This is a genomic window from Caulobacter sp. SRI_014, assembly GCF_057586315.1.
Window position 1 is genome coordinate 1 of the sequence record NZ_JBYCZQ010000002.1, and the last position, 55,908, is coordinate 55,908.

General features: G+C 69.5%; 53 protein-coding genes and 1 pseudogene (1 of these 54 only partly in view). 24 read left to right on the forward strand and 30 right to left on the reverse strand.

The genetic code is table 11. The features are described 5' to 3' along the window. Positions 1-18: 18 nt before the first annotated feature. Entirely contained in the window at positions 19-2,340 is a 2,322-nt protein-coding gene (locus tag AC2YG9_RS05425) for a putative bifunctional diguanylate cyclase/phosphodiesterase (protein ID WP_487296925.1), read from the reverse strand. After that, entirely contained in the window at positions 2,340-2,867 is a 528-nt protein-coding gene (locus tag AC2YG9_RS05430; protein WP_487296926.1) for a cupredoxin domain-containing protein, read from the reverse strand. The genes AC2YG9_RS05425 and AC2YG9_RS05430 overlap by 1 nt, the downstream gene beginning before the upstream one ends. Before the next feature lie 269 nt (positions 2,868-3,136). Here AC2YG9_RS05430 and AC2YG9_RS05435 point away from each other — a divergent pair, with 269 nt between their 5' ends. Together AC2YG9_RS05435 and AC2YG9_RS05440 are read left to right on the forward strand one after the other, a co-directional pair. Continuing rightward, a complete protein-coding gene (locus AC2YG9_RS05435; protein ID WP_487296927.1) occupies positions 3,137-4,030 on the forward strand; it encodes a DUF3034 family protein in 894 nt (297 codons plus the stop codon). A 4-nt stretch (positions 4,031-4,034) separates the two neighbouring features. Further along, entirely contained in the window at positions 4,035-4,547 is a 513-nt protein-coding gene (locus AC2YG9_RS05440) for a group I truncated hemoglobin (protein WP_487296928.1), read from the forward strand. 5 nt (positions 4,548-4,552) lie between these two features. Here AC2YG9_RS05440 and AC2YG9_RS05445 read toward each other — a convergent pair whose 3' ends face one another. Further along, complete coding sequence (locus tag AC2YG9_RS05445; RefSeq protein WP_487296929.1) at positions 4,553-4,975, reverse strand: hotdog family protein; 423 nt, start codon at positions 4,973-4,975, stop codon at positions 4,553-4,555. A gap of 66 nt (positions 4,976-5,041) precedes the next feature. Between AC2YG9_RS05445 and AC2YG9_RS05450 the strand changes: the two genes are divergently transcribed. The 5 genes from AC2YG9_RS05450 to darH all read left to right on the forward strand — a co-directional run bounded on the left by AC2YG9_RS05450 (position 5,042) and on the right by darH (position 8,956). Then, positions 5,042-5,335 (forward strand): ApeI family dehydratase, encoded by a 294-nt coding sequence (locus AC2YG9_RS05450; protein ID WP_487296930.1) that lies wholly within the window; start codon positions 5,042-5,044, stop codon positions 5,333-5,335. Positions 5,336-5,465: 130 nt separating this feature from the next. Continuing rightward, positions 5,466-6,416, forward strand: a complete 951-nt coding sequence (locus tag AC2YG9_RS05455; RefSeq protein ID WP_487296931.1) for a flavodoxin family protein — start codon at positions 5,466-5,468, stop codon at positions 6,414-6,416. Next, positions 6,413-7,561: a beta-ketoacyl-ACP synthase III gene (locus AC2YG9_RS05460; RefSeq protein WP_487296932.1), complete on the forward strand. Its 1,149-nt coding sequence runs from the start codon at positions 6,413-6,415 to the stop codon at positions 7,559-7,561. Before AC2YG9_RS05455 ends, AC2YG9_RS05460 begins: the two co-directional genes overlap by 4 nt. Then, a complete protein-coding gene (locus tag AC2YG9_RS05465; RefSeq protein ID WP_487296933.1) occupies positions 7,561-7,965 on the forward strand; it encodes a DarG family dialkylresorcinol biosynthesis protein in 405 nt (134 codons plus the stop codon). Before AC2YG9_RS05460 ends, AC2YG9_RS05465 begins: the two co-directional genes overlap by 1 nt. Before the next feature lies 1 nt (position 7,966). Further along, positions 7,967-8,956, forward strand: coding sequence for a BtrH-related acyltransferase DarH (gene darH / locus AC2YG9_RS05470; RefSeq protein ID WP_487296934.1), 990 nt, complete (start codon positions 7,967-7,969; stop codon positions 8,954-8,956). Here darH and AC2YG9_RS05475 read toward each other — a convergent pair. The 8 genes from AC2YG9_RS05475 to AC2YG9_RS05510 form a co-directional block, all read right to left on the reverse strand. Beyond that, positions 8,953-9,801 carry an RNA-binding protein gene (locus AC2YG9_RS05475; RefSeq protein ID WP_487296935.1) on the reverse strand — a complete coding sequence of 283 codons (849 nt, stop codon included), beginning with the start codon at positions 9,799-9,801 and terminating at the stop codon, positions 8,953-8,955. The two genes, darH and AC2YG9_RS05475, sit on opposite strands and share 4 nt — an antisense overlap. Further along, positions 9,794-10,939, reverse strand: a complete 1,146-nt coding sequence (locus tag AC2YG9_RS05480; protein ID WP_487296936.1) for a beta-ketoacyl synthase N-terminal-like domain-containing protein — start codon at positions 10,937-10,939, stop codon at positions 9,794-9,796. Before AC2YG9_RS05480 ends, AC2YG9_RS05475 begins: the two co-directional genes overlap by 8 nt. Further along, positions 10,936-11,208, reverse strand: coding sequence for a phosphopantetheine-binding protein (locus tag AC2YG9_RS05485; protein ID WP_487296937.1), 273 nt, complete (start codon positions 11,206-11,208; stop codon positions 10,936-10,938). The genes AC2YG9_RS05480 and AC2YG9_RS05485 overlap by 4 nt, the downstream gene beginning before the upstream one ends. A 10-nt stretch (positions 11,209-11,218) precedes the next feature. Further along, complete coding sequence (locus AC2YG9_RS05490; RefSeq protein WP_487296938.1) at positions 11,219-12,415, reverse strand: ABC transporter permease; 1,197 nt, start codon at positions 12,413-12,415, stop codon at positions 11,219-11,221. Beyond that, complete coding sequence (locus tag AC2YG9_RS05495) at positions 12,412-13,383, reverse strand: ABC transporter ATP-binding protein (protein WP_487296939.1); 972 nt, start codon at positions 13,381-13,383, stop codon at positions 12,412-12,414. The genes AC2YG9_RS05490 and AC2YG9_RS05495 overlap by 4 nt, the downstream gene beginning before the upstream one ends. A 54-nt stretch (positions 13,384-13,437) precedes the next feature. Then, on the reverse strand, positions 13,438-13,632 hold the full coding sequence (locus AC2YG9_RS05500; RefSeq protein WP_487296940.1) for a hypothetical protein: 195 nt from the start codon (positions 13,630-13,632) through the stop codon (positions 13,438-13,440). Between the two features lie 77 nt (positions 13,633-13,709). Then, positions 13,710-14,378, reverse strand: a complete 669-nt coding sequence (locus AC2YG9_RS05505) for a hypothetical protein (RefSeq protein ID WP_487296941.1) — start codon at positions 14,376-14,378, stop codon at positions 13,710-13,712. Between the two features lie 118 nt (positions 14,379-14,496). Continuing rightward, complete coding sequence (locus AC2YG9_RS05510) at positions 14,497-15,858, reverse strand: S8 family serine peptidase (protein WP_487296942.1); 1,362 nt, start codon at positions 15,856-15,858, stop codon at positions 14,497-14,499. 131 nt (positions 15,859-15,989) lie between these two features. Here AC2YG9_RS05510 and AC2YG9_RS05515 point away from each other — a divergent pair, with 131 nt between their 5' ends. Both AC2YG9_RS05515 and AC2YG9_RS05520 read left to right on the forward strand, forming a co-directional pair. Then, on the forward strand, positions 15,990-16,490 hold the full coding sequence (locus AC2YG9_RS05515; RefSeq protein WP_487296943.1) for a sigma-70 family RNA polymerase sigma factor: 501 nt from the start codon (positions 15,990-15,992) through the stop codon (positions 16,488-16,490). Further along, positions 16,487-17,185, forward strand: coding sequence for an anti-sigma factor family protein (locus AC2YG9_RS05520; protein ID WP_487296944.1), 699 nt, complete (start codon positions 16,487-16,489; stop codon positions 17,183-17,185). The genes AC2YG9_RS05515 and AC2YG9_RS05520 overlap by 4 nt, the downstream gene beginning before the upstream one ends. Here AC2YG9_RS05520 and AC2YG9_RS05525 read toward each other — a convergent pair. Then, on the reverse strand, positions 17,182-17,808 hold the full coding sequence (locus AC2YG9_RS05525) for a dioxygenase family protein (RefSeq protein ID WP_487296945.1): 627 nt from the start codon (positions 17,806-17,808) through the stop codon (positions 17,182-17,184). The genes AC2YG9_RS05520 and AC2YG9_RS05525 overlap by 4 nt on opposite strands. A gap of 237 nt (positions 17,809-18,045) precedes the next feature. Between AC2YG9_RS05525 and AC2YG9_RS05530 the strand changes: the two genes are divergently transcribed. Continuing rightward, positions 18,046-18,957 (forward strand): hypothetical protein, encoded by a 912-nt coding sequence (locus tag AC2YG9_RS05530; protein WP_487296946.1) that lies wholly within the window; start codon positions 18,046-18,048, stop codon positions 18,955-18,957. 35 nt (positions 18,958-18,992) lie between these two features. Continuing rightward, entirely contained in the window at positions 18,993-19,586 is a 594-nt protein-coding gene (locus AC2YG9_RS05535) for a GNAT family N-acetyltransferase (protein WP_487296947.1), read from the forward strand. Here AC2YG9_RS05535 and AC2YG9_RS05540 read toward each other — a convergent pair. The 3 genes from AC2YG9_RS05540 to tadA form a co-directional block, all read right to left on the reverse strand. Next, positions 19,583-20,047, reverse strand: coding sequence for a DUF6265 family protein (locus AC2YG9_RS05540; protein WP_487296948.1), 465 nt, complete (start codon positions 20,045-20,047; stop codon positions 19,583-19,585). The genes AC2YG9_RS05535 and AC2YG9_RS05540 overlap by 4 nt on opposite strands. Before the next feature lie 69 nt (positions 20,048-20,116). Beyond that, a complete protein-coding gene (locus tag AC2YG9_RS05545) occupies positions 20,117-20,869 on the reverse strand; it encodes an AraC family transcriptional regulator (protein WP_487296949.1) in 753 nt (250 codons plus the stop codon). Continuing rightward, positions 20,866-21,345 carry a tRNA adenosine(34) deaminase TadA gene (gene tadA, locus AC2YG9_RS05550; RefSeq protein WP_487296950.1) on the reverse strand — a complete coding sequence of 160 codons (480 nt, stop codon included), beginning with the start codon at positions 21,343-21,345 and terminating at the stop codon, positions 20,866-20,868. The genes AC2YG9_RS05545 and tadA overlap by 4 nt, the downstream gene beginning before the upstream one ends. 59 nt (positions 21,346-21,404) lie before the next feature. On the opposite strand from tadA, the gene AC2YG9_RS05555 reads away from it, so the two are divergent. Beyond that, on the forward strand, positions 21,405-23,030 hold the full coding sequence (locus AC2YG9_RS05555) for a pseudouridine synthase (RefSeq protein ID WP_487296951.1): 1,626 nt from the start codon (positions 21,405-21,407) through the stop codon (positions 23,028-23,030). On the opposite strand, the pseudogene AC2YG9_RS05560 reads toward AC2YG9_RS05555, so the two are convergent. From AC2YG9_RS05560 to AC2YG9_RS05580, 5 genes and pseudogenes are all read right to left on the reverse strand, one after another. Beyond that, positions 22,984-23,682 (reverse strand): annotated as a pseudogene (locus tag AC2YG9_RS05560) (enoyl-CoA hydratase/isomerase family protein); the annotation flags it as partial. The gene AC2YG9_RS05555 and the pseudogene AC2YG9_RS05560 sit on opposite strands and share 47 nt — an antisense overlap. Before the next feature lie 10 nt (positions 23,683-23,692). Beyond that, positions 23,693-24,373 carry a CDP-alcohol phosphatidyltransferase family protein gene (locus AC2YG9_RS05565; RefSeq protein WP_487296952.1) on the reverse strand — a complete coding sequence of 227 codons (681 nt, stop codon included), beginning with the start codon at positions 24,371-24,373 and terminating at the stop codon, positions 23,693-23,695. Beyond that, complete coding sequence (locus AC2YG9_RS05570) at positions 24,370-24,750, reverse strand: hypothetical protein (RefSeq protein WP_487296953.1); 381 nt, start codon at positions 24,748-24,750, stop codon at positions 24,370-24,372. Before AC2YG9_RS05570 ends, AC2YG9_RS05565 begins: the two co-directional genes overlap by 4 nt. A 264-nt stretch (positions 24,751-25,014) precedes the next feature. Beyond that, complete coding sequence (locus AC2YG9_RS05575) at positions 25,015-25,824, reverse strand: sterol desaturase family protein (RefSeq protein ID WP_487296954.1); 810 nt, start codon at positions 25,822-25,824, stop codon at positions 25,015-25,017. A 204-nt stretch (positions 25,825-26,028) separates the two neighbouring features. After that, entirely contained in the window at positions 26,029-27,096 is a 1,068-nt protein-coding gene (locus AC2YG9_RS05580; RefSeq protein ID WP_487296955.1) for a helix-turn-helix domain-containing protein, read from the reverse strand. 122 nt (positions 27,097-27,218) lie between these two features. On the opposite strand from AC2YG9_RS05580, the gene AC2YG9_RS05585 reads away from it, so the two are divergent. From AC2YG9_RS05585 to AC2YG9_RS05605, 5 genes are all read left to right on the forward strand, one after another. After that, positions 27,219-27,668, forward strand: coding sequence for a P-loop nucleotide/nucleoside kinase family protein (locus AC2YG9_RS05585; protein WP_487296956.1), 450 nt, complete (start codon positions 27,219-27,221; stop codon positions 27,666-27,668). Positions 27,669-27,907: 239 nt separating this feature from the next. Continuing rightward, positions 27,908-28,879 (forward strand): phosphatidate cytidylyltransferase, encoded by a 972-nt coding sequence (locus tag AC2YG9_RS05590; protein WP_487296957.1) that lies wholly within the window; start codon positions 27,908-27,910, stop codon positions 28,877-28,879. A 2-nt stretch (positions 28,880-28,881) separates the two neighbouring features. After that, entirely contained in the window at positions 28,882-29,565 is a 684-nt protein-coding gene (locus tag AC2YG9_RS05595) for a lysophospholipid acyltransferase family protein (protein ID WP_487296958.1), read from the forward strand. A 32-nt stretch (positions 29,566-29,597) separates the two neighbouring features. Then, entirely contained in the window at positions 29,598-30,167 is a 570-nt protein-coding gene (gene rsmD / locus AC2YG9_RS05600) for a 16S rRNA (guanine(966)-N(2))-methyltransferase RsmD (RefSeq protein WP_487296959.1), read from the forward strand. 54 nt (positions 30,168-30,221) lie between these two features. Continuing rightward, positions 30,222-30,998, forward strand: coding sequence for a MerR family transcriptional regulator (locus AC2YG9_RS05605; protein ID WP_487296960.1), 777 nt, complete (start codon positions 30,222-30,224; stop codon positions 30,996-30,998). 3 nt (positions 30,999-31,001) lie between these two features. On the opposite strand, the gene AC2YG9_RS05610 is transcribed toward AC2YG9_RS05605, so the two are convergent. From AC2YG9_RS05610 to mutL, 3 genes are all read right to left on the reverse strand, one after another. Beyond that, entirely contained in the window at positions 31,002-31,274 is a 273-nt protein-coding gene (locus AC2YG9_RS05610) for a YjhX family toxin (RefSeq protein WP_487296961.1), read from the reverse strand. Between the two features lie 211 nt (positions 31,275-31,485). Beyond that, positions 31,486-31,908 (reverse strand): VOC family protein, encoded by a 423-nt coding sequence (locus tag AC2YG9_RS05615; RefSeq protein WP_487296962.1) that lies wholly within the window; start codon positions 31,906-31,908, stop codon positions 31,486-31,488. 219 nt (positions 31,909-32,127) lie between these two features. Then, on the reverse strand, positions 32,128-34,005 hold the full coding sequence (mutL, locus tag AC2YG9_RS05620) for a DNA mismatch repair endonuclease MutL (RefSeq protein ID WP_487296963.1): 1,878 nt from the start codon (positions 34,003-34,005) through the stop codon (positions 32,128-32,130). A 40-nt stretch (positions 34,006-34,045) separates the two neighbouring features. Here mutL and AC2YG9_RS05625 point away from each other — a divergent pair, with 40 nt between their 5' ends. Continuing rightward, positions 34,046-35,002: a TraB/GumN family protein gene (locus AC2YG9_RS05625; RefSeq protein ID WP_487296964.1), complete on the forward strand. Its 957-nt coding sequence runs from the start codon at positions 34,046-34,048 to the stop codon at positions 35,000-35,002. Positions 35,003-35,062: 60 nt separating this feature from the next. On the opposite strand, the gene AC2YG9_RS05630 is transcribed toward AC2YG9_RS05625, so the two are convergent. From AC2YG9_RS05630 to AC2YG9_RS05660, 7 genes are all read right to left on the reverse strand, one after another. Then, positions 35,063-35,611 carry a DUF3035 domain-containing protein gene (locus AC2YG9_RS05630; protein ID WP_487296965.1) on the reverse strand — a complete coding sequence of 183 codons (549 nt, stop codon included), beginning with the start codon at positions 35,609-35,611 and terminating at the stop codon, positions 35,063-35,065. 82 nt (positions 35,612-35,693) lie between these two features. Beyond that, positions 35,694-36,185, reverse strand: coding sequence for a signal peptidase II (lspA, locus tag AC2YG9_RS05635; protein WP_487297538.1), 492 nt, complete (start codon positions 36,183-36,185; stop codon positions 35,694-35,696). Positions 36,186-36,302: 117 nt separating this feature from the next. Further along, positions 36,303-39,167 carry an isoleucine--tRNA ligase gene (gene ileS, locus AC2YG9_RS05640; RefSeq protein ID WP_487296966.1) on the reverse strand — a complete coding sequence of 955 codons (2,865 nt, stop codon included), beginning with the start codon at positions 39,165-39,167 and terminating at the stop codon, positions 36,303-36,305. A 156-nt stretch (positions 39,168-39,323) separates the two neighbouring features. Further along, the gene (locus AC2YG9_RS05645) at positions 39,324-39,680 is read right to left on the reverse strand and encodes a phage holin family protein (RefSeq protein WP_487296967.1); all 357 of its coding nucleotides are present in this window, start codon (positions 39,678-39,680) and stop codon (positions 39,324-39,326) included. Positions 39,681-39,696: 16 nt separating this feature from the next. Continuing rightward, a complete protein-coding gene (locus AC2YG9_RS05650) occupies positions 39,697-40,320 on the reverse strand; it encodes a hypothetical protein (RefSeq protein ID WP_487296968.1) in 624 nt (207 codons plus the stop codon). Positions 40,321-40,405: 85 nt separating this feature from the next. Next, positions 40,406-40,723 (reverse strand): hypothetical protein, encoded by a 318-nt coding sequence (locus tag AC2YG9_RS05655; RefSeq protein WP_487296969.1) that lies wholly within the window; start codon positions 40,721-40,723, stop codon positions 40,406-40,408. A 120-nt stretch (positions 40,724-40,843) separates the two neighbouring features. Then, a complete protein-coding gene (locus tag AC2YG9_RS05660) occupies positions 40,844-48,805 on the reverse strand; it encodes a hypothetical protein (protein ID WP_487296970.1) in 7,962 nt (2,653 codons plus the stop codon). 267 nt (positions 48,806-49,072) lie between these two features. Between AC2YG9_RS05660 and guaD the strand changes: the two genes are divergently transcribed. The 6 genes from guaD to AC2YG9_RS05690 form a co-directional block, all read left to right on the forward strand. Then, entirely contained in the window at positions 49,073-50,362 is a 1,290-nt protein-coding gene (gene guaD / locus AC2YG9_RS05665; RefSeq protein ID WP_487296971.1) for a guanine deaminase, read from the forward strand. Between the two features lie 190 nt (positions 50,363-50,552). Beyond that, positions 50,553-51,473, forward strand: coding sequence for a Flp pilus assembly protein CpaB (gene cpaB / locus AC2YG9_RS05670; protein ID WP_487296972.1), 921 nt, complete (start codon positions 50,553-50,555; stop codon positions 51,471-51,473). A gap of 1 nt (position 51,474) precedes the next feature. Further along, complete coding sequence (locus AC2YG9_RS05675) at positions 51,475-52,875, forward strand: type II and III secretion system protein family protein (RefSeq protein ID WP_487296973.1); 1,401 nt, start codon at positions 51,475-51,477, stop codon at positions 52,873-52,875. Positions 52,876-52,887: 12 nt separating this feature from the next. Then, complete coding sequence (locus tag AC2YG9_RS05680) at positions 52,888-54,069, forward strand: CpaE/TadZ family protein (protein WP_487296974.1); 1,182 nt, start codon at positions 52,888-52,890, stop codon at positions 54,067-54,069. Further along, the gene (locus AC2YG9_RS05685) at positions 54,069-55,442 is read left to right on the forward strand and encodes a TadA family conjugal transfer-associated ATPase (protein WP_487296975.1); all 1,374 of its coding nucleotides are present in this window, start codon (positions 54,069-54,071) and stop codon (positions 55,440-55,442) included. The genes AC2YG9_RS05680 and AC2YG9_RS05685 overlap by 1 nt, the downstream gene beginning before the upstream one ends. 213 nt (positions 55,443-55,655) lie before the next feature. Continuing rightward, a protein-coding gene (locus AC2YG9_RS05690) for a type II secretion system F family protein (RefSeq protein WP_487296976.1) crosses the window boundary here: on the forward strand, positions 55,656-55,908 show its start. Its footprint extends 716 nt past the window's final position; only the first 253 of its 969 coding nucleotides appear in the window; the start codon lies at positions 55,656-55,658; the stop codon falls past the right edge of the window.

Sequence of the window (55,908 nt, forward strand, 5' to 3'; positions counted from 1 at the left end):
TCCACACACCGTTGATTTTTATGCGGATTTTTCGCGCCGCCGGTCCGCCGACGAAGAGGTTAGCGCCTTCGCCTCGTCGAGGAACTCGACCACCTTGGTCAGCGGCATCGGCCGGGCGATGAAATAGCCCTGGGCCAGGTCGCAACCCATGCAGGTGAGGATGGCCAGGCTCTCGGCCGTTTCGACCCCCTCGGCGACGATCTGCAGGCCGAGGCTGTGGGCCAGGTCGATCGTCGACTTGACCAGCAGGGCGTCGCGGGCGCTGCGGTCGAGGGTGAGGATGAACTCCTTGTCGATCTTCAGCTCGTCGGCGCGGATCTGCTTGAGATAGGCCAGCGACGACAGGCCCGAGCCGTAGTCGTCGATGGAGATCTTGATCCCCGCCGTGCGGAACAGATCGATGATCTGGTGCGCCGTTTCGGGGTGATCGATGACGGCGGTCTCGGTGATCTCCAGGCAGATGCGGCCCTGGGCGGCGGCGACCATGCCGATGGCCTCGATGGCGAAAGCGGTGTCGGCCAGCATGCGGCCCGACAGATTGACCGAGACCGTGAGGTCGTGGCCGGCCAGGCGCAGGGCGGCCTGGTCGCGCAGCGCCTGTTCCAGGGTCCAGACGGTGAGGGCGCGTATGTGGCCGGTCTCCTCGGCCAGGCCGACGAACATGTCGGGCGAGACGAAGCCGCGCGTCGGGTGGTTCCAGCGCACCAGGGCCTCGACCCCGGTCGCGGCGCCGGCCCGGGTGTCGTGCTTGGGCTGGTAGGCCAGGCTGATCTCGCCGTTGCCCAGCGCGGTCAGCATTTCGCTCATCAGGCTGAGCTTGGAGGCCGGATCGCCATAGGCTTCGGCGTCGAAGGCGGCGGCGGACCTGTGGCCGGCGCGGGCCTGGTCGAGCGCGATGCTGGCCCGCTCGGCCGGGCCGGCGGGATGCGGGTCGGCGACGGCGGCCACCCCGCCGCTGAGGCCGACGTCGATGGTCTGGCCATCGAGCTGCACCGGCTTGGCCAGGTCCGCGATCAGCTTTTCGACGGCGGCCAGGGCCTGGTCCGGGCTGTCGGCGCGGAACATCAGGGCCAGGCGCTCGCTGGAGAGGCGCGCGCAGAGGTCGCCGGGCCGCAGGGTCTCCATGCGCAGGGCCAGCCGACGCAGCATCTCGCCGGCCAGCCGATAGCCGACAGCGGCCCGAACCTGCGGGAAGCGATCGACGCCGATGGCGGCGATGTAGAGCCCGGCCGGGTCGGCGCGGCTGATGGCGGCTTCCAGGCCACGGCGGTTGGCGATGGCCGTCTCCTGGTCGGTCAGGGCCAGGGTGGTGATCCGGGCCTCGCGCTCACGGATGCCGCTGGCCATGGCGTTGAAACTGTCGGCCAGGCGGCCGATCTCGTCGCCGGTCTCAACCTCGACATGGGCGTCCTCGCCGTCACGCAGGCGGCGGGCCGCCTCGTCGAGGGCGGAGATCGGGCGGGTGATCGAGCGGGCCAGCAGCCAGCTGCCGGCGATCAACAGGCCCAGGCCCAGCAGGCCGACGAAGACCAGGGTGATCAGCAGGCTGCGGTAAGGGGCCATGGCCAGGTCCAGCGGATAGCGCAGGACCAGGACGGCGTCGGCCTTCTCGCCCATCACCTTGACCGGCCGGGCCAGGGCGACGGCCTCCCCCTTGTCGGTCTTCAGGGGTCGGGGCTCTGCCGACTTGCCGATCGCGAAGGTGGCGAGACGGGTGTCGATGGGGCCAGCGTCGGTCGATCGCCAGGCTGCGCCCTGCTGGCGCGTCAGGACGGTGGCCGACAGGGGAATGGAGGCCAGGCTTTCCAGCGAGGCCATCTCCTTGCGGTCCAGCTTCTCGGCAAAGACCACCCAGCCGACCAGCTGCGGGGCCATGATCGGTTCGGCCACGGCCTGGAAGGCGGTGTCGCCGATGCGGAGCACGCCGGAGGTCGCGCCGCCGTCGAGGGCGTACCAGAGGTCGTTGGCCGCGTTCGGGTCGATGTCCGGCGCGCCGGTCAGGCTCCCGTCGGCGGCGACGATGAAGGCGCGGTCGAGGCTGAGACGGTCCTTGAGGTTGGTCAGGGCCGATTCGACGGTCGGGGCGTCACCCGAGGCGAAGGCCTCGCGGAAGCCGAAGTCGCGGCTGAGCACCTTGGCGCCGTCGGCCAGCTGGCTGGCCTTCAGGGTCCAGAGGCGGTCAAAGACGGCGCCGCCGGCGGCCAGTTCCTTCTCCACCTGATGGCGGGCGTTGCCGCCGACCGACAGGGTGACAGCCACGGCGGTGGCCATCAGGGCCACCCCGAACAGGCCGGCGTAGAGGACGGTCAGACGTCCGCGAAGGCTGGAGAAGCGGATCATCAGTGTTTGTGCCCGCCGGCCGGGCGACGGATCTCGACGGTGATGGCCGGGCGCGCGACGCCGGTCGCCGGCAGGGCGAAGGCCATCGAACTCTCGTTCTTCGGCGCGCGCAGCCAGGGATGCCAGACGCGGATGGTCGCCTGACCGGCCGGAAGACCGCGCAGGTTGGCGACGCCGTCGGCCCCGGTCTTGATGGCGAAGGGGGTGTCGACGACCTTCACATAGCCGACCATCTGGTCGTGGATGTTGCAGCCGATGGCGGCGACGCCGACGGCCTTGAAGGTCACGCTGCGGCTCTCGTCCTTGCCGAACAGCTTCAGTTCGAACTTGTTGCCGGCCGAAAACGAATAGACGTGGTGCTGAACCTTGTCGCGATTGGGGAAGGACACGGCCCCACCGACTGGCGCCACCAGCACGAAGGGATCGAACTGGATGTTCTGCTGGGCCACGGTCAGCGGCCAGGCGAACCTGATCGGGCCCTTGGGCGTCCCGCTGGCCGGATAGACGGTGACGACGGCGTTGGACACCGGCTTTCCCGAGGAATCCCTTACGGAAACCGCCAGATCTCCGGCCCATGCCGAAACCGGAAACAGCACAACCAGAAGGGCGAGAAGCAGAGCACGCATGGCGCTTGCCTACAGGAGCCGCATGAAAACTCAGTAAATCCAAAGGCCTAGAATGGGGTGAATGCTCTACCCCCGGTATGCCTCCCCGATTTGTGCAGTCATGGGGCGGCCAAGACTCTCTTAAGCATCTTTGTCGAGTGTCCGACCAAATCCCGGAATTGAGTAGGGCCATGGGGCAGACGATGAAGATCATCTCGGGCTTGGGGGCAGGCGCCGTTCTGGCGCTCGGCCTGATGGCCGGGGCGGCGAGCGCCCAGGACATCGAGACGGGCGGCAAGCTGCTGCTGACCGGCGGGGTGAGCACCATCGAGGGCTCCGGCGGCGGCGGCCTGGCGACCTGGGCCACGACGACCGGGTACGGCTCGGAGGAAGGGGTCGGCGGCAACGCCCATGCCACCTTTGTCAGCCTGCCCGACTTCGAGTTCCGCACCTACGGGGTGGCGGTCGGCCTCTTCGACCGGGTCGAGGTCAGCTACGCCAGGCAGGAATTCGACACCGGATCGACCGGCGGCAAGCTGGGTCTCGGCAATGGCTTTACGTTCAGCCAGGACGTGGTGGGGGTGAAGGTCGTGGTGCTGGGCGACGCCGTCTACGATCAGGACCGCTGGTACCCGCAGGTCGCGGTCGGGGCGCAGTACAAGCGCAATGACCAGGGCGCGATCATCGGCGCCGTCGGCGGCAAGGACGACGAGGGCGTCGACTACTATGTGGCGGCCACCAAGGTGCTTCTGGACAAAAGCCTGGTGGTGAGCGGCGCGGTCCGGCTGACCAAGGCCAACCAGGCCGGCCTGCTGGGCTTCGGCGGGCCGAACGAGGACGGCTACACGCCGCAGTTCGAGGGCAGCGTCGCCTGGCTGGCCAGCAAGCGGCTGGCCTTCGGGGCCGAGTACCGCAGCAAGCCGGAGAACCTGGGCTTCGCGAAGGAAGACGACTGGGCCGACGTCTTCGTCGCCTACGCCTTCAGCAAGAACCTGTCGGTCACCGCGGCCTGGGTCGACCTTGGCGACATCGCCACCTTCAAGGACCAGCGCGGGTTCTACATCTCTCTCCAGGCCGGGTTCTAAGCCGATGAAAGCCATTCTGCTCGCCGCCGCCTTCGCCATGACCGCCGGCGCCGCCACCGCTCAAGAGCCCCCTTCTCCCCAAGCATGGGCCATGCCCGGGGAAGAGAAGGTGGATCCCTACACCGTCTCCGACGCCAACGCCGGGACCGGGCCGATCACCGACCCGAAGGTGTTCGAGGCCTTCCACGGCAAGGAGGGTGTGGACCGGATCGTCGCCACCCTGCTCGACCTGGCCTATGCCGACGAGAAGCTGGGGCCGATCTTCAAGCCGTTCGAACGGGCGCGGGTCGAGCGGACCCTCAGCGAACACTTCTGCTACGTCCTGGGCGGCGGCTGCGCCTACACCGGCCGCGACATGGCCACGGCCCACAAGGACATGGGGGTGAAGCCCGGCGACATGGGCGCCCTGGTCGAGCTCCTGCAGAAGGCCATGGACAAGGAAGGCGTGCCGTTTGGGATGCAGAACCGCTTCCTGGCGAAGCTGGCGCCGATGAAGCGGGATATCGTGGCGAAGTAGGGCCGTCAGGCCCGTTCCAGGGCCACCATCAGTTCGCCCATGACCAGGATCTGGCCGTCGCCGATAACGGTGATGGCGTACTGCAGGGCCGCGCCCGTGGCGGCAAGCTGTTCGGCTCGAACTTCGAGGTCACCGGCGACGTCGTCCAGCCGGTCGCGCGTCCAGGTCAGGTTGTTGACCACGGCCAGGAAGCCCCGGCGGGGTTCCTTCTCGATCCCGGTCAGCTGGGCGTGCAGGGCGATGGCCTGGGAGGCGTATTCGGCCGCCGCGCTGGCCGGCAGGCGGCCGTCATGGCGCAGGGGGTTGGCCGGGTCGCGGTGGCTGACCGCGGAGCAGCTGATCCAGTCGGGACCGCCGCCGATCACCGTCTCCAGCAGATTCATCGCCCCGGCGTGCGGGATCGCCCTGGCGATCGCGGCCTTGTCCATGGGCGGGAGGTTCGACATCGGCGGCGTCACGGGCGAAAAGGGAGAAACGAATCTGCAGCGACCCTGATGACTTCCGCCTTCACGATCAACCCCGACCATCCCGCCCTGCCCGGCCATTTCCCCGGCAATCCGGTGGTCCCCGGCGTGGTCGTGCTCGAGCATCTCATCGGCGCCCTGGCTGAGACCCATCCGGGCAGAACCTGCACCGGCGTGCGGCGGATGAAGTTCCTGCGCCTGCTGCGCCCCGGCGAAACCGTCCAGGTGGCGTTCGGCGAGGCCAAGGCCGACGGAATCGCCGTCAAGGCCAGCGTGGCCGGCGAGCCGCTGATCGATGGGCGGCTGACCCTGGCGGCCGGTTGACGCCCAAGGAAACGGCGCCCGCCGAATCCCTCTGCTAACCGACGAAATTCGCTCAGCGTTTCGTTGCCAGACGGGCGCGGTTTCGCCTATGGAACGAAGGAGTGATTTTGGGGGAAGTCGGGGCGTATCGATGAAGCGGGTGCTTGTCGTCCACTATTCGCAGACGGGGCAGTTGAGCGACATTCTTCGCTCGACCGTGGCGCCGCTCGAAGCCGCGCCGGATATCGAGGTGACCTGGCTGCCCATAGAGCCGGTGACGCCCTATCCCTTCCCCTGGCCGGCGGGCTTCTTTTTCAACACCTTCCCCGAGACGGTTTACGAGGACGTCGACCCGATCAAGCCGCCGGTGCTGCCGGCCAACACCGAGTTCGACCTGGTGATCCTCGGCTATTCGGTGTGGTTCCTGTCGCCGTCCAAGCCGATCACCGCCTTCCTGCAGAGCCCCGAGGCGAAGACCCTGCTGGCCGGCAAGCCGGTCATCACCGTCATCGGCTGCCGCAACATGTGGCTGTCGGCGCAGGAGCGGATGAAGGAGCAGCTGAGCGCGCTCGGCGCGCACCTGATCGACAATGTGGTGCTGACCGACAGCGCCCACAGCGCCTTCACCTTCATCTCGACCCCGGCCTGGATGCTGACCGGCAAGAAGGGACCCTTCCTCGGCGGCGTGGTCCCCGAGGCCGGCGTCAGCCAGGAGGACATCGCCGGCTGCGCCCGCTTCGGCGAGGCCATCGCGGCGAAACTGCCCACCCGTTCGAAGGGCGACGTGTCGCCGATGCTGAGCGACCTTGGCGCGGTGTCGATCTTCGAGGGGCTGATGAGTTCGGAAAAAGTCGCCCGCAAGAGCTTCCTGATCTGGGGCCGGCTGCTGCGCGCCTGCGGCAAGCCAGGCAATCCCGTTCGTGGCGTCGTGCTGGTGATCTACGTCGCCTTCCTGTTCACCCTGATCTGCACCGTGGTGCCGCTGCTGGCGGTCATCAAGAGTCTGATCAAACCCCTGGCGCGGGAGCGTATCGCCCGTCAGCGCGCCTATTACGCCGAGCCCTCGGGCGAAGGCCGCGCCTTGCTGGGAGCCGCCCAATGACCATCCGCAGCGTCTACATCACAGGCACGGCGTCGTTCCTGCCCAACGAGCCCGTCCTCAACGACGAGATGGAGTCGGTCCTGGGTCAGGCCGGCGGCCGCCCCAGCCGCGCCCGCCGCACCATCCTGCGCAGCAACGGCATCAAGAGCCGCCACTACGCCATCGATCCGGCCACCGGCCAGGCGACCCACAACAACGCCCAGCTGACCGCCGCGGCCGTGCGGCGTCTGGGCCAGACCGTGACCCTGCCGGACGTCGACCTCCTGGCCTGCGGCACCTCGATCCCCGACCAGGTGATGCCCAACCATGCGGCCATGGTGCAGGGCGAGCTGGGCCTGCCGGCCTGTGAGGTGATCGCCACCAGCGGCGTCTGCCTGTCGGGCATCACGGCGCTGAAGTACGCCTACGTCACCGTCGCCGGGGGGCTGCACAACAACGCGGTGGCCACCGGCTCGGACTGCCCCTCGCCGGTCCTGTCGGCCAGCAACTTCAGCGCCGAGATCGAGAGCAAGGTCGACGAGCTGGAGAAGAGCCCGGAGATCGCCTTCGAGAAGGACTTCCTGCGCTGGATGCTCAGCGACGGGGCCGGCGCCTTCCTGCTGCAGGACAAGCCGCGCGAGGGGGCGACCAACCTGCGCATCGACTGGATCGAGACCTTCTCCTACGCCGGCGACATGGAGACCTGCATGTACGCCGGCGCCTCAAAGAACGCCGACGGCACCATCACCGGCTGGTCGGCGATGAGTCCCAAGGAACGCGAGAACGACTCGGTGATGTCGATCAAGCAGGACGTGCGCCTGCTGAACGAGCACGTCATCCACTACACGGTCGAAAAGCCCTTGCCCGGGATCGTTCAGAAGTACCAGCTGCGGGCCGACGACATCGACTGGTTCCTGCCGCACTATTCGAGCGAGTACTTCCGCGACAAGGTCCACGCCGGCATGCAGGTGGCGGGTTTCGACGTGCCGCAGGACCGCTGGTTCACCAACCTGACGACGCGCGGCAACACCGGTGCGGCCTCGATGTTCATCATGATCGACGAGCTGGCCCAGAGCGGCGACCTGGAGCCCGGCCAGCGGCTGCTGTGCTGGATCCCCGAGAGCGGCCGATTCTCCAGCGGGTTCATGCACCTGACGGTGGCCTGATGAAGAAGGACGAGGTTCCGCAGGAAACGGCCCGCACCTACGGCGGCACCAGGAAGCTGCTGTACGCGGTCGACGACAGCGGCGAGTACACCGAGGTCAATTCCGCCGGCTGGGAGCCCGAAACCTTCGCCACCGTCCAGGCCGTGGATGAACTGAACCGCCTGCGCGATCAGGCCTTCGCCGACGCCAGGGCCGGCAAGGTGAGCCCCCTGGTCTACTGGATGTACGCCCGGCGCATGGAGCCGGCGACCCTGGCGGCGACCACGGGCCTGTGGGCCTGGCGGGTCAACCGCCACTTCAAGCCGAAGGTCTTCGCCGGCCTGTCGGACGCCATCCTGGCCCGCTACGCCGAGGTCATGGACATCCCCCTCGCCAGCCTGCGCACCCTTCCGGACGCCCCCTGACATGACCGACTTCGCCCACCGCCAGTCGGCCCACTGCGAGAGCGGCGTGGTCGCCAACATGGTCAGCCATGGCGGCCTGGCCATGAACGAGCCGATGGCCTTTGGCCTCTCCTCGGCCCTGACCTTCGCCTACATGCCGATGATCAAGATGGCCGGCATGCCGCTGATCGCCTACCGCATGCCGCCCGGCCACATCATCAAGGGCGTGGCCAAGCAGCTGGGCATGAACTGGAAGCGCCAGACCTTCAGCGATCCGGCGGCCGGCAAGGCGGCGCTGGACGCGCAGCTGGACAAGGGCCATGCGGTCGGGCTGCAGACCTGCGTCTACTGGCTGCCCTACTTCCCGGAGGACATGCGCTTCCACTTCAACGCCCACAACCTGGTGGTTTTCGGGCGGGACGGCGACGACTACCTGATCAGCGACCCGATCTTCGAACAGACGGTGCGCTGTGATTCGGCCTCGCTGCAGAAGGCGCGGTTCGCCAAAGGCGCCATGGCCGCCAAGGGGATGATGTACTACCCCGAGGGGACGCCCACGGAGATCGACTACGCCACCGCCGTGCCCAAGGCGGTGCGGATGAACCGGCGGATCATGGTCGGGGCGCCGCTGCCGATCATCGGGGTCAAGGGCATCCGGTTCCTGGGCAAGAACATCGCCAAGGTGGCGGCCGGGCCGGATGCGGAAACAAAGTTGCCGCAGTACCTGGGCCACATCGTTCGCATGCAGGAAGAGATCGGCACCGGCGGGGCGGGCTTCCGCTTCCTCTACGCCAGCTTCCTGCAGGAGAGCGGCAAGATCCTCGGCAACGACCGGCTGAAGGAAGCTTCGGACGCCCTGACCGATGCCGGCGACACCTGGCGCAAGTTCGCCCTGGTCGCCACCAAGATGGCCCGCGGCCGCCAGAAGCTGGACATCAGGGAGCTGGACGGCATCCTCAACACCATCGCCGACAAGGAACTGGCGATGTGGCAGGGGCTGAAGGGGATCTAGGCGGCGACCGTGAAGGCCGCGAAGCGGCCGGCGCCATCGGTCGAAACGTGAAGCATCGTCTCGCCGGCCTTGGCCTGGGCCAGGAAGGCTGACGGCGCGGCGGCGGTGCGGCTGTCGTAGTAGGGCCGCCCGGCGCGGTAGTCGAAGGTTCGGATCAGGCCGAAGCGGTCGCCCTCGAGACCCTCTCCGAGACCCAGCACGGTGGTGGCCGGATCGAAACCGGCAATCCAGGCCATGATGTCGTCGCGGCTGGCGAAGAAGCGGCAGCCAGGCAGCGCGCCGCCTTCTCCGCCACCCGTCAGCCACAGCCAGTGGGCGGCCTCGCCGATGGGGGCGTCCGGGGCCTGGCCGAGGCGCTGGCGGTGGATGGCGATGGGTTCGAGCACGATGTCGGCGGAGCCGATCAAGGCCGAGGTCGCGGCGCCGGTCTTCAGGTCGAGCAGGGCCAGTTGCAGCGCCGTCTCGAAGCCGAAAGCGCGGTTGCCAACGCAGGTCGAGCGGCCGGACAGGCCGAACGACTTGGCGACATAGAAGCAGGCGGCGTTGCTGACGGTGTTGATGAAGCTCAGCGGCTTGGGCGGGAAACCGTCGCGGAACAGATGCTCCATGACCTCGACGGTGACCTCGAAGTCGCCGCTGCCGGTGGTGAAGTAGACCGCCGTGTCGGCCGGCGGCGTCTTGCCCGCCAGACAGCGGGCGGCGCCGATCAGGGCCAGCGAGATGAAGCGGCCGATGCGGCGGACCGGCTGGCCGAGGTCGGCCTTCAGGATCGGCTTGAGGTCGGTGAGGTCGCCACCTTCCTCGCTCAGGTAGTCGCCGATTCCGGCGATGCGGGCCTCAGTCATTGGCCACCACCAGACTGGTGTTGTTGCCGCCAAAGCCGAAGTAGTTGAGCAGGAAGGCGCCGCGCCCGACCGGCGCCCAGGTCTGGTTGAGCATCAGGCCCAGTTCGCCGGGCTCGGCGCTGATGCCGGGCAGCGGCGGCAGGTGGCCCCGTTCGATGGCGCCGCAGACCAGCAGCATCTCGCCCAGGCCGCAGGCCCCGAAGGTGTGGCCGATGAAGGGCTTCATGGCCAGCATCGGCGGCACGACGGGGAAGACCCGGTGCATGCCGGCCGCCTCGGCCTCGTCGTTGAGCAGGCTGGCAGTGCCATGCGCCTTGACCGCCAGGATGTCGGAGGCCTGCAGGCCGGCGGCGTCGAGGGCCTGCTGCATGACCGCCGCGACGGTCGAGCCGTCGGGGTTGGCGGCCGAGACGCCGTGGGTGTCGCAGAGGTTGGCGCCGGCCCGCAGGTGGAAGCCGGACGGCCCGGGCGTGGCGCCGACGACGAGGGCGCAGACGCCTTCGCCCAGCACCAGCCCGGCGCGCTGGGCGTCGAACGGGCGCATGCCGTTGGGGGCCAGCAGGGCCAGGCTCTGGAAGCCCAGGGCGGTAATGACGTTGAAGATCTCCAGCCCGATGATCAGGGCGTGGTCGATCAGCCCCTCGCGGATCATGGCGTCGGCGTAGATCAGGGCGTTGGCGCTGGAGGTGCAGGCGGTGTTGATCGTGTAGTCGGGCCCCCGCAGGCCGAACCGCCGGGCGATGGCTTCGGCGAGGCCGCCCATGGCGGCGTTGGTCATCAGGGGGTGGGCGGTGGGATCGGCCTTGAGGTCGCGGGCATAGATGGCCTCGGTCACCGAGATGTCGAGGCTGGAGGTGCCGAGGAAGAGGGCCGTGCGCACGCGCTGGGCCGGCGTCAGGTCCGAGGCCGCCAGCGCCGCCTCAACGACCGGCTCCAGGGCGCGCCACAGGCGGGTCTCGACGTCCTCAAGGGGCAGGTTGCGGAGCAGCATGCTCGGAACCGCCTCGACCGTCTCGCCGAGCGGCACGGCGGTGATCCCCGGCGGCGGCGGGCCGGCGGGCAGGGCATCCAGATTTTCAGCGAGGGTGGCGCCCAGCGAGGTGTGCAGCCCGGCCCCGTGGAACCAGGCGCGCCTCATCCCTTTTTGCTTCGCTCGGCCTCGATGAAGTCGGCCAGGGCATTGATGCTGGCCAGGGCCTTGCGGGCGTCGGGACCGCCTTCGATGCGGACGCCGTAGTTCTCTTTCACCGCCATGCTGATCTGCAGGGCGTCGAGACTGTCGAGGTCGAGGTCGCCGCCGATCAGGCGTTCGTCGTCGCCGATGTCATTGGGGTCCATCTCTTCCTTGTCGCACTCGCGCACGATCATCGCCTTGAGGTCGGCCAGCATTTGCGCGCGGTCGGACATGGAAGAAACCCTACTTCTGATACCGATGGACGAGCCAGGCCGCGCCCAGGGTGGCGAGGCCAAATCCGGTGAGCTTGGCGAGCTCCGGCCAGATGTCCCCCACCCCTCCCCCGCGTAGCAACAACCCGAGGAAGCCGTCCAGCCCCCAGGCCATGGGCGAGAGGTCTGCGATGGCCTGCATGCCCGGCGGCATGACGAACTTGGGGATCATGATCCCGCCGAGCGCGGCCAGGACGATGGCGCCGAGGCCAGAGGCCATCGTCGCCTGCTCGCTGGTCCGGGCGGTCACGGCGATGAGCAGGGCGAGGCCGAGCGCCGCCAGGCTGACCGCCGCCGACAGCAGGACCAGAGCAAAGGGGCTGCCATTGAGTTGCAGCGCCTGGCCGCCGAGCAGGGGGACGAGGAACATCCCCGCCGCCAGCATCAGCACCACCTGCACCTGGTTGACCAGGAAGTAGGGGATCAGCTTGCCGAGGAACTGGGTCATCGGGCCGATGTCGATGGTTGCCAGGCGTTTCTGCACCCCCAACTGCCGCTCTCGGATGAAGGTGTTCGAGAAGGGGATGGAAACGAAGAAGATGGCGAACACCAGCCAGGCCGGCACGCTCTGCTGCACGGCCGAGGGCGATGCCTCGGGCTTGGCCGCCGCGTAGGCATAGGCGAGGTCGATCTTCGGGGCCTCGACCTTTGGCGGATCGATGGGATAGCCGAAGGGGTCCTCGGTCGGCAGGAAGCCGATCAGCTGTTCGGTGCGCTGCATACCGGTCGCTTCGCCCAGCGCGGCCAGCATGAGTTTTTCAGTGCGCTTGTCGGTGTCGGGGGCGACGGTGACGGCCAGCAGGGTCGGCGCCTTTGGGTTGGGCTGGCCTTCGAGGCTGGCGCCGTAGCCCTTGCGGATCTCGATGGCGAAGGCGTAGCCGCCGTCCTTGAGGGCTTGTTTGATGTCCTTTGGCGCGGGTTGGCGCTTTATGCCGAAAGCCTCGTTTTTCGCCAAAGTCTCCTGCAGCAATTTCGACTTCGGCGTGCCGTCATGATCGACCAGCAACACGTCGGCCAGATGGCCGCCGCGCGAGGCGAACAGGTCCTGCAAGGCCAGCGACATGATCAGGATGAAGACCAGCGGCAGGATGAACAGCAGGGCCAGGCCATGCAGGTCGCGGCGCAACAACCGCAGTTCCTTGACGATAGTGGCGAAGAGCGGGTTCACGCCGTCTCCTCCGCCGCCGCCTGGTCGAGCAGGCCCAGGTACAGGGTCTCCAACCGGCTGACGCCGTATTCGGCGCGGGACACCTTGAGGCCGGCGGCCTGCAGCTTTTCGAGTACGGCCGGCAGGTCGCCCTGGCCGGCGAGATCGAGATCGACGCGGCCTTCAACCGACCAGTCGGCGGCCAACCCCTTGAGCGCCGTCCTGGCCTTGGCGGTGGCCGGCGCCGCCAGGGTGACAGTCAGACGGCGGGCGGCGGCCTCGGTCAGCAGTTCGGTTGTCCTGCCCTGGAGGACCAGCTTGCCATGGTCGATGACGGCGACGGCGTCGCAGAGCTGCTCGACCTCCTCCATGTAGTGGGAGGTGTAGACGATGGTCACGCCCTGGCTCTTGAGGACCTTGATGACCTCCAGGATGGTCTGGCGGGAGCGGGCGTCGATGCCGACGGTGGGTTCATCGAGATAGAGGATGCGTGGCGCGTTGATCAGGGCGATGGCCAGGTTCAGCCGCCGCTTGAGGCCGCCGCTGTAGGTCTCGGCCGGCTTGTCGAGCCACCCCGCGAGGTCGGTGGCGGCGACGGCGGCCGCACGCCGGGCCGGCCAGTCTGCCTTGGGGATGCGATAGAGACCGGCGAAGTATTCGAGGTTATCGGCGCCGCTGAGGGCTGGATAGAAGGCGAAGTCTTGCGGGGCCAGGGCCCCGGCCCGGCGCAGGGCGCCCGGATCCTTTGCCGCCGATACGCCCTCGACGAGGATCTCGCCCGATTGCGGGGCGATCATGCCGGTCATCAGCGAGATCAGCGTGCTCTTGCCGGCCCCGTTCGGACCCAGCAGGCCAAAGCAGCTGCCGCGTTCGATTGCGAGGTCGATGCCGCTCAGGGCCTCGCGAGCGGCGCGCGGATAGCGATGCGACAGGCCCCGGACCAGGATGGCCGGATCGTCTTTCGTCGGACTGTTGGCTTCACCAGACACGCATCGTCCCCCGCTCCGGGCTTAGCGCAGGGGTGGCGCCGCGTCACCGCAAAACTATGTCGCATCTTTCGTGGGAAGGCCAAAGACAGGCAGGCCCTCGAACCAGACCTCGATGGCGAGATGGTCGGGGCTGCGGCGCAGGATTTCCCCGGCCAGCTCCCGCGCCCGGGCATCGCCGGACACGGTCACCGCCAGGACGTCAGGCTCCGGGGCGCCGCTGCGGGTGAGGTGGAAGATGTAGGTCTGCATGGCGTTCGGGCCGGACCGGGACGCCGCGCCTCCGGAGGGAGGCGCGGACATCCCGGCTTTGGCTTGGCTCTCGGGGCTCAGTTCTCCTGCGGAACTTCGCTCTCGGTGGCGCGGCGTTCCTTTTTGGCCTTGGCCTCGGCGCTGGCCGAGCCGCCGACATTCACGCTGCCGGCCTTGCGGGCTTCGCCCTGGGCGCGGCTGGCGGCGTAGGCGGCCTTGCCGCGGGCCTGACCGGCGGCTCGGGCGGCATCGCCACGGGTTTCGCCGGCGAGGCGGGCCGCCTGGCCGCGAGCCTGGCCGACGTCGCGGGCGGCGGCGGCGCGATCAACGCCGACCGAGCCGGAACCGCTGGCGCCCGCCGAACCTTTCGACGTCCCGAGCATGCCGGAGGCTGAACCGGAGGCGCCACGGCCATCGACATTGCCGCTGGCCGAGCCGCTGGCTTCGGCGGCAGCCTCGCGGCGGGCCTTGGCGGCGGCCTTTTCAGCCCGGGCCCTGGCCCGTTCCGCGCGGGCCTGGGCCGCGTCGGTGGCGCGCTGAGTGGTGTCGCCGACCCGGTCGCGCACGCCGCCGAGGTCCGCGCCGCCACTGCCGGTGAGCGAGCCGCCAGCCGAGCCGGTCACACCGCCGACGCTGCCGCCGACCGAACCGCCCAGGCCGCCCGAGCCACCCAGAACCTGGGCATTGGCCGAACCGGCGGCGAACAAGGCGCAGGCCGCGGCCGCGCAGAGGAAGGTGGTTTTCATGGCGTTTCTCCTTCGAGAGTCTGTTCGACTTGAGGCCTGGCGCAGCAAAGCCGCCAGGCCTCTCGAAGGTTCCAACGACGGGCGGCCGAGGTTTCTTCCGTCAGGTCCCGATTTTCTCTCAGCGGCGGGCCGGCGGGGACATCCGCAACTCGCTCGCCACCAGCCCCCGGCCATAGATGCGGTCCGGTCCGCGCGGACCCAGATCCCGCGCCTCGGCCCCCAGGGCAGCCACCGCCTGAGCAGGGCTGCGGCCGCGCCGCAGGACGGCCAGCCGCCCGGCGACCAGCGGGGCGGCGAAGGAGGTGCCGCGCATGCCTGAGAACCCCCCGCCGGGCCGGGCGGCGACCATGTCAGAGCCCGGGGCGGAGAAGTCGATGTGGGTCCCCCGGCAGGCCTCGGGCAATACCCGGTCGCGGCGGTCGACGCCGGTCACCGAGATCACCTCCGGCCAGGCAGCGGGATAGAGGGGTGGGGCGGCCGGGCCATCGTTGCCGACGGCGGCGACCAGCAGCACGCCCCGGGCGCTCAGACGGCGGACCATGGCCCCGACCAGGGCGTTGCGGGGACCGACCAGGCTGATGTTGACCACCGCGACGCCCGAACCGTCCATCCACCCCAGAGCCCGGGCCACGGCGTCGGCCGAGCCGCCGGTCGGGCCGGTTCCATAGACGTCCGCCGCCAGGACCGTCGCCCCCGGCGCGGCGCCGCGAAAGCCACCCGACTGACCCGCCAGCAGGGAGGCGGCGGCCGTGCCGTGAGCGGCCGGCCGGATGCCGCCGGGGGCGAAGGCGCGCTGCTCGACGCGGGCCGCGGCGAGGGCCGGGTGGCGCACATCGACGCCGGTGTCGATCAACCCGATGCGCACGCCCGCGCCACCCCCCTGAAAGCCGGCGGCGACGACCGGCGCGGCGGCGGTCACGGCGGGCAGCGGCATGGTCTCGCCGGCCCCTGAGTAGATGTGGTTGAAATCATAGTCCCCGGCCGGATCGGCCTTGCGCAGCCGCTTGAGGGCCTGGCGGGCGTTGAGGCGCGATGGCGGCGACAGGATGATCATCTCCAGCCCGCCCTCGAGGGTCTCGCGCCGCAGGATGGCGAAACCCGCCGCCTGGGCCGCCGCCATGGAGGCTGCGCTGGGGGCAACGGCCAGAATCTGGCCGCGCACGACCGGGCCTCCCCGGTCATCGGTTTCTATCTCGCGGGGATTGCGGCGGATCAGGTCCTTGAGGGCCTCGGCCCGCTGTCCGGTGATGTCGCTCAGGCGATCGACCGATCCGTCGACCCCGTCCACGGCGCCGCGCACCCGGTCGCCGACGTCGCTGGTTGAGGGCAGGCCGCCGCCGGGCAGTCCACCGCCCGGAAGCCCGCCGCCACCACCCGGCAGGGAGGGCAGCTGGGCCGCCGCCGGCCCGGCCAATGCCAGAACGAGCGCCAGCGCACCGATCAGGCGGCGCCCGCGTCGGGCGTCGAAACTGGGTTCCATCGCGGTCGCCTCCATACCGCCGGCCAAAACCCGCAACGTCCAATGGCGATCGGGGTTGCGGGATCGGGCGACAGGATATCTCTTTTCCTGGGGAAGAAACGTCCGGTGGTCGTCGTTTCATCCGTGAAGAGGTGAACTTCTTGGACCCGTTCGAGCGCGGGATCGTCGATCTTCTGCCGCGCCTGCGCCGATTCGCGCGGGCGTTGGCCCGGTCGTCGGCCGACGCGGACGACCTGTGCCAGATCGCTGTCGAGCGGGCTCTGGCGCGGCGGGCTCAATGGGTCGCCGGCACGAGACTGGACAGCTGGACCATGCGCATCATGAAGAACGCCTGGATCGACGAGACCCGCAGCCGGGGCCGCAAGGCCCGGCTGTTCGACGCCCCCGAGGCGGGCGAGCGGGTGGCCGATCCGACAGTTCCCGCGCCCGCCGAGCGCGACGACGCCTTTGCCGTCGGCCAGGCCATGGCCCGGCTGCCCGACGACCAGCGGCTGGCCGTCGCCCTGGTGCTGGTCGAGGGCCTGTCCTACGCCGAGGCCGCCGAGGTCATGGAGGTCCCGGCCGGCACCGTGGCCAGCCGGGTGGCGCGCGGCCGCATGGGTCTGATGGCCCAGCTGGAGGAGGCCGGATGACCCGCGAGCCACACATCAGTGACGAGATGCTGATCGCCTATCTCGACGGCGAACTGGACGAGGCCGGCATGGCCACCGTGGACGCCGCCCTCGGCGAAGACCCGGTCCTGGTCGACCGGCTGGAGGCCCATGCCGCCCTGGCTGACCGGGTGCGGGCCGCCTATGCGCCCGTGATCGATGAGCCGCTGCCGGCGGCGCTCACCGGGCTGGTGCAGCCGGTTCCGAGCAACGTCGTCTCCTTGCCCGAACGAAGCAAACCCCTGCGAAGTTACGCCTGGTGGGGCGCCATGGCCGCCACCCTGGTGGTGGCGGTGATGCTGTTCGGACGCGAACTGGCGCCCGGCGGCCCGATCGGGGCCGGCATGATGGCGCGCGGCGACCTGGCCAGGGCCCTGACCGTCCAGGCCAGCAACGACGCCAGGGGCGAGGTCGCCATCGGCCTGACCTTCAAGGACCAGTCCGGCCGCTACTGCCGGACCTTCGCCGCCCGGAAGATGGCCGGCCTGGCCTGCCGCGAGGGCGAGGGCTGGCAGGTCGAGGTCGCCGCCCGGCAGCCGGCCACCCCCGGCACGGAATTCCGCCAGGCCGCCAGCGCCACGCCGGGCCCGGTGCTGACCCGGGTGGATGAGCTGATCGCCGGCGAGGCGCTCGACGCCGAACAGGAGAAGAAGGCGCTGGCCGCCGGCTGGCGCTAGCCGTCCATCAGGACGACGTCCCAACGGTAGGCCCCGTCGCCCGCCGCCATGGCCGTCGAGGTCGGCGCCCCGGGACCCAGTTCCTTGTACAGCGGGTCCTTGGCGTTCAGCCCGCCCTCTTCCGGGAAGTACATCTGGGCGCTGAGCCGATGGGCCCGGCCCTGGATGTCGAAATGGATGTGCGGCGTGCGCAGGCCGATGGGCGAGTCGTAGGCCGCCGGCTTGATGGTCCGGAGGCGCCACTCCCCGTCATTGCCGGTGGTCAGCAGGCAGTAGCCCTGGAAGTTCGGGTCGAGCGGCGCGGTGCTGATGTCGTTGGCGTGGGCGTAGCGGCCGGCGGCGTTGGCCTGCCAGACCTCCAGCCGGGCCCCTCGCATCGGCTTGCCGTGGCGATCCAGCACCCGGCCGGTCAGTTCAATGACATTGCCCAGCGCCCGCTCCTTGTGACCCTTCATCCAGGTCATGTCGAAGTCCTGCTCGGGCGGCTTCTCGACCGGATAGAAGGGCCCGAGCATCGAGGTCCAGGTGCCCTCGGGATCAGCGGCCAGGGCGGTGGAGCCGCCGGCGACGGCCGCGGCGGCGGCGGCGGCGAAAGCCCGCCGCGAAAGAGGTCGAATGGTCATCTGCAGTCCCCCAGGAACAGGTCCGCGAACATACCCACGTTCTTTCAGATTTGTCGCCTGCCCGAGGCGGCACGGGCCGTCCGGAGCGATAACTGTCGTCCAGTCGACAATTACTTCGCATCCATCAGATTTCCCGCGACATACTGGCGCGCTGTATCGTTAGGCCTGAAATAACCGCACCCCTTTAACATTCTGAAAGCTACCCTGCCGCCTGATACCCCGGTCGGAGGGTTTGTCATGAGCGTGAAGAGAATTGCGGCGGTGGCCGCTGTCGCCTTGCTGGCCGCGCCCCTGGCTGCGGGGGCGGCGGGAGCCGAGGGCGGTTGGGAACTGGGCTCGGTGGCGGTGACGCCGACCGTCGCGGCCGGGTCGGCGGCGGTGTTCCACCGCTACATGAGCGATGTCTCAGGCCTCAACGGCCAGTTCCGCAACGCCGCCGGGGTCGCCGACGCGGTCAAGCGGGCCGCCGCCTACGATCCCCAGCAGCTGCAGCAGGGGATGGTGGTCTACGCCGCCTTCACCGCCCTGCAGGACGAAACCTTCGTCGCCTCGATCAAGGCCATGGAAGCCCAGTACGGCCGCGACCAGGTGCTGACGCTGCTGAACCGCGATCCGAGCGGCATCATCAACCTGCCCGGCGCGCCGCAGGCCGGCGCCGCGGCCGAGGCCGCCCTGAAGGCCCAGGGCGAGGCCGTGCTGGCCTCCGGCAAGTCGGTCAAGCAGGCCTCCTACGACCTGCAGCACCAGCCCTGGTCGAAGACGGCGATTCCTAACGCCCCGCGCCGCCTGGCCGAGGCCAAGGCCCTGGCACGCACCGTCCAGCCCAGCGACGCAGACGCCGCCCTGCTGATCAAGGCCGTCAGCCGTCCGCAGCCCCAGGGCCAGGGCTGGGACGCCCGGGTCAGCCCGGTGGTCGTCAACGGCCTGGCGCTGGCCGCCCGCATCGTGCTCGGTGAGACGCTCGATACGCCGCAATCCCTGGCCCTGCTGCGCGATGAGCGCAGCGGCTCCTGCCTGAAGATGGCCAAGCTGAACTTCCACATGTGCCTGTCGGTCGCCGGCCCCAACTATGAGGACGTCTACTGCGTCGGCCAGCACGCCCTGCTCGACACCGGGACCTGCGTCGTGAAGGCGGCCGAGGGGCGGTAGTTCACAAGCGCCGCCGGCCCTGCCACCATGGCCGGATGAATCTCAAAGGCAAACTGCTCAAGGGCCGCTACGTGCGGCTGGAACCGATCACCGCCGAGCACAAGGACGAGCTGCGCGGCGCCGTCGACTGTGATCCCGAGGCCTGGGAGATCATGTCGGTCAACGGCTGCGGCGAGGGCTTCGACGACTGGTGGGGCGCGCTGAAGGGTGAGACCGAGCGCGGCGAGCGGATCGGCTATGCGATCCGGCGGCTGAGCGACAAGCGGGTGGTCGGCACCAGCTCCTTCCTCAACATTCGCCGGCTGCACAAGGGCGTCGAGATCGGCGCCACCTTCCTGCATCCCGACGTGCGGTCGGGGCCGGTGAACCCGGAGAGCAAACGCCTCATGCTCGGTCAGGCCTTCGACGCCGGGGCCGTGCGGGTCGAGTTCATGATCGATGAGCGCAACGCCCGCAGCCAGGCGGCGGTCGAGAAGCTGGGCGCCACCCGCGAGGGCACGATGCGCAACCACAAGATCACCTGGACCGGGCATGTGCGGGACACGGTGGTTCTGTCGATCTGCGACTTCGACTGGCCGGCTGTGCGCGACCGGCTGGACTTCCGGCTGCGGTCGACCTTCCCCGCCTAGTTCACCCGGCTGTAGGTCCAGTCCATCCGCTCCAGCTTGCCGTTCATCATGCCCTCGATGGACGGGCAGTAGCCGGCCTTGCAGCGGCGCAGGATGACCCGTTGCGGGAAGTCGTGTTGCAGGTTCTCGAACACCCATTCATCGGCGGTCGCCGACGTCAGGGGGAAGGTCACGGGCGGCTGGCGGCCGACGATGGCGGTGAAGGCGACCGTGCCGTCCTTCTCGTCCAGGCGCATGAACTCGACCTGGGCCCTGCCCTTGGCGACGGTGCGGCCGACGCCCGGCATCGCCCCGCCGTCGGCGGCCAGCCAGGTTTCGGTGACGACCGAACCGTCGCCCGGCTCGGCCCGCCATTGGCCGGTCAGCCAGGCGAGGTCGGCGAGGCCGGCGCGCTCGGCCGTGAGGGCCGGGACAGCGAGGGTGAGGGTCAGGCCGGCGGCCAGGGCGGCGAGGGCTTTCATCGGGTGTCTCCGTTGTCTGGAGTCATACAGCACGGCGTCGCGACGGGCGGCTTGTATCGAAACGACAGGTCAGGCCTCGACCAGGCTGGCGGCGAGGCCGGCCTGGGCGCTGAGGAATTGTGACGGCGTGCAGCCGACGAAGCGGCGGAAGTCACGGGCCAGCTGGGGGTGGTCGAAATAGCCCGCGGCCTGGGCGGCGTCGGTCCAGTTGGTGACGCCCGGTTCGCTGAGGGCGTCAAACACCGAGCGGAAGCGGAGGATGGCGGCCAGCATGCGGGGCGGCACGCCGACGATGCGGGCGAAGCGGCGTTGAAGGTCGCGGCTGGCCTCGACCGGCTGGCCGGCCTGAAGGCGGGCGACGGCGGCCTCGACGGCGAGGTCGCGCGGGGCCGGGTTGGCGGCGATACGGGCGGCGACATGGTCCTGGACGGCGGCGAGGCGGGCGGTTTCGTCCAGGCCCGCGAGGTCCAGGTCGATGACCAGCGGCGTGCGCCGGTCGGTGTAGCGGCTGGCGGCCTCGCCGAGGTAGCCGTAGGGGCCGGCCGGGTGGAAGCGCACGCCGATGACCCCGGCCGGGCCGTCGGCGCGCAGGTGCAGGGGGCGGGTCAGCTGGCCGGCGAAGACGACCCGCGCCTGGCGCAGGGCGGCGCCGTCGGGCGCACGCTCCAGATAAGGCTGGCCGAAGTGGACGATCAGCTCGCTGCAGCCGTCCGGGGCGATGCGCTGGTCCTCTTCCTCGGCCCCACCCTCGAACAGCCAGACGCAGCGGACGTGGGCCGCGAGGTCGGCGCGCGGGGCGAATTCTTCGTATCTCGGGATCACTTCGCCCGACGCGCCCGGAAGAAGCCGCGCAGCAGCTCGGCGCTTTCCTCGGCCAGGACACCGCTGGTCACCGTCGGGCGCCAGTGGCAGGTGGCGCCTTCGAAGAAGCGCGGGCCGTGGACGACGGCGCCGCCCTTGGGGTCCTCGGCCCCGAAGACGACACGGCCGATGCGGGCGTGGCTGATGGCCCCGGCGCACATGGCGCAGGGCTCCAGGGTGACGACCAGGGTCAGGTCGGTCAGGCGGTAGTTGCCGAGCTTGGCCGCAGCGGCGCGAAGGGCGGCGATCTCGGCATGGGCGGTCGGGTCGTGGCCGCCGATGGGGTGGTTTGCGCCGACGCTGACGATGTGGCCGGTGGCCGGATCCATGATCACGGCGCCCACAGGGGTCTCGCCGGCTTCGGCCGCCGCCCGGGCTTGTTCCAGGGCCAGCCGCATCAGCGATTCGTCAGAGGGGAGCAAAGGGGCGGCGTTCATGCTATGGGGCGGGTCCGACCGTCGGGAGACGGCCCAAGTCCTACTATGGAGCGGCGAACATGGCTGCGGAAGACTACGAAGACGAGCCCATGCCCTACGACGCCAGCGACAAGGTCGCGGAAGGCGCCGAGAGCGAGGGCCATGACCGGGTGGCCAAGGTGCTGGCCCGGGCCGGCGTCGGCTCGCGGCGCGAGGTCGAGCGGCTGATCGAGGCCGGGCGGGTGGCGATCAACGGCCTCTTGCTGACCACCCCGGCCATCAAGGTCGAACCCGATGACATTCTGACGGTCGACGGCGAAGTGATCGCCGGGGCCGAGGCCACGCGGGTGTTCCGCTATCACAAGCCGGTCGGGCTGGTGACCACCCACGCCGACCCCAAGGGCCGGCCGACGGTGTTCAGCGCCCTGCCGCCGGGCCTGCCGCGCCTGATCTCGGTCGGCCGTCTCGACCTGGCGTCCGAGGGCCTGCTGCTGCTGACCAACGATGGCGGCCTGACCCGGGCGCTGGAACTGCCCTCCACCGGCTGGAAGCGGATCTACCGGGCCCGCGCCTTCGGCGAGGCCAGCCAGGCCAAGCTGGACCGGCTGAAGGACGGCATCACCGTCGAGGGCGTCCGCTACGGGGCCATCGAGGCCAAGCTGGACAAGGTGACCGGGTCCAACTGCTGGATCACCGTCACCCTGGCCGAGGGCAAGAACCGCGAAGTGCGCCGGGTGCTGGAAGCCATCGGGCTGAAGGTCAACCGCCTGATCCGACTGGCCTACGGGCCTTTCTCGCTGGGGACGCTGGCGCCGGGCTTCGTCGAGGAGGTCGGCCCCCGGGTGATCCGCGAGCTGCTGGCCGAGCACATCGACCCGGCCAACCTGCCGACCGGCGCCAGCGTGCAGTACAAGGCCCCGCCGCAGGCCCAGTCGCGGCGCGACCCCACCGTGGGCTCGACCTCGAAGGTCCTGGCCGAGCAGAAGCCGGACAAGCCGGTCTACAAGGCCGGCTGGGCCAAGCCGAAGAAGAAGGCGGTCAACCACGTCATGCCCAAGCGGCCGAAGGCGAAAATCGTCGCCGATTTCGGGCCGGGCAAGCGCGAGGTCAAACCCGTCACCTTCCGGGCCAACACGCCCAAGACCGACGCCGACCGGGCTTCGAAGAGCTACAAGGCGGCGCCGGAGCCCGCCGGTCGGCCGGCCCCCAAGGACCTGCGCCCGCAACACTTCAAGGACCGGGAAGCCGCCGCCGCGGCCGAGGACGCCAAGGCCCTGGCCCTGCGCAAGGCGCTGGCCGGGCTGGATGACGGACCGAAGAAGGGTCCGCGCCCGGGCGGCAAGCCGTTTGGCAAACCGGCGGCAAAGGTCGCCGGTAAGCCGTTCGACAAGTCGGGGGACAAGGCAGGCGACAAGCCGGCCCGGGCCTTCGCCGGCAAGCCGGACAAGCCCGCCAAGCCGCTGGGCCGACACCTGGAAGGCAAGGCCAAGGGCCACTGGTTCACCGCCCCCGGCGAGGCGCCGTCCACGCGGCCGGCCCCGGCCGGCAAGGCCAAGCCCGGCGCTAAACCTGCTCGATCCGGACCCCCGGCCGGGCCGAAGCGGCCAGGCCCTGGCGGGCCGAGTCCGTCCGCAGGACCTCGCCAAACGACCGGCGCTCGTCCGCCAGGCCCTCCGTCAAAGGGCGGTCCAAAGCGGCGCGGGTAAGCCGCTTGGCGTAGGCGATGCCTTCGGCGCCCCGGGTCTCGAACTCGGCGGCGATCTGAAGCGCCCGGGCCAGCGGGTCGGCGGCCAGTTCGTGAACCATGCCGAGGCGGTGCGCCTCTTCGCCGGTCACGGTGAGGCCGCGCAGGATCATATCCAGCGCCTTGGCCTCGCCGATCACGCGCGGCAGCCGCTGGGTGCCGCCGCCGCCCGGGAAGATGCCGACCCGGGTCTCCGGCAGGCCAATGGCCTCGACCGCCGGTGAGGCAATGCGCAGGTCGCAGGCCAGGCTGAGCTCGAAACCGCCGCCCATGCACAGGCCGTTGATCACCGCGATCACCGGCTTTGGCGCGGCGGCGATCAGGTCGACCAGTTCGAGGTAGCCGGGTTCCGGATTGGTCGGAGCAGGCCTTGGCGCGGCCGCCTCGGCGAAGCTGTTGCTGGCCGCCGACAGTTCGCCGACGTCGTAGTGGCGGATGAACACCCCCTCCAGCCCGCCGGTGATGACGATGCAGCGCACGGCCGGATCGTCGGCGCCGGCCTTGACCGCCTTGTAGGTTTCCACGGCCCCGGCGTGGGTCATGGTCCCGCGCGGCGGGTTGGCGAAGGTGATGACGAGCGCGCCGCCGTGGCGGGCGGTGGTGACGAAGGTCATGGCAGCCTCCTTAAGGTTGGGGCGCGTCCGGGGCGTCGCGCAGCTTGCGCATCAGGTGGCTGGAACGGCGGTAGACGGTGACGGCGCCGCCCAGCGCGATGATGGCCAGGCCCGCCAGGATGACCTGGCCCGTGCCGCCCCACAGGGGTTCGAAGGCGGCGATCAGGCAGGTGACGGTCAGCACGAACATGCGGTGCGGCTTGGCCATCGGGCCGGAGAAGTCGGCGGGATAGCCGAGGCCCCGGCCGAGCTCCCGGACATAGGCGGTCAGCACCGCCAGCACCGCCGCCAGCCAGCCCAGCCACTCCCCGGCCGGCAGCTGCGCGGCCGCCGCATAGCCGGCGCCGACGATGAACAGCACATCGGCGATGCGGTCGGGCAGCTCGTTCCACACCGGCCCGGTCGGCGAGCCCATGCCATGCTCCACCGCCACCATGCCGTCGATCATGTTGCACAGCAGGCGAAGCTGGATGCAGACCGCCGCCAGCACCAGGGCGATCCCCCGGCCGACGCCATTGCCGTTGTCGGTGCCGCCAGCCAGCATCAGGGCGGCCCCGAGGGCGGCGAACACCACGCTGATCGCCGAGATGTGGTTGGGCCTCACCCGCGCCTGGCCCAGTGCCCGGGCCAGGCCGACGGCCCAGCCCTTGGTACGGGTCTTCAGGGGGCGGCGATTCTCGGTGTCGGTCATGCAGGGTTCCGGGCGCGGACCAGCGCCGCATTGTAGACAATCGCGTAAAGGGTCGAGAGGCTCCACGGGAAAGCGATGGTGGTCACAAGTTCCGGGGTGCCGATCAGGCTGTGGACCGCGACCAGGGTGGCCAGGACGCCGGACGCGGTCGCGAAGGGCGGCAGGGCGAAGGCCAGGGGACCGGCAAAACGACCGCCAAACCACTCCAGAACCCGTTTGATGACCCCGGTCAGCAGGGCGCTGATGATCCCCTGGGCGATGGCGGGGGGCCAGGCGGCCAACCCGTGGTGGCGATTGGCGAACAGGGCCCAGCCGCCCATCAGCAGGAAGCCGAAGGCCATGTGGACCAGGCTGGACTTCATTAGGCGCTGGATCATCGGCCCCCCGGTTGTCGAAGCGGGACCATTATAGCAGGTGGCGAAGCTGTCGCCTGTTTAAATTTAGCCCATAATTCAATGGCTTGGGACCAACCAACCCACTGCCTGGAAGTCGGATTCGACCCCTCGGGGGACGGCTTGCGACCACCCTGGAACCACCCCGCGGGACAGGCAGCGTGGTCGCCGGGCGAAATCGGGAGCGGAGCGGCCGATTGGCGAGATGAATATGTCTATACATATCCATCTCGCCTCCGCTCGGGACCGTCAGGTGAGGGCTGCGGCGGGGGTCTCGGCGCCGCGACGGCGGGCGGCGACTATTGCGAACTCGGCGTGGTAGCGCGGGTTTTCGGTGCCCATCATCCGGTCCCACCAGGTGAAGTAGAGGCCAAAGTTGGAGCCGGCCTGGGCGTGATGCAGGTCGTGGTGGGTGACCGTGGTCATCCAGTCGAACATCGGGCGGCCGTCGCGGCGGGCCGGGAACAGCTCGTAGCCCGAGTGGCCGATCACGTTGCGGGCGATCTGGTGGATCATGAACAGGCCGAAGGCCGGCCAGCTGACCGGGACCAGCAGCACCCACAGGGGGGTGAAGGCGGCCATCAGCGCGGCCTCGCCGAGGTCGAAGCTGTAGGCGGTGAAGGGGGTCGGGTTGTTGGAGCGGTGATGGCGGCGGTGGAAGGCGCGGAACAGCTGCGGCCGGTGCATCGTGCGGTGGACCCAGTAGAAGTAGGCGTCATGGGCCAGGACCGTCAGGACCAGGGAGACGGCGGTCCAGATCAGGGTCGGGGTCTCGCGGAAAGCCTCGCCCCAGAGCAGGCCGGCCTTGTGCAGGCCGACGGTGATCAGGGCGACGGTGGAGAAGACGGCGACCGAACGGATCGAGCAGAGCAGTTCGACGATATGCTGCAGGGCCGGCGGCCGGTCGGGCCGGATCTTCCACCGCTTGAGGACGGGCGCGAGGAGGACGCAGATAACCAGCCAGGCCAGGGGCGCGGCGATGATGTAGCGGGTCAGGTCGCCCTGGAAGCCGTCGAGCCAGGCGCGGCCGACGGCGAGGAGCGTATCGGGGAGGGTCATGGGAGGGTCTCGCTCGTGAAGATGAGGAGACCCTGGGGGTTGGAGGCTGGGGCCGCTTCCTTGCGGGTGGGTGCGGTGTGCCGATTTCGAAATCGGCGAGAGGTTTTCAGATTTGGCTACCCCCTTGCCGCTCTCCCCGACGAAAGTCGGGGCCCAGGATCCTCGGGGTTGGAGGGTCCGCTCTGATCAGCGCTTCAGCGGCGACTATTTGCCAGCTGGGTCCCGACTTCCGTCGGGATGAGCGGGAGTTTGGAGAGCCTGAGCCCGCCATTCCGACGGGGTCTGGCCGGTCACGTCCTTGAAGGCCCGGTTGAAGGGTCCGAGGCTGGCGTAGCCGAGGTCGAAGGCCAGGGCGGAGATGGAGGCGCGGGCGTTGGCCGGGTCGGCCAGCGCCAGCTTGGCCGCCTCTATGCGGTGCGCGCCCACGAAGTCGGCGAAGTTGCGGTGGCCAAGGCCGCCGTTGATCAGGCGGCGCAGGCGGTGCTCGGGCACGCCGACATCGGCCGCCAGCTGGCCGATGGTCAGGCCTTCTCGGCGCCAGGCCCCCTCGTCCATCAGGGCCTGCAGCCGGGCCAGGGCCGGGCGGTCCTGCGGATCGATGGCGTCGGGGTCGACAGCCGGGCGGGCGGCGACGAACAGCTCGGGCCGGGCCTGCAGGAAGGCGCCGCCGGTGAGCAGGCTGACGACGGCCAGACTGGCGGCCTGGAGGGGCGAAAGCCAGTGGTCCTCGGCCCCCAGCGCCCAGCCGATCTCGAAGGCCGAGAGGATCATGGCGTAGAGGCCGATGACCAGGATGACCGGGGTGCGCAGGGCGCGTCGGGCCTCGACGAGATCGCCCTCGCGTCGGCGCCAGATGACGCTGATCAGGTGGAGGACGAGGCCCATCTCGAGCAGGTTGTGGACCACCCAGACGCCCCGGTTGACCGGCTCGGGCAGCACCCCGCCGACGACGCCGACCACGGTCATCACCAGCGGCGGAATCCAGCGGTCCAGGGTGAAGCGGCTGTCCTCGAACAGGGCCATGCCGAACATCCAGAAATAGGCCGTGCCGCCCAGCGACAGCACCCAGATCGGAAAGATGATCGGCATCACCACCCACGTCTCCGGCCCGCCCGAATGCAGGGTGAAGGCCGCCGCCGCCACGGCGAACAGGGCCCCGGACCAACGGGCGGGGATCAGTGGCCGCCCGGCGATCAGGCCGAGCGCCGTGCACAGCATGGCCCCGACCGCGATGCCGCGCAGCAGGACTTCCAGGGTGACGAGGTCGATCATCGCAGCGCACGCCCTCCCCGGCCGGTTCGACGGCTCAAGGGATAGGAGGTTTCCGCCCCGACGTCGACGGGACCGGCGTCGACGGGGCTCGGCCGCGGGCGGGGACGTGCTAGCGTCCGGAAATGAGCGCCACGCTTCACCTGATCTGCGGCCTGCCGGGGAGTGGCAAGACCACGCTGGCCCGGCGCCTGGCCGAGGAGACCGGGGCGCTGCGGCTGAGTTCGGATGTCTGGATGAAGGCGCTGGAGGCCGACGGCTATGACATCGCGGCGCGGGCGCGGGTGGAGGCGCTGCAGTGGGCGCTGGCGAAGGACCTGCTGGCGCGGGGGGTGAGTGTCACCCTGGAAGCGGGGTTCTGGACACGGGCCGAGCGCGACGCCTGCCGGGCCGGGGCGGCGGCGGTCGGGGCGCGGGCGGTGACGCACTTCTGCGATGCGCCGCTCGAGGAACTCATGCGGCGGGTGGCGGCGCGGAATGAGGCCCTGCCGGCCGACAGTTTCCGGGTGAGGCCCGAGGACATCGCCGAGTGGTCGCCGCTGTTCGAGCGGCCGGACGCGGACGAGCTGGTCTGAGCGGCCAGCGCAAGCTCTCCCCCCGCGAAGTGGGGGGAGGACAGATTTCGAGCCTTGGCGAGAATCAGGAGGCGGGCCCCACCGGCGGTAGGGAGGTTCCTCCTGCCGACAGACTTGCCCCCCTCCTGCTCTGTCGCTCACGCTCCAGAGCGGTCCTCCCCCCGCAAGCGGGGGGAGAGCTTGGATTTGGGGTTGCGCCGCGCCGCTGGCCCGGCAAGGTGGGGCCACGGAGGCGTGGCGTGCAGATCATCGAACCGGTGAAGGCCTTCGTTGCGGCGCAGTCGCCGATCCTGCTGTGGGGTCTGAGCGGGGTGCTGGCGCTGCTGAGCGTGGCGGCGGTCATCTCGGCGGTCCTGCCGCTGATCAACAAGACGAAAGACTATCGCGAGCTGCGCCAGCGGATCGCCAGCTGGTGGGTGATGGTGGCGCTGCTGGCCGCCGCCCTGCTGGCCGGATGGCAGGCGACGACCCTGTTGTTCGCCGTCATCAGCTTCATCGCCCTGCGCGAGTTCCTGTCGATCGCACGGACGCGGCGGGAGGACCGGCTGATCATCCTGGCGGCCTATCTGGCCATCCCGGTGAGCTACGCCTTCATCGCGCTCGACCTCTACATGATCTTCCTGGTCATCGTGCCGGTCTACGCCTTCCTGCTGACGCCCTTCCTGATGGCGTCGCTCGGCCAGACCAAGAACTACCTGTCCCGCGTGGCGATGTTCCACTGGGGCATGATGACCTGCGTCTACAATCTGGGTTACGCCGCCTTCCTGATGCGGGTGCCGGACGACCAGGCGCCGGCCGGGGCGGCGGGTCTGGTGCTGATGCTGCTGGTGGCCACCGAGTTCAACGACGTGGCGCAGTATGTCTGGGGCAAGACGCTCGGCAAGCACAAGATCGTGCCGACAGTCAGCCCCAACAAGACCTGGGAAGGCTTCCTCGGCGGCTGGGTCAGCACGGCGGCGCTGATCTGGTTCGCCGGGCCGTACCTGACGCCGTTGAGCGGCCTGGGCCTGGCCGTCGTCGCCGTCAGCCTGCCGCTGGCCGGGTTCGCCGGCGACGTGACCATGAGCGCCATCAAGCGCGACATCGGGATCAAGGACACCAGCCACCTGATCCCCGGGCACGGCGGCCTGCTGGACCGGATCGACAGCCTGACCTTCACCGCGCCGCTGTATTTCCACCTGCTGGCCTTCTTCGCGGTGGAGAAGTTCTGAGCATGCTCCGCTGGCTGCGCCTGGCCCTGATCGTCGCCGTCGCCCGGCCGGTGGCGCAGTTCTTCGCCGGGACCGACGTGATCGGGCGCGAGCGGCTGCCGGTCACCGGGCCGGCGATCATCGCCGCCAACCACAACAGCCATGTCGACACCCTGTTGATGCTGACCATCTTCAAGGCGCGGGCCGTGCATCTGGTGCGGCCGGCGGCGGCCTCGGACTATTTCCTGAAGGACCCTGTGATCGGCTGGTTCTCGCGCAACCTGATCGGCATCGTGCCGGTTGCCCGCCGCAAGGCGGGGGCCCGAAACGAAAATGGGGGCGAGGACGTGCTGGCCCCGGCCCGGCAGGCGCTGGCCGAGGGGGCCATCGTGGTGGTGTTTCCGGAGGGCACGCGCGGCGACGGGGGCGACTCCATGGCCCAGCTGAAGAATGGCGTGGCGCGGCTGGCCGAGGCCTTTCCGGAGGCGCCGGTCATCCCGGTCTGGATCCAGGGGGCCGGGCGGGTGCTGCCCAAGGGCCAGTACATTCCGGTGCCGATGACCTGCTGCGTGCTGGTCGGCGAGCCGATCCACTGGGAGGGCCGGCGGACGAGCTTCATGGAGGGGTTGCGGGATGCGCTGCTGGCGCTGAAGGCGCAGGCGCCGCCGCTGCGCTGGAGCGAGGATGAGCGCGAGAGCGAGGACTAGCCTCCGGCCCCGATTGGAGGCACACCGGCCCCATGCGCATCGTCTCAGGATCCTTGAAGGGCCGCCCCATCGTCACCCCGCCGGGTCAGACCACCCGGCCGACGAGCGACCGCGCCCGGCAGGCGGTGTTCAACATCCTCGAACATGCGGCCTGGGCGCCGGACTTGAAGGGCGCGCGGGTGCTGGACCTCTTCGCCGGCAGCGGGGCGCTGGGGCTGGAGGCGATCTCGCGCGGGGCGGCCTTCTGCCTGTTCGTCGAGACCGATGACGCCGCCCGGGGGGCGATTCGCGAGAACATCGAGGCCTACGGGCTGTTCGGGGCGACGCGCATCCATCGGCGGGACGCGACCGATCTTGGGCCCCGGCCGGGCAGCGCGGGGGCGCCGTTCGATCTGGCGGTGCTCGATCCGCCCTACCACAAGGGGCTGGCCGAGAAGGCGTTGGCGGAGGTGCGGGCGCATGGCTGGCTGAAGCCCGGGGCCATTGTCATGGTCGAGCGGGGGTCGGACGAAAACGCTTTCGCGCCGCCGGGCTATGAGGTTCTGGACGCGCGCGACTACGGCGCGGCGCGGGTGCATTTTCTGCGCTGTGAAGGCGCTTGACCCTCACGGGACGTGAGACCGCACAACCCTCGCCGTGACGAGGAGCACAGGGACATGAGCAAGGTCTACACGGTGGCGGAGGTGGCGAGGCTGTCGGGCGTTTCGGTCCGCACGCTGCACCACTACGACGCCATCGGCCTGCTGAAACCGGCCGAGGTCGGGGCCAACGGCTACCGGCTGTACGGGCGGGAGGAGCTGCTCAGGCTGCAGCAGATCCTGTTTCACCGCGAGCTGAAGTTTCCGCTGGAGGCGATCAAGGCGGTGCTGGCCGCGCCGGACTTCGACCGGGTGGCGGCGCTGAAGACGCAACGGGCCGCGCTGGCCGAGGAGGCGGCGCGGTATCGGAAACTGCTCAGGACCCTGGATGCGACCCTCGCCGATCTGGAAGGAGAGACGAGCGTGAAAGAGCGTGAACTGTTCGGCGGGTTTTCGCCGGAGAAACAGGCCGGGCATGAGGCCTGGCTGGTCGACCGCTATGGCGACGACGCGAAGGCCAGGATCGCCGGGTCGAAGGCGAAGATGAAGGGCTGGGGCCGGGGCGACTACGAGCGCCTCAAGGCCGAGGGCGAGGCCATCGAGCAGGCCATGGGCAAGGCGCTGACGGACGGCTTGCCGGTCGACAGCGGCGCGGTGCGGGCTCTGATGGCGCGGCAGCACGCCTGGGTGTCGGCCAGTTGGCCGCAGCCGCCGACCGCCGAGGCCTTCGCGGGCCTCGGGGCCATGTACCTGGAGCACCCGGAGTTCACCGCCCGCTATGAGGCGATTGCGCCGGGTTTGGCCGAGTACATGGCCGAGGCGATGCGCAGCTATGCCGAGGCTGAGCTGCGCTAGCCGTCACCACGCTTTCGCGGTGACACGGTTGTTGAGCTGGGCCCGCAGATTGGCGAGGCCCTGCCGCGTGATGCGGTATGGGCCCCCGCCGGTGCTGGCGATCAGCTTCTTGCGTTTGAGGGCCTTGAAGAGGCCCAGGGTGCAGTCGGTCAGAAGCCAGCCCTCGCGGGACCAGCATTCGACGCCGACGATCCTGTCGTCCTCGCGCACGAGGTCGATCCGGCCGCCTTGGGCCAGGGCATGCAGCACGCGTTGCTGCGTCTTGGAGATGTTCAATGGAATGTCCGATGTCGTGAGGCATGACGAGCCGCGCCCACGCCACTAGCGGCGGGACGGGCGGTTCAGCGGGCTCTTCGACGACCGGACTGGTCTATCCGGCCGTCAGGCCCATGCCTCGGCGGCAAGGGGTGACATAGGGCGTACCTCAGGTTTGACGGGTCCGAGGTAACGCGCGCAACGCGGTTCGCCAAGATGGCTGGCAGCGATCTCAAGGGGTGGGTGGCTCGAAGGACACAACCACGGACTCAGCCGATTTCTTCGCCTCGCCATGGAAGACGACCTCGATGTTGTTGCCGTCGGGGTCCCACAGGAAGCCGGCGTAGTAGCCGGGATGATAGGGGCGCTCGCCGGGCTGACCGTTGTCCCTGCCGCCGGCGGCGAGAACGATCTGCCAGACCTTGTCGACCTGCTCGCGGTCGGCGGCCTGGAAGGCGAGGTGGACGTGGGTCGGGGCCGGCGTCTTGTCGTCGGCGGCGTCGATCCATAGCTCGTCGGCCTGGAGATGGGTGTCGTCGGTGACGACAGGGATGTTCAGGGCTTCAAGGAGCGCCTCGTAGAAGCGCGAGGTCGCGGCGAGGTCTTTCGCACGCAGGTGGATGTGGTCGATGAGGCGTCCGCGGTGCAGATCCATGGGAACGGAAACGCCAAAGGCGAAGCGCGGTTTCCTCCCTCCCCGAATGGGGAGGGCAGGCGCGCGTTGCGCGCCGGGTGGGGCAGTGAGCCACCGGCCCCCACCGGTTTGTCGTCTCAGCGCACACTCTCAGAGGTCAGGAACCGACTTCCCCACCTGACCCGCGTAACCCCGGGTCTGCCCTCCCCATTCGGGGAGGGACGGTCAGCGCCCTGGCCCCTACCGCCGCCCGAACAGCCGCTCGATGTCGGCCAGGCGCAGTTCGACGTAGGTCGGGCGGCCGTGGTTGCACTGGCCGCTGTGGGGGGTGGCTTCCATCTCGCGGAGCAGGGCGTTCATCTCGGCGCCGGTGAGGCGGCGCCCCGCGCGGACCGAGCCGTGGCAGGCCATGGTCGAGCAGACCTCCTCCAGCCGCTCCTTGAGGGCCAGGGCCTGGCCGTTCTCGGCCAGGTCGTCGGCGATGTCGCGGATCAGGCCACCGGCATTGGTTTCGCCGAGCAGGGCGGGGGTCTCGCGGACCAGGACGGCGCCGGGGCCGAAGGGTTCGATGACGAGGCCGAGCGCGGCCAATTCGTCGGCGCGGGCGCAGACCCGTTCGGCCTCCGAGGGGTCGAGATCGACGACCTCGGGAAGAAGCAGGGTCTGACGGGCGACGCCGCCGGCCTCCATCTCCTTCTTCATGCGCTCGTAGACCAGCCGTTCGTGGGCGGCGTGCTGGTCGACGATGACCATGCCGTCGCGGGTCTGGGCGACGATGTAGGTCTCATGCACCTGGGCGCGGGCGGCGCCGAGGGGAAAGTCGACGGGGTCGATGACACCTGGCTGAGGGGCGGCGGGGCGCTCCATCAGGTCCATGTCAAAGCCGGCCATGGCCTCGCCGAAGCCGCCGGGCGACGGCTCGACGCGGGCGGAGACGTCGTTGAGGCCGGGCAGGTCGCCCGTCCGGGCCGGTTGCCAGCCGCCCTCCCGCCAGGCCGAGAAGCCGGTGGCCGGCGGCGACGGCCGATAGCCGCCGTAGCCACCGCCGCCCGGGCGGAACCCGGCCAGGGCGGCGCCGGCGACGGTGGTGCTGGCCCGGTGGCCGGCCCCGGCCAGGGCATGGCGCAGGGCCCCGATGATCAGGCCGCGCACCAGGGCCGGGTCGCGGAAGCGGACCTCGGCCTTGGCCGGGTGGACGTTGCAGTCGACCAGGGTCGGGTCGAGCTCGAGGTAGAGGGCGGCGGCCGGGTGGCGGTCGCGGGCCAGGTAGTCGGCGTAGGCGGCGCGCAGGGCGCCCTGGAGCAGCCTGTCGCGCACGGGGCGGCCGTTGACGAACAGGTACTGGTGGGCGGCGTTGCCCCGGTTGTAGGTCGGCAGGCCGGCGAAGCCGGAGAGCCGCACCCCTTCCCTCTCCTGGTCGATCTCCAGGGCGTTCTCCTGGAACTCGCGGCCGAGCACGGCGGCGAGACGGGCCAGGCGCCCTTCGGGGCCGGGCGGTTCGGCGGGCAGGCGCAGGACCCGGCGGCCGTCGAGGTCGAGGCTGAAGCCGGTGGCCTCATGGGCCATGGCCTGGCGCTTGACCTCCTCGGTGATGGCCATCTGTTCGGACCGCTCGGACTTCATGAACTTCAGGCGGGCGGGGGTGGCGTAGAACAGGTCGCGGACCTCGACCCGGGCGCCATGCGGGCCGGGGAAGGCGGCGGGGCCAGGCTCGCCGGTGGCGCCGCCCTCGACGAGGATGGCGTGGGCGTCGCTGCTGCCGCGCGCGCGGCTGGAAATGGTCAGGCGGGCGACCGAGCCGATCGACGGCAGGGCCTCGCCGCGAAAGCCCATGGTCGAAATGTTGAGCAGGTCCCAACTGCCGTCGGCCTGCGGCGACAGCTTGGAGGTGGCGTGGCGTTCGACGGCGAGGCTGAGATCGTCCGGCCCCATGCCCGAGCCGTCGTCGGCGATCAGGATGCGGGACAGGCCCCCGCCGTCGGCCTCGATGGCGATCTTCAGGGCGCCGGCGTCGAGGGCGTTTTCGACCAGCTCCTTGACCGCGCTGGCCGGGCGTTCGACCACCTCGCCGGCGGCGATGCGGTTGACGGTCTCGGGCGGAAGGCGGCGAATGGGCATAAGAGGGTCAACCTAGCCGATTCCGGGGGGAATGACGCACGTGAACAAGAGACCGATCCTGACGACCGTTCTGGCCGCCGCGATAGCCATATGGCCCCTCGCCGGCCCGATCGCCACGGCCCAGCCGGCTGATGATCCCGAGGGGACGCTGGTCGAGGAGCTGGTCATCTCCTCCAACCTCGGCGGCCCGGCCTTCTGGAAGGTCTCGGACGGCGACACCACCATCTATGTGCTGGGCGTGCCCGGCGCCCTGCCCAAGGGGACCAGGTGGGACGAGCGGCGGCTGGCCATGCGGCTGGACGGCGCCAAGGCCCTGATCCTGCCGCCGAAGATCAAGGCCCGGCCCGTGGTGATGACCACCTATCTGCTGACCAACCAGAAGAAGTTCCAGGGCGGCCCTCCGGTCGAGGGCGCGCTGGCCGCAAGGCTGGAGCGCAACCGGGCGGCGCTGAAGGTCAAGCCGGCGACCCTGGCCAAATGGAAGCCGGGGGTTCAGGGCATGATCCTGGCCGGCGAGCTGCAGAAGCCGCTGAAGCTCGACGACGACCAGCCGGAGGGCCGCATCCTGGCCCTGGCCCGCAAGGCCAGGGTCAAACAGGTGCGGGCCGGCGCCGCCATCGATCCGATGCCGGCGATCAAATCCCTGGTCAGTCTGGACAACGCCGGCCAGCGGGTCTGTCTGGAGGACGCCTTGGATCAGGTCGAGGCCGGCCGGGGTCCCCTGCGCGAAGCCTCGGCCGGATGGGCGCGGGGGGATGTGAAGGTGGCGCTGCGGGCCCAGCGCGGCTTCGACCGTTGCCTGGCGCGGTTGCCGATGCTGAGCGCCTTGAGCCGCAAGGCCATGGGCGACACCTCGGCCACGATCAGCCGCCAGATGGGCGTGCCGGGCAAGGCGGTGGCGGTCGTCGACCTGCGCCAGCTGCTGGCGCGCGGCGGGGTGCTGGACCAGCTGCGGGCCAGGGGCTACCGCATCGATACGCCGGCCAGCGCCGGCTAGGACCAAACAAAAGGGGCGCGTCCCGAGACGCGCCCCTCATGTTTCGGTCTGCAACGAAACCTAGAGGCCCGGCAGTTTCACCCAGCCGCTCTTTTCGCGCTTGATGACGACGTTCTTGCCGCCGGTCAGGGCCTTGATGCGCTCTTCCTCGGCGGCGGCGTCGACGACCGGAGCGGACGACGGATCGACGGCGGCGGTCGGGGCCTTGTCCTTTTTCCAGAACATCACCGTGTCGGCGAAGCTCTTTTCCTTGTGGGCGACATCGCCGAACTCGTCGTCGACGACGTAGCGGACCAGCGGGTCGGCGTTGCCGGCGCCGGCGCGGGCGACGAGAACCTTTTCACCGTCCGAACGGTCGGCGGCCTGGGCGCGGGCGAGGGCCGAGGCTCTGGAGGCGCTGTCGGGCTCGAGTTCGACCGGGCGGGGCTCGCCGGGGGCCGGCGGGCGCAGGGCGTAGTCAGGCGGCACGACCAGAGGCGCCTTGGTGACGACCTTGAACTCGTCCGGGGTGATCTTTGCCATGCCAAGGGCCTTGGAGGCGGACTGGCAACCGGCCAGGCCGGCGCTGGCCACCAGGGCAGTGATGACGATCGCGCGGTTCAGCTTCATAGCCAAAGAGAAACTCCAGTGGCCCCCCGGCCAGAATTAGGTGTGGATCAGATACGCCAGATCGGTGCGGGCGCCAACAGGGTCAGGTTGACGCTTTCTTCTCCGCACGATCGGCCATGAATGTGTCGATCAGAAGGAGGACGACGCCGATCGAGATGGCGCTGTCGGCAATGTTGAACACCCAGGGAAAGCCCAGGCCGTGGAAGTCGAGGAAGTCGGCGACCGCTCCGAAGCGGATGCGGTCGATCATGTTGCCGATGGCCCCGCCCATGATCAGGCCGAAGGCCCAGCCCAGCAGCGGCCGCGATACCTTGCGGGCCCAGACGGCGATGGTGATCGCAACGCCCAGCGAGAAGATGGTCAGGGCCCAGCGGATCCACTCCTGATCGGCCCGGAACAGGCCGAAGGAGACGCCGCGATTCCATACCATGGTCAGGGAGAAGGGGCCGAACACCGGGTGGGATTCGCCCTCCTGGAAGCCCTGCGACAGGAACCACATCTTGCTGAGCTGGTCGCCGAGCAGCACGGCGAGGGCCAGGCTGTAGGCCGTCGGTCCCTGACCGCCCGTCGTCACCGGGACGCCGGGGGGCGGGGCCGGGGCGATCTGCGGATCAGCCACAGTCTCCGAAGGATGGGATTCCGGGGTCTCGAGACTCAACGCTGAGCGCTCCTTCAATTCACTCAACCGATATCAGGCCGCGCTGGCCTTGTCCCAGGCGGCGACGGCGTCTTCGCAACGCAGGCACAGCTGGGTGGCCGGCTTGACCTCGGTGAGGATGCGCCAGCAGCGGGCGCATTTCTCGCCCTCGGCCAGGACCGGATCGACGCTGACCCCCTCTCCGCCTTCCTTGAAGCGGGCCGAGCTGGTGCGGAAGATTTCCGCCGCATCCAGGCCCTCGAAAGCGGCCAGCAGGGCCGGATCGCCGACGGAAACCACCGGGGCGGCCTCCAGGGAAGAGCCGATGCGCTTTTCGCGGCGCTCGACTTCCAGGGCGCCGGTGACGGCCGAGGTGACCTGTTCGATCCTGCCCCAGCGCTCGGCGTCCGCATCGCTGCGCCACGCGGCCGGGGTATCCGGGATGACGCGGAAGGCGTTCGCCTGGGCGTCCGGGAAGCGGCTGGCCCAGGCTTCGTGCATGGTGAAGGGGGCGATGGGATTGAGCCAGGCGGTCAGCCGCTCGAACACCAGCTCCAGCACCGTGCGGTAGGCGCGGCGGGTCAGGCTGTCGGGGCGGTCGCAGTAGAGGCTGTCGCGGCGGATGTCGAAGAACAGGCTCGACAGGTCGCCCTGGCAGAAGTCGAGGACCGGCCGCAGGACGTCGGCGTACTGGTAGGCGCCGTAGGCCTCGCGCACCTGGCCGTCGCGCTGCCACAGGCGGTGCAGGATGTAACGCTCCAGCGAGGGGAGCTGCGCGTAGGGCACGGCCTCGGCGGGCGTGTAGTCGCTGAGCGCGCCCAGCATGTAGCGCAGGGTGTTGCGCAGCTTGCGATAGGCGTCGGAGACCCCGGCCAGGATGGTTTTGCCGATGCGCTGGTCCTCGGCGTAGTCGGTCAAGGCGACCCACATGCGCAGGATCTCGGCGCCCGACTCCTTGATGATGTCGGCCGGGTTGGTGACGTTGCCCAGCGACTTGGACTGTTTGCGGCCCTGTTCGTCGAGGGTGAAGCCGTGGGTGACCACCGCCTTGTAGGGCGCGGAACCCCGGGTGCCGCAGGCCTCCAGCAGGGAGGACTGAAACCAGCCGCGGTGCTGGTCGGAGCCTTCCGAGTAGAGGTCGGCCGGCCAGTGGGTGTTGTTGCGGCCTTCCAGGGTGAAGGCGTGGGTCGAGCCGGAGTCGAACCAGACGTCGAGGATGTCCTCGACCTTCTCGTATTTCGCCGGGTCGTGGTCGCCCAGGAAGTCCGAAGCCGGGCGAAGGTACCAGGCGTCGGCGCCTTCGGCGGCGATCAGGTCGGTGATGCGCTGGTTGACGGCGGCGTCGACCAGCGGCTGGGCCGTTTCCTTGTCGACGAACATGGCGAGCGGCGTGCCCCAGGCGCGCTGGCGGCTGATCAGCCAGTCTGGCCGGGTCTCGACCATGCCCCGGATGCGGGTGCGGCCGCCTTCCGGATAGAAGCTCGTGGCGTCGATGGCGGCCAGGGCCTTTTCGCGCAGGGTCGGGCCGTTCCCATCGCCGTCCATTCGGACAAACCACTGCGGCGTGTTGCGGAAGATGACGGGCGCCTTGGAGCGCCAGCTGTGCGGGTAGCTATGTTCCAGCCGGCCGCGGGCCAGCAGCGTGCCGGCCTCGATCAGCTTTTCCATGACCGCCGGGTTGGCCGGACCGAACTTGCCCAGCTTCTTGCCCTCGGTCTCCAGCACCTTGAGGCCGGCGAACAGGGGGACGTGGGGGTAGTAGGCGCCGTCGGGATCGACGGTTTCGGGGATGTCCTTGTGACCGTGCTTGAGCCAGACGAGGTAGTCGTCGGCGCCGTGGCCCGGGGCGGTGTGGACAAAGCCGGTGCCGGCGTCGTCGGTGACGTGATCGCCGGCCAGCAGCGGCACGCTGAAGCCGAAGCCCGCCTTGTCGTCGGCGTCGGGGGCCAGGGCGGCCAGCGGGTGGGCCGTGGTCAGGGTCCCCGGATCCACGGCTTCGAGGCGGGTCCACCTGGCGGCCTTGGCGGCCTTCAGCACCTCCTCGGCCAGCTTGTCGGCCAGCACCAGGCGGTCGCCGGGTTTGGTCCAGGGCTGGAACTCCAGGCCCTCTTCCAGGGCGTCGACGCGGTAGAGACCGTAGTCGATGGCCGGGTTGTAGCTGATCGCCCGGTTGGCCGGGATGGTCCAGGGCGTGGTCGTCCAGATGACCACCGAGGCGTCGGCGAGGCCGGCCGTGACCGGGAACTTGACCCAGATGGTCGGGCTGACGTGCTCGGCGTACTCGATCTCGGCCTCGGCCAGTGAGGTGCGTTCGACCGGGCTCCACATCACCGGCTTGGAGCCGCGATAGAGCTGGCCAGAGGCGACGAACTTGTGGAACTCGGCGACGATGGTGGCTTCGCTGGTGAAGTCCATGGTGGCGTAGCGGTTTTCCCAGTCGCCGAGCACGCCCAGGCGCTTGAAACCCTCCATCTGGACGCCGATCCAGTGGTTCGCGAACTCGCGGCAGCGGCTGCGGAACTCGGCCGAGGGGACCTCGTCCTTGGCGCGGCCCTTGGCCTTGAATTCCTTCTCGATCTCCCACTCGATGGGCAGGCCGTGGCAGTCCCAGCCGGGCACGAAATCGACGTCGAAGCCAAGCAGGAAGCGGCTGCGGACCACGAAGTCCTTCAGCGTCTTGTCGAGCGCATGGCCGATGTGGATGGCGCCGTTGGCGTAGGGCGGGCCGTCGTGCAGCACGAACAGCGGAGCGCCCTTCGCCTGACGGTCGGCCCGGATGGCGTTGTAGAGGTCGGCGTCCTGCCAGGCCTTGAGAATCTCGGGCTCGAGCTTGGGAAGGCCGGCCCGCATCGGGAACGGGGTGTCGGGAAGGAAGACGGTTTCGCGGTAGTCGCGGACAGGAGTGGCGTCGTCGGCCATGGGAAAGGTCTCGGATTTAACGGATCGGACGGGCGAAGGAGTTCCCGGCGCGCGCGACGGATGCCGGCGGCGTCACGCCGGGCGGGTAATTCGCGAAGTCATCCGGACACGGGTCATGCCCCGGGCTCTAACAGAGGGTGGCGACAAGCGCCACCCTTAGCCCTTCCCTTCCGCCTCGCCGACCAGTTTCGAGCCGATCCAGCTGGCAATGCCGATGACGATGGCGCCCCAGAAGGCCGGCCAGAAGCCATTGACCTCCAGCCCCTTCATCAACAGTCCGACCAACCCCAGGGTGGCGGCGTTGATGACCAGCAGGAACAGGCCAAAGGTGATGAACACCACCGGAAAGGTCAGGACCACGAGGATCGGCCGGACAATGGCGTTGGCGATGCCGAGCAGGAGGGCGGCGATGACCAGGCTGGTCCAGCCGTGAACGGCGATGCCGGGCACGAATTCCTGGGCGGCCCAGAAGCCGGCGATCGCGAACAGAAACTGGACGAGGAAACGGGCCATAGACTTGAGGTCTCGACTACGGCTGTTCGGGCGCGGTCATGGTGGCCGACATCACCCCGTCCCAGGGCAGGCGTTCGATCTTCAGGGTCGGGCCCTTGGCGTCCTTGACCGCCTTGGCGTCGCCGTAGGTGGCGATGACCTGCAGCGGCCGGTCGGTGACGATGACGAACTCGCAGTCGCCGATCAGGGTCTTGGGCCCGGTGGTCCAGGGGCTTTCCTTGGTCGGACGGCGATCAACCCGGCCGCAGGCGCGGCCGCCGACGGTGATGACCAGGGCCTGGGCGGCGCCCTCGCCCTGGGCTGTCGAGGTGCCGGTGGCGCGGGCCCGGTAGCGGCCGGCAACCATGGCGGGGATGGTGCACATCACCTGGGTCTGGCTGATCACCCGGCAGGCGGCGGCGCCGACCTCGGGCTGGGTGTAGCCGGGGAAGGCGCGCGGCGGGCCGAGCGGCGCGGCCGGGGGGGCGGCGGTCGGGGCGGCGGCCGAGGGGGCCTTGGCCGGGGGCGTGGCCTGGGCCAGGCGCAGGGCGTCGGCCTTGCTGTCGGCGGGCGAACTGGCCTTGCCGACGACCGGGGCGGCCTGAACGCAGAGCGCGCTGTTCAGGAGAAGGGCCAGGCCCAGGGCGGGGGTCTTGATCACGGAATGAACTCCTGAAACTTGCGAGGGCATGTCAGGCCGAAGTGTACGCGGTTCGATCGCCAGGACATGCCCTAAATGTTGGACATCAGGCGGCGTCGCGACGGCTGGTCTTGATGACGCCACGGCTCTCCATGGCCGCCTGGAGCGTATTGATCTTGTTGAAGAGATCAACGGCTCCGTCGAGGTCGAGGACCAGGCGGCAGACCGGGCTGGCGACCTTGGCGCCGGCCTCGTCGACCGGCCGCTCGACGCAGAACTCGATCCGCAGGGTGCGGCCGTCGAACGTCAGGCGATGGGCCTTGTCGGCGAAGGTTTCGGCCAGGTCCGGCCGGTCGATGTAGGCGGCTTCGGCGTTTGCAGCCGTTGGAGCGGCCGGCGGGGGCTTCGGGGCGGATTTGGCCATGGGGTATCCTCGATGAAGCAGGGTTGGCGCATCTGACGGCGCCGTTGATTTGAAGGCTGGAACGCAAACGGGCCGGTCTGCTGACCGGCCCGTCCACTTCAGGTCAGGTCGTCGATGCGACTACCAGCGCCAGCGGATGCCGAGCGAGCCTTCGGTCGACTGGTAGTCGTCCTGGAACTTCACACCGAGGTTCAGGAAGGCCGAGAACCGGTCGTCGGCGCCGAAGACGTTCACGGTGCCGCCGACTTCGCCGAAGCTGCCGGAGAAGTCGTCGGTGAGCGTGAAGTCCGGACCCGCCGAGTGGAAGGTCACGTCGTTCTCACCCTCGAACTCGTTCCAGTACCGGGCGACCAGCGACCACTTGGACGAGAAGGTCCCGTGGTCGGCGTTCAGACCCAGACGGCCGCCGAGGCCGACGCGCAGGCTGGTAACGTCGTCAAAGTCGACGTTGGCCCCCGGCACGTCCACCGCATCGATCGACGAGGACATGTAGGAGACCACGCCCATCGGCTCGAAGAAGCCGTTGGCGCCGATCGGCATGTTCCAGCCACCCTCGACCTGGAGGCCCAGGGTATCGACCGAACCGGAGAAGACGTTCGAGCCGGCCGGGGCCAGGGTGATCGCCTGATGGTCGTAGTCGAGGCTGTTGGCGTTGACGATGCCGTCGAGGTACCAGGCCCCCGAGACCAGGCTGCCGTACAGACCGAAGGTCATACCCTCGAACGAGGTCACGGTCGGCGAGTTGTCGAAGGTCACGTCACTGTCGACGTAACCGACTTGACCGCCGATGACCCAGGCCTTGCCCGAACCGCCGCCCATGAAGTCCAGGCCCCCGATGAGGGAGATGGTGCTCTGGTCGTAGGAGGTGTCGAAGCGGTACTGGACGCCGAACAGGTCGTAGCCCTGGATCCGGTCACGTTCGGCCGAAGCCCCGGTGATCTTCATCCAGATGCCCGAGCCGCTGTCGTCGAGCGACGGCAGCTGGGTGCGCAGGTCGGCCTGACGCTCGAACCAGGTCCCCGTGGTCGTCTGCCAGACGCTGGACAGAGCGGCCCCGAAGGTCGTGAACTCGAAGGCCTCGCTGTCCGGCAGGCCCACCAGGACATGCTGTTTGTTGAGGTTCAGGGTCAGGTCGTAGAAGAACAGGCCCTTGTCGAGCACGCCGTCCGGCGAGTTCAGGTCCGCGCGCCAGTAGTCGGACGCGGTGTTCAGCGAGAAGTGGGTCGAGGCGGTCGAACCGGCCCCGGAGACATCGACCAGGACCATACCGACCGGGTTGAAGGCGCCGAAGGGGTTCGGGCTGACGTCGTTGACCAGGATCGAGGTCGACCCCAGCGTGCTGCCGCCGGTGAGGCTGAGGCAGTCGGCGGCGGTCAGGACGGCGCAGCTGGTCTGGACCGCCGGGCCAAGGTCGGCGTCCATCGACAGCAGGCTGGAGCCCGTGCCGTTGAACGTCGCGCCCGAGGCCAGGATGCGATCGTTGATCTGCCCGTCGGACACGGCCGTGAGGGTCGTGCCGCTGGAGCCGAAGACGATCCGGCCGCTGTTGTTGAAGCTTTCCAGGTTGGTGATGGTCAGGGTGGAGGCGCCGAGCGTGGGCTCGCCGACGACCAGCAGACCGGCCTGGGTGAAGGTGTCGGCTCCGGCTCCGAAGTCGAAGCTGGTGGCGACGCCATTGGCGTTCGTGAAGATGGCGCCGGTGTTGTTCAGCGTGTCCGCGCCGCCCGAGAAGACCGAGGCTCCGGTGGTGTGCCAGCTGGTCAGCGAGGAGTTGTTGAACACCACGTTGCCGGTCAGGCCGCTGAACAGGACGCGACCATTGATGCGGCCGGCGTTGTTGATGATCACGCTGCCGCCGATGCCGCGGATGGCGTTGTCGTCGTAGCCGGTGATGGTGTTGTCCGTCGAACGGACCGTGGTGGTGCCGCCGACGTTGAAGGTCGTCGTGCCGCCCGCCGCGTTGTTCAGGTCAACAACCCAGCCGCCCGCGCCGGCGCCGGAGCCGACGATGGTCGAACCCGTGCCGGTGCCGATGGTCACCGTGCCGCCGCCCGAGGTGGTGCGGATGGCGCTGCCGTTGACGTCCTGGACCGTCAGGCCGTTGGCGATGGCGACGGTGACCGTCCCCGTGCCGGTGGTCGCGGCGTTGATGGCCGCGAGGCCGGCGCCGGTCGCCGTGACATTGGCGTTGACGTTGACGTTGGTGGTCCCGGTCCCGCCGTTGGCGGTCAGGATGCCGTTGGCCCCGCCGCTGACCGCGGCGTTGTTGGTCACCACCAGGGCGGCCCCGGAGGTGCCGGCCTGGATGCCGTCGGCGCCGGTCGAGGTGACCGTAGCGGCAGTGGTCACCGTCACCGCGCCCGAGACGGAGGTGGCGTTGATGCCGTCGCCACCGGTCAGGATGACGCCGCCAGCGTTGTTGGTGACGGTGATGGCGCCGCTGTTGCTTTCGGCGCCGATGCCGACACCGTTGCCGGTAAGCGCGGCCGAGTTGGTGATTCCGACCGTGCCCGAGCCGTTGTTTGTTCCGTACAGCACGATGGCGTCAGCGAACACGGCGGCCGTGTTGGTAACCGACACATTGCCCGTGCCGCCGCCGGTGATCCCGGCCCCGACACCGACGCTGGTGACGTGGTTGCCGTTGGTCCCGATGGCTGCGGCGTTGGTCACCGTGACGTTTCCGGCGCCGCCGGCGTTCGAGGCGGCGAGGATGCCGTCCGCCGCGTTGCCGGTGATGACCGTGCCGGCCAGGCTGATGACGCTGACCGAGCCACCGCTGGTGGTGGCGGAGATGCCGGCCAGGCCTGCGTCGATCGTGCCGCTGTTGAAGTTGACCGTGTTGACGCCCGCGCCGTTCGTGGTGACGACGCCGTTGCCGGCCAGGGCCGTCAGGTTGGCGTTGACGTTGACCGTCGAAGCGGCGGCGCCGGTGCTGGCCTGGATGGCGTCGGCGCCGGTCGAGGTGATGTCGGCGTTGGTGGTCACCGTGACGACGCCCGAGGCCGAGGCCGCGCGGATGCCGTCGTCGACGGTATTGATCACACCACCGGCGTTGTTGGCCACCGTGATAGCGCCGCTATTGCTCTCCGCGACGATGCCCGAGCCGTTGCCGGTCAGGGCCCCCGAGTTGGTGACGCCGACCGTGCCCGAGCCGTTGTTGAAGCCGTAGAGCACGATGTTGTCGGCGAAGACCGCGCCGGTGTTGGTGATCGAGGAATTCCCCGTGCCGCCGCCGATGATCAGGGCGCCAATGCCCAGCGTGGTCACATGGTTGCCCGCCGTGCCGATGGCCGCGGCGTTGCTCACCGTGACGTCGCCAGCGCCGCCGCCGGTCGACAGCGCGAAGATGCCGTCGGTGGCGTTGCCGGTGATGATCGTGCCCGCCGCCGTCGTGACCGACACAGAGCCGCCCGCGGTGGAGGCCGCGATGCCGGCCAGGCCGGCGTCGATCGTGCCGACGTTGAAGTTGACCGTGTTGGCGCCCGTGGTGGTGTTGGCGATGACGCCGTTGCCGGCCAGGGCCGTCAGGTTGGCGTTGACGGTGACCGTGGAAGTCCCGGCGCCGCTGCTGGTCTGGATGGCGTCCGCGCCGGTCGAGGTGACCGAGGCGTTGTTGGTCACGGAAACCGCGCCGCCGACCGAGCTGGCGTTGATGCCGTCGCCGGTCGCGTTGATGGTCGAGGTCGCCGCGGTATCGACAGTGACCACGCCGGCGCCCGCGGCCGCGGCGCGGATCCCCACACTGCCAGCCTGGATCGTGCCGACGGTGTCGATATCGATCGTCCCGGTGGTGCTGGAGGCGTCGATGCCGTCACCGCTGGTGCTGTTCAGGTTGCCGCCGGCCACGGTGAAGACCGTGTTGGTCCCCGTGGTGGTCGAGGTGCGGATGGCGTCGTTGGCGGTGGCGGTGACCGCGCCGGAGGTGCCGACGCTGACCGAACCGGTGGTGTTGGTCGCCAGGATGCCGGTGCCCGAGGAGGTCACCGCCACATTGTTGGCCACCTCGACAGAGCCGCCCTGGCTACTGGCGGCGATGCCGATCGAGACGGCGTTGCCGGTGACGTCGATCGCGCCGCCGGTGGTGCCGATCTGGACATTGCCGCTGATCGAGGTCCCACGGATGCCGAGGCCTTGAGCGAAGATGGCCCCCGAGGACTGGATGTTGACGCTGGCGCCGGCCGTCGCATCACCCAGGATGCCCGCGGTCACGCGATCACCGGCGGTCCCGATGGCCCCGGAGTTGGCGATAGCGATCAGCCCTGAAGCAGCCGTATCGAAGGCGCCGATCCCGACCTGGGCAGTGCCGGCGATAGCGCCGGAGTTGTTGATCGAGATCCCGCCCGTGCCGGCCTGAATGGTAAAGATGCCGTAGCCGTTCGTGGCGCCCTGGTTGGCGTTCAGCGCACCACTGTTGATGACCTGAACGATCCCCGTGCTGGCCGCGTTGGTGTTAACGGCGGCGATGCCGTCGTACCCGGAATTGATCGTCGCGGTGTTGCTGACGAAGACGAAGCCGTCGGCGCCGTTGTTCTCGACAGAGATGCCGGCCGCGGAAACGCCGCTGGTGGTGATCGCGCCGCTGTTGGTCACCGTCGCATTGCCGGTCCCGGTCGATTCCACGTCGATGCCGTTGTTGACCGAATTGATGGTCGCGGTGTTGAAGACGGAAGCCAGGCCGTCCTGCGCCTCGGCGCCGATACCGCCGCCGCTGGAGGTGATGGCGCCGCTGTTGATGACCGTGGCGCTACCCGCCCCGCCGGTGCCGGCGAAGATGCCAGCCGCGTCCAGCGTGCCGTTGTTGACGGTGATCGTCGCTTCCGAGTTGACCGAGACGTTGCCGGTCGCCGACAGGGCGCCGATACCGGCCGAGCCCGGGAAGTTGCCGGCTCCGTCGGTGTTGTCCAGGCCGGTCACGTCGATCGTGCCAGTGCCGACATCGATCTCGACATCGCCGCCGACCGATTGGCCGACCACGCCGACCGCGCCGTTGCCGGTGATGTCGATGTTGAGGCCGTTGCCGGTCTGGATGAACACACTGCCGGCCGCGCCGGTCGCGTTGCCGTAGATGCCCGAGGCGCCATCGGCGTCGCCCGCCGCGCCGTCGTCGATGGTGATGCTGAGGTTCGTTCCGACGGTGATCTCGACCGCCGGATCGACGCCATCAGCCGCTGCGCCGCTCTCGGCGTAGATGCCGGTCGCGGTGGTGTCAGCGTCGGTGTTGGTGATGACGATGACGCCGTTGTTGCCGACCGTGGCGGTGGCGTCGCTGGCGGCCGACACCACGTTCACCCCGTAGTCGTCGGGATCGATGGTGACCCCGGCGCCGAGGGTGACGGTGGCCGAGCCTGTGCCGTCGTTGATCGCCTGGGCGCCGATGCTGCCGGCCGTGATGGTCGAGCCGTCAGCGACGCCGACCGCGGCAGCGCTTGCGTTGCCGGCGTTGGTCACGCTGGCGCTGACGCCGACCGTGCCGGCTTCCATCACGCCCAGGAAGGTCGCGACAGCCGCGCCGGCGGTGTTGCCGTTGACGGCGTCAACGCCGGTTCCGCTGGTGAAGATCGAGCCGACGGCGCTCTGGGCGATGACGTCGCCAACGCCGCCCGTGCTGGAGGCCAGGACGCCGCCGGAGACGGCCGGGGCGCCCGACGCGCCGATGGCGCCGGTGTTACCGACGACGACCGTGCCGCCGGCGGTGCTGCTGGCGTTGATGCCGTAGCCGGTCAGGGCGCCGCTGATGGCGCCGCTGTTGCCGACGACGGTGACGCCGCCGCCGGTCGTGCCGGCCAGGATGCCGCTGACGCCCGCATCGATCGCGGCCGTGTTGTTGATGACCACCACGCCGGTGGTGTTGCTGGCCACGATGCCCGAGCCGCCGACGGTGATGGAGCCGGCCGAACCGACGCTCACCGTGCCGCCGGTGCTGCTGACCGCGAGGCCGTTGCCGCCGCCGGTGATGGTCCCGGTGTAGCTGGCCTGGGCCGTGCCGGTGTTGCTGGAGACCTCGACCGCCGCATCGGCGCCGCTGTCGTTGACCGAACCGCCGGTGCTGGCGAAGACGGCGTTGCCGGCGCCGGTAGCGCTGACGCTGACGCCGCCTTCGGTGACCGAACCGTCGACGGTGACCGTCGCCGTGCCGGCGCCACTGGTGGTGGCGGAGGCGCCGAAGCCGGCGCCGTTGGAGGCGGCCGTGCCGCCGGCCGCGATGGACACGGTCGCGGCGCCGCTGCCGGTGTTGCTCGCCGCGGCGCCGTTGCCGCCCGTCACCGAACCGCCCGAGGCGACGTTGATCGCGGCCGAGGTCGCACCGCCCGTTTGGGCGAGCACGCCGTTGGTGGCCCCGCTGACCGCGCCGCCGCCGTTGACGTTGATCGTGATCACGCCGCTGTTCGAGGTGGCTTCGATGCCGTTGTCGCCGCCGCTCACGGCGCCGTTGACCGTGACGTTCGTGGCGCCGCTGTCGCTGAAGGTGTCGATGCCGTCGGCGGTGGCCGCGGTAATCGTGCCAGCGAGGGAGACGTTGATCGCGCCGGAGTTGGTGGCCACCTCGACCGCGTCAAAGGCGCCGAGCATGGAGATATCGCCAGCGCCGGTGACCGTGGCCGTGCCGCCGTTCGTGAAGGCCCCGACGCCGCCGTCGGCGACGTCGCCGGTGACGGTGATGGTGGCGCCGCCCGTGCCCGTTGCCTGGGCGAAGGCGCCGTAGGAGAAGCCGTCAGTGCCGGCGACGGTGGCGCCGGCGCCGATGGTGACCGTGGCGTCGCCCGAGCCGCCGGACTGGGCGGCCACGCCGCCGCCGCCCGTCACGTTCCCGTTGACGGTGACGGTCGCGGAACTGTTGTTGCTGTCGGCGATGACACCGTAGCCGACGGCGGTCACATCGTTGACCGTGACGCTGACCGAACCGTTGGCTTCGGCATCGACGCCGGCGTTGGTGTTGGCGGTAATCAAGCCATCGGAAACGACCACCACGGTGTTGTTGCCGGTGATGGCGTTGATCTCGATGCCGTTGTCGCCGGTGACGTCCGAAACGTTGAGGGTGATCAGGCCGTCGCCGTTGGAGGTGACGAGCACGCCCGACCCGCCGGTAGCGCTGATCGCCTGGCCGGTGGCAGTCAGGGTGTAGTCGGCGTCGCCGATGGTCGAGCTGATGCCCGCGCCGGCCGTGCCGGTGACGTCGGCGCCCAGGGTGATGGTCGTGGCGTTGTTAGTGCCAGAATTGGTGACGATGCCGCTCGCGCCGGTGACGCCGCCCGGGTTGTGGGTGGTCGTGACGTTGACCGCGCCGCCCGTCGAGGTGGCGCTGATGCCGATGGTCCCGGCGTTGATCGCGCCGGCGGAGATGGTCACGCCGGCGGTCCCGTTGGCGAAGATGCCTTCGTTGCCGCTGGTCAGCAGGCCGGTGGTGATGACGTCCACCGTCCCGCCGTTCGACAGGGCGCGCACGGCCGTGCCGGTCGAGGTGACGGTGGTTTCGTTGGTCAGGCTTACGACGGTGTTGCCGCCGCCGGCCGAGGTGGCGTTGATGCCGAAGCCGGCGGTGGCGGTGACCGCGCCTTCGTTCATCCGCACCTGGGTGTCGCCGGCGGTGTTGGTGGCCTGGATGCCGCGGCCGCTGCCGATGGCCGGGCCGGGCAGTCCGTCAACGCCGACGTCGGTGGAGCGCAGGTCGATGATGACCGCCGGGCCCTGGCCCTGGACGTTGATCGCGTAGCCGAGGGGGTTGACCACGTTGGGATCGCCGCCGCCGACGACATTGGTCGTGGCCCGGACCGTCAGGCGCTCGCCGGCGTTGCCGGTGATGGCGATGCCGTTGGTGACGGTGACACCGTCCTCGAGGTTGAGGGTCAGGTCGCCGTTGGTCGTCGCCGTGTAGTCGACGTTCACATAGGCGCCGGAGCAGGTGAAGACGTCGTCCGCCCCCGCGTTGACAGAGGGGTCTCCGCACTCGTCGGCCGCCAGGGCTACGCTGGGGGTCATGACCAGGCCGCCGAACCCGGCCACACCTGCGAAGAGGCTGGCGGCGACCAGCGACGAGCTGGCCAGCAGGGAAACGCGACGGCGATTGCGGATGGAAACGGACATAAGGCAGCCCCCTCAGGTTGCTTAACATTAGAGGGGTGCGCGCAGGCGCACGCCGCCCCTCGTAGGACATCGTTCGTCGAACCTAGGCGAGGGTGTGGCAAACTGTCCATCAGGAAATTTGTGAAGGTTTGCCTTGGAAGGGGGGTAAATCGCTCTATGGGCGAACATTGTTCGATTTTATGCTCATTTTGAGTAATGTTCTTTTGATTCAACCTGCTATGAAATTCCCTGTCGGCGCGGCTCGTCCGGCAGCGGAGCGGATGGTCGATGTCGGGGTTGCGAGGGTGGCGGTCGGAACTGGTCTGGACCCTGGGCGACCCGGCCGCGAATGGGGCGGCTTTGCGACATTTCGAAGATGGCCTGCTGCTCGTCGAGGGTGGCCGTATCGTTAAGGCTGGAGCCTGGAGCGAACTCGCCGCCACTCTGCCGGACAACACCCTCATAGAGCATCTGCCGGGCAAGCTTCTCACCCCGGGCTTCGTCGACGGCCACATCCATTTTCCGCAGCTGGACATGGTCGCCTCGCCGGGCGGTGCGCTGCTCGACTGGCTGGAGCGCTACACCTTTCCGGCCGAGCGGGCTTTCGCCGACCCGGGACATGCAAGGGCGGCGGCGGGACGGTTCCTGAACGCCCTGCTGGCCAACGGCACGACGACGGCGATGGTCTTCGGCTCGGTGCACGCGACGTCGGTCGAGGCCCTGTTCGAGGACGCCCTGGCCCGCGACATGCGGCTGATCGCCGGCAAATGCCTGATGGACCGGGGGCCCGAGGGCCTGCGTGACACGGCCGAGGGCGGGGCGGCCGAGACGCAGGCCCTGATCCGCGCCTGGCGGGGCCGGGGGCGGCTCGGCTATGCGGTGACGCCCAGGTTCGCCCTTGGCAGTTCGCGCGAGCAGCTGGCCCTGGCCGGTCGGCTGGTGGCCGACAACCCCGACGTCTGGATGCAGACCCACCTGTCGGAGAACGCCGCCGAGATCGAGGCCACGCGCGGGGCCTTCCCCGAGGCGACCGACTATCTCGACGTCTACGACCGCTTCGGCCTGGTCACCGACCGCTCGCTGTTCGCCCACGCCATCCACCTGAGCGATCGCGAGCTCACCCGCATGGGCGAGGCCAAATGCGCCTGCGCCTTCTGCCCGACCTCCAACCTGTTCCTCGGCAGCGGCCTGTTCGATCTCGAGCGCACGAAGGGATTCGGGGTGAAGGTGGCGCTGGGCACCGACATCGGAGCCGGCACCAGCTGGAGCCTGCTGACCACCGCCGCGGAGGCCTGGAAAGTGGGCCAGTTGAAGGGGACGACGCTGGATCCCCTGACCGCTCTCTATATGGCCGGGCGGGGCGGGGCCGAGGCCCTGGGCCTGGCCGACCGCATCGGCGCCTTCGAGCCGGGGATGGAGGCCGACTTCCTGGTGCTCGACCCCAGGGGCGGGCCGGGCCTCGCCCACCACCGAGCCGAAACCCTGTCGGAGCGGCTGTTCGCCCTGATGGTGCTGGGCGACGAGCGGACAGTCGAACGGACGTATCTGGCCGGAAATCTGGCGCATAGCCGGGCGTGATTTGTGGTTAAGCGATCATAACGATCTGACAATGCAGTAAACTCTCGCTAACCATCCAACGCGTCCAAACAAGGTATACGCAGCTTTACTGTATATCTTGAGCATATCCTAAGCCCCCTCCCGTAACCCTTATCGTCAGTTCGGGGAGTCCGTGACCACGGGCCCCCAGGGGTAATGCGGGGACGTCAGCATGCGTGTCGCCACTATAGTCAGCCTGGGGGCCTCGGCCCTGCTGGGCGTCGGAGCCCTGGTGGTCGCCAAGACCTGGCTTCCAGACAACACGGGCCTCGGCAAGGCGGCGGCCGCCGCGCCCGTCACCAACCTGGTCCCCGTCGTCGCGGCCAAGGCCGACATCCCGTTCGGGGTGAAGCTGACGGCCAAGGACCTGATGATCATCAAGCTGCCCAAGGACGCGGTCCCGGACGGCACCTATTCGACCATCGACGCGGTCACAGCGCTCGACAACGGCGGCCCGGTCACCCTGGCCCGATTGAGCGCTCGTGAGCCACTGCTGCCGGCCAAGCTGTCGGGCGGCGGGACCAAGGCCAATGTCGCCGCCGTCATCGGCGAGGGCATGCGCGCCTATACCATCAAGGTCACCGACGTTTCCGGCGGTGGCGGGCACGTCACCCCGGGGGACCGGGTCGACGTGCTGGTCGCCATGGAGCCGAGCGACGACGTCAAGGTCGAGGGCGCCGGCGGCAAGGGCGCGGTCAGCGGCGCGGTGCTGCAGAACGTCAAGGTCCTGGGCATGGACCTGATCGCCGATCCGGCCAACGTCGACAAGTTCATCCCCAAGACCGCCACCCTGGAAGTGTCGCTGGAAGACGCCGCCAAGCTGGCCGTCGCCGCCCAGGTCGGCGAGCTTTCCCTGGCCCTGCGCCGCACCGGCAGCGTCGAGCTGGCCGAGGCCGCCCCGGTCCGCACCCTGACCTGGACGTCCAAGGGCCTGGCCCCCGCCCCCACCGGCGCCAAGCCGGCCATTCGCCGCGCGGCCGGTCCGCGCAAGCCCGTCGCCCCTCGGGCCCCCGACCAACACACCCTGACCGTTGTCCAGGGCTCCGAGCGGGTCACCGTCCAGGTGCCCGCCGACCGCCTGGGAGGCTATTGATATGCGCGCCCTGTTCCTGACCGCCGGCGCCTGCCTGGCCTTCGCCGCCGCGCCGGCTTTCGCCCAGGCCCCCAAGAAGGCCGCCCCGGCCGTGGCTCCCAACATCTCGGCCGCCGTGCTGCCCGACGTCGACTTCCCTACCTTCACGGCCGACGCGGCGCCGAGCCGCTCGATCACCGTGGCCAAGGACAAGTCGACCGCCTTCCGACTGAGCGGTTCGGCCGGCCAGATCGTCGTGGCCCAGCCCGACATCGCCGAGATCGTCGCCAACACCGACCGCAGCCTCTACATCCGCGGCAAGACCCTCGGCGCGACCAACATCCTGGTCTACGACACCAACAAGCGGCTGGTTGAGGTCATCGACGTCAAGGTCGGCCACGACCTGACCGGCATCCAGGCCGACATGACCGCCGCCCTGCCCGGCGAGCCGATCAAGGTGTCGAACCTGGCCGGCGGGCTGATGCTGTCGGGCCAGGTCTCGACCAGCTCGGTGGCCGCCCGCGCCAAGACCATCGCCGAACGCTATGCGCCGGGCGGCGTCAGCTCGACCCTCACCGTCGAGGCGGCCCAGCAGGTCATGCTCGAGGTCCGCATCCTCGAGGCCAGCCGCGACAGTCTGAAAGACTTCGGCATCAACATGGCCGTGGCCAACAACAGCGGCCTGGTGTTCGGCTCGGGCAGCGGCCTGCTCGGCAACAACGCGCCCCAGGGCACGCTGGCCATCTCGACCAATGTCGGCCCGACCACCATCGACGTCACCCTGCGGGCGCTCGAGGAGAAGGGCATCATCCGCACCCTGGCGCGGCCCAACCTGGCGGCGATCAGCGGCGAGGAAGCCACCTTCCTGGCCGGGGGCGAGTTCCCCTATCCGGTGCCGGCCGGGGTCGGCGAGGTGACCATCGAGTTCAAGCCGTTCGGGGTGAACCTGAAGTTCACGCCGACCGTACAGGACAGCGGCCTGATCCGCCTGAAGGTGGCGCCCGAGGTCAGCGCGCTGGACCCGACCAACGCCCTGCGGATCGGGGCCTATGAGATGCCGGCGCTGACCGTGCGCAGGGCCTCGACGACCATCGAGCTGCGCGACGGCGAGAGCTTCGCCATCGCCGGCATGTTCCAGCAGGACTACGTCAACGCCGTGCGCCAACTGCCTTGGCTGGGTGACATCCCGGTGCTGGGCACGCTGTTCAAGTCCGGGCGGTGGAAGCGGTCGGAGACGGAGCTGCTGATCCTGGTCACCCCGCGCCTGACCACGGCGGCCCAGAGCCAGTCGCTGACCCCCAACCCGATGATCGCCGGCAACGAGCCCAGCGCCATCGACGTCATCTTCCAGAGCCTGGTGATGGACAAGCCGATGACCGCCCCGGTCGGCGCCACCCCGCCCGGCCTGCCGTCCGCCAACTAAGGGAAACAGACCATGAGTTTCGCCGACCGCCGCGTTCTGGCCATCGGTCCCGGTCTGGCCGAGGCCTGCCGGGCCGCCTTCGAGGGCGCCCGCCTGGAGGTTGTCAGCCCCGACGCCATGCCCCCGGGCTGGCCGCCCGGGCATGAGCCCGAGCTGGCCGTCCTCGACGCCGCCGCCGACCCTGTCGCTTTGGCGGAGGCCATCGCCATGCTGGCCAAACTGCCCTTTCCGCCGGCCGCCATCATGGCCGGCGACCAACTTGGGCCTGGCCTGATGCGGGCCCTGCTTCGCCTGCCGAGGGCCGACATCGTCGAGGCGCCTTTCGGACCCAAGGATTTGGCGGAAGCGGCGGCGCTACTGTTGAAGCCGACCGAGATCGCCCAACCGGCGCCGCATGTGCAGACCGGCCGCTGCTGGACCGTCACCGGGGCCGTCGGCGGCGCGGGGGCCACCACCCTCTGCGTCGAGCTGGCCGCCGCCCTGGCCGAGCGGGCGCAGGGCAAAAAGCGCGTCTGCCTGATCGACCTCAATCTCGCCGACGGGGCCAGCGCCGCCTATCTGGGCGCCGCCGCCAACATGATGCTGGGCCGCGCCAGCCAGGAGCCCGAGCGAATCGACGCCGCCCTGCTGGAAGTGTTCGCCAGCCCGGCGCCTGGCGGCTTCGACCTGATTGCCCAGGCCCGCGATCCCCACGGCTTCGAGACGGTCTCGGCCGAGGCGGTGCTGCGAGTGCTGGATGTCGCCTGCCAGGTCTATGACTTCGTCATCGTCGACGCGCCGCGGCATCGCCGCACCTGGACCATGGACGTGCTGGCCGGCTCCGACGCCCTGCTGGTGGTCAGTGAGTTGACAGTGCCGGCCCTGCTGGCCGCCCGCAGCCTGGTCAGCGAGTTCGAGGCCGACCTGCCCGAAGGCCCCGGCCCCCGCATCATCCTCAACCGCCTGGCCAAGCGGGTCTTTGGCCCCGCGCCCTCGACCAGCGAGGCCGAGAAGGCCCTGGGCCGCAAGGCCGACGGTGGCCTGACCAGCGACTGGGAAGCCGCCGCCGCCAGCGTGAACCTCGGCGGTCCGATCCGCAGCCACCGGCCCAAGAGCCGGATCGCCAGGGATGTCGACGACATCGTCGACCGCCTGTTGGCCGCCGCGCCGCATCCGGCCCATGCCGGCCAAAGCAAGCCCGGGAAGGCCGCCTGATGGCCCGCTTCAGCTTCCGCCGCGCCGAACCGGAACCGGTCTTCGAGGGGATCGCCACCCCCATCGTCGCCGTCCCCGAGACCCCGCCGCCCTCCAGCGTCGACAACGAGATGCTCGACATGCGGCTTAGGCTGCACGCCCGGCTGATCGAGGAAATCGATCTGGGCAAGCTCGGCGAGCTCGACGAGGGCGAGATGCGCCGGCAGGTGCGCAAGCTGGTCGGGGATTTCGCCAAGGACGGACGCCTGGCCCTGAACACGGTCGAGCTGGACCAGCTGGGCCATGAGGTGTTCGACGAGATGGTGGGACTGGGGCCCATCGAGCCGCTGCTCAAGGACGAGTCGATCAACGACATCCTGATCAATGGCCCCAACCAGGTTTACATCGAGCGCCGGGGCGAGCTGGAGCTGACCCCGATCCGCTTCCGCGACAACGACCACCTGCTGCGCATCGTCAACCGCATCGTCGCCGCCGTCGGCCGCCGGATCGACGAGTCGAGCCCGATGGTCGACGCCCGCCTGGCCGACGGCAGCCGGGTCAACGCCGCCATCTATCCGATCACCGTCGACGGCGCGGCGGTGTCGATCCGGAAGTTCTCCAAGAAGCCGCTTAGCCTGGAACGGCTGGTCGGTGTCGGCGCCATGCCGGCCTGCGTCGCCGAGTTCCTGCATGGGGCGGTGAAGGCGCGCGTCTCGACCGTCATCAGCGGCGGCACGGGCTCGGGCAAGACCACGCTGCTCAACGCCTTCTCGGCGGCGATCAGCGAGGGCGAGCGCCTGATCACCATCGAGGACGCCTGCGAACTGCAGCTGCAGCAGCCGCACGTTGTGCGGATGGAAACACGCCCCCCGAACATCGAGGGCAAGGGCGAGATCCGCCAGCGCGAGCTGGTCAAGAACGCCCTGCGGATGCGTCCCGACCGGGTCATCCTGGGGGAGGTCCGGGGCGAGGAAGCCTTCGACATGCTGCAGGCCATGAACACCGGCCACGAAGGCAGCATGGCCACCATCCACGCCAACACCCCGCGCGACGCCATCACCCGCCTGGAGCAGATGGTGGCCATGGGGGGCCTCAGCCTGACGCCGGAAAGCATCCGGGGGCAGATTGCCAGCGCGGTGGGCATGATCGTCCAGGTCATGCGTCTGTCGGACGGCAAGCGGAAGGTGATGAGCGTCTCGGAGATCACCGGCATGGAAGGCCAGGTGGTCCAGATGCAGGAAATCTTCGGCTTCCACCGCACCGGCACCGACGCCGACGGCCATGTGCAGGGCGAGTTCCGGGCCACAGGCCTGCGCCCCAAGTGCCTCGACGAAATGAACCGTCGGGGCATCCACTACGACACCGCCAACTTCGATCCGCAGAGGGCGCTGTGAGTCGGGCCGCCCACATCCTCCCCCGTTCACGGGGGAGGGGGACCGCGAAGCGGTGGAGGGGGCGAGTGCCGTGCGCCAGCCCGTCCGATCCTGCTCTGAGCACCGTCCTGAAGCCGCGCTCTCCGTCACTCGCCCCCTCCACCACCCGCCTCGCGGGCGGTCCCCCTCCCCCGTACGCGCTTCGCGCTACGTGGGAGGATGGGAGGCGTGTCCATGCCTGAGCTCAATTTTGATCCCAGATGGATCGTGCTGATCATGATCTTCGCGGCGGTGTTCACCGGCGTGCAGGCGATCACCGGCCTGGCGCGGGTCGGCGTCGCCAAGCGCAAGGTCAACAAGCGGCTGGCCACGGTCGAGAAGTCGGGCAGCCTCGAACAGCTGGTCCTCGAACTGCGCAAGCAGCGCGGCCTGACCGCTGATGGCGAGGTGACCCGGGGCCTGGGCTGGTTCAACGACCTGGTCATCC

Coding starts and splice junctions, on each gene's coding strand:
- AC2YG9_RS05425 (WP_487296925.1), bottom strand. CDS start 2,340: ATGATCCGCTTCTCCAGCCTTCGCGGACGTCTGACCGTCCTCTACGCC.
- AC2YG9_RS05435 (WP_487296927.1), top strand. CDS start 3,137: ATGGGGCAGACGATGAAGATCATCTCGGGCTTGGGGGCAGGCGCCGTT.
- AC2YG9_RS05440 (WP_487296928.1), top strand. CDS start 4,035: ATGAAAGCCATTCTGCTCGCCGCCGCCTTCGCCATGACCGCCGGCGCC.
- AC2YG9_RS05445 (WP_487296929.1), bottom strand. CDS start 4,975: ATGGACAAGGCCGCGATCGCCAGGGCGATCCCGCACGCCGGGGCGATG.
- AC2YG9_RS05450 (WP_487296930.1), top strand. CDS start 5,042: ATGACTTCCGCCTTCACGATCAACCCCGACCATCCCGCCCTGCCCGGC.
- AC2YG9_RS05455 (WP_487296931.1), top strand. CDS start 5,466: ATGAAGCGGGTGCTTGTCGTCCACTATTCGCAGACGGGGCAGTTGAGC.
- AC2YG9_RS05460 (WP_487296932.1), top strand. CDS start 6,413: ATGACCATCCGCAGCGTCTACATCACAGGCACGGCGTCGTTCCTGCCC.
- AC2YG9_RS05465 (WP_487296933.1), top strand. CDS start 7,561: ATGAAGAAGGACGAGGTTCCGCAGGAAACGGCCCGCACCTACGGCGGC.
- darH (WP_487296934.1), top strand. CDS start 7,967: ATGACCGACTTCGCCCACCGCCAGTCGGCCCACTGCGAGAGCGGCGTG.
- AC2YG9_RS05475 (WP_487296935.1), bottom strand. CDS start 9,801: ATGACTGAGGCCCGCATCGCCGGAATCGGCGACTACCTGAGCGAGGAA.
- AC2YG9_RS05480 (WP_487296936.1), bottom strand. CDS start 10,939: ATGAGGCGCGCCTGGTTCCACGGGGCCGGGCTGCACACCTCGCTGGGC.
- AC2YG9_RS05485 (WP_487296937.1), bottom strand. CDS start 11,208: ATGTCCGACCGCGCGCAAATGCTGGCCGACCTCAAGGCGATGATCGTG.
- AC2YG9_RS05500 (WP_487296940.1), bottom strand. CDS start 13,632: ATGCAGACCTACATCTTCCACCTCACCCGCAGCGGCGCCCCGGAGCCT.
- AC2YG9_RS05505 (WP_487296941.1), bottom strand. CDS start 14,378: ATGAAAACCACCTTCCTCTGCGCGGCCGCGGCCTGCGCCTTGTTCGCC.
- AC2YG9_RS05510 (WP_487296942.1), bottom strand. CDS start 15,858: ATGGAACCCAGTTTCGACGCCCGACGCGGGCGCCGCCTGATCGGTGCG.
- AC2YG9_RS05520 (WP_487296944.1), top strand. CDS start 16,487: ATGACCCGCGAGCCACACATCAGTGACGAGATGCTGATCGCCTATCTC.
- AC2YG9_RS05525 (WP_487296945.1), bottom strand. CDS start 17,808: ATGACCATTCGACCTCTTTCGCGGCGGGCTTTCGCCGCCGCCGCCGCC.
- AC2YG9_RS05530 (WP_487296946.1), top strand. CDS start 18,046: ATGAGCGTGAAGAGAATTGCGGCGGTGGCCGCTGTCGCCTTGCTGGCC.
- AC2YG9_RS05535 (WP_487296947.1), top strand. CDS start 18,993: ATGAATCTCAAAGGCAAACTGCTCAAGGGCCGCTACGTGCGGCTGGAA.
- AC2YG9_RS05540 (WP_487296948.1), bottom strand. CDS start 20,047: ATGAAAGCCCTCGCCGCCCTGGCCGCCGGCCTGACCCTCACCCTCGCT.
- tadA (WP_487296950.1), bottom strand. CDS start 21,345: ATGAACGCCGCCCCTTTGCTCCCCTCTGACGAATCGCTGATGCGGCTG.
- AC2YG9_RS05555 (WP_487296951.1), top strand. CDS start 21,405: ATGGCTGCGGAAGACTACGAAGACGAGCCCATGCCCTACGACGCCAGC.
- AC2YG9_RS05565 (WP_487296952.1), bottom strand. CDS start 24,373: ATGACCGACACCGAGAATCGCCGCCCCCTGAAGACCCGTACCAAGGGC.
- AC2YG9_RS05570 (WP_487296953.1), bottom strand. CDS start 24,750: ATGATCCAGCGCCTAATGAAGTCCAGCCTGGTCCACATGGCCTTCGGC.
- AC2YG9_RS05575 (WP_487296954.1), bottom strand. CDS start 25,824: ATGACCCTCCCCGATACGCTCCTCGCCGTCGGCCGCGCCTGGCTCGAC.
- AC2YG9_RS05580 (WP_487296955.1), bottom strand. CDS start 27,096: ATGATCGACCTCGTCACCCTGGAAGTCCTGCTGCGCGGCATCGCGGTC.
- AC2YG9_RS05585 (WP_487296956.1), top strand. CDS start 27,219: ATGAGCGCCACGCTTCACCTGATCTGCGGCCTGCCGGGGAGTGGCAAG.
- AC2YG9_RS05595 (WP_487296958.1), top strand. CDS start 28,882: ATGCTCCGCTGGCTGCGCCTGGCCCTGATCGTCGCCGTCGCCCGGCCG.
- rsmD (WP_487296959.1), top strand. CDS start 29,598: ATGCGCATCGTCTCAGGATCCTTGAAGGGCCGCCCCATCGTCACCCCG.
- AC2YG9_RS05605 (WP_487296960.1), top strand. CDS start 30,222: ATGAGCAAGGTCTACACGGTGGCGGAGGTGGCGAGGCTGTCGGGCGTT.
- AC2YG9_RS05615 (WP_487296962.1), bottom strand. CDS start 31,908: ATGGATCTGCACCGCGGACGCCTCATCGACCACATCCACCTGCGTGCG.
- mutL (WP_487296963.1), bottom strand. CDS start 34,005: ATGCCCATTCGCCGCCTTCCGCCCGAGACCGTCAACCGCATCGCCGCC.
- AC2YG9_RS05630 (WP_487296965.1), bottom strand. CDS start 35,611: ATGAAGCTGAACCGCGCGATCGTCATCACTGCCCTGGTGGCCAGCGCC.
- ileS (WP_487296966.1), bottom strand. CDS start 39,167: ATGGCCGACGACGCCACTCCTGTCCGCGACTACCGCGAAACCGTCTTC.
- AC2YG9_RS05645 (WP_487296967.1), bottom strand. CDS start 39,680: ATGGCCCGTTTCCTCGTCCAGTTTCTGTTCGCGATCGCCGGCTTCTGG.
- AC2YG9_RS05655 (WP_487296969.1), bottom strand. CDS start 40,723: ATGGCCAAATCCGCCCCGAAGCCCCCGCCGGCCGCTCCAACGGCTGCA.
- AC2YG9_RS05660 (WP_487296970.1), bottom strand. CDS start 48,805: ATGTCCGTTTCCATCCGCAATCGCCGTCGCGTTTCCCTGCTGGCCAGC.
- guaD (WP_487296971.1), top strand. CDS start 49,073: ATGTCGGGGTTGCGAGGGTGGCGGTCGGAACTGGTCTGGACCCTGGGC.
- cpaB (WP_487296972.1), top strand. CDS start 50,553: ATGCGTGTCGCCACTATAGTCAGCCTGGGGGCCTCGGCCCTGCTGGGC.
- AC2YG9_RS05675 (WP_487296973.1), top strand. CDS start 51,475: ATGCGCGCCCTGTTCCTGACCGCCGGCGCCTGCCTGGCCTTCGCCGCC.
- AC2YG9_RS05680 (WP_487296974.1), top strand. CDS start 52,888: ATGAGTTTCGCCGACCGCCGCGTTCTGGCCATCGGTCCCGGTCTGGCC.
- AC2YG9_RS05685 (WP_487296975.1), top strand. CDS start 54,069: ATGGCCCGCTTCAGCTTCCGCCGCGCCGAACCGGAACCGGTCTTCGAG.